General features: G+C 43.1%; 40 protein-coding genes. 24 read left to right on the top strand and 16 right to left on the bottom strand.

Going from position 1 to position 44958, the window contains the following annotated elements; all coding sequences use genetic code 11:
• Positions 1 to 211 precede the first annotated feature (211 nt).
• A complete protein-coding gene (locus AB6D80_RS12315) occupies positions 212 to 1252 on the top strand; it encodes a lactonase family protein (protein WP_372188634.1) in 1041 nt (346 codons plus the stop codon).
• A 121-nt stretch (positions 1253 to 1373) separates the two neighbouring features.
• On the opposite strand, the gene AB6D80_RS12310 is transcribed toward AB6D80_RS12315, so the two are convergent.
• Positions 1374 to 2549, bottom strand: a complete 1176-nt coding sequence (locus AB6D80_RS12310) for a 2-octaprenyl-3-methyl-6-methoxy-1,4-benzoquinol hydroxylase (protein WP_135385312.1) — start codon at positions 2547 to 2549, stop codon at positions 1374 to 1376.
• A gap of 308 nt (positions 2550 to 2857) precedes the next feature.
• Here AB6D80_RS12310 and miaB point away from each other — a divergent pair, with 308 nt between their 5' ends.
• The 5 genes from miaB (at position 2858) to lnt (ending at position 8590) form a co-directional block, all read left to right on the top strand.
• Entirely contained in the window at positions 2858 to 4282 is a 1425-nt protein-coding gene (gene miaB / locus AB6D80_RS12305) for a tRNA (N6-isopentenyl adenosine(37)-C2)-methylthiotransferase MiaB (protein WP_009848484.1), read from the top strand.
• 163 nt (positions 4283 to 4445) lie between these two features.
• Positions 4446 to 5567, top strand: a complete 1122-nt coding sequence (locus AB6D80_RS12300; RefSeq protein WP_048607945.1) for a PhoH family protein — start codon at positions 4446 to 4448, stop codon at positions 5565 to 5567.
• Positions 5568 to 6029, top strand: coding sequence for an rRNA maturation RNase YbeY (gene ybeY, locus AB6D80_RS12295; RefSeq protein WP_012603383.1), 462 nt, complete (start codon positions 5568 to 5570; stop codon positions 6027 to 6029). It begins immediately after the preceding gene.
• Positions 6030 to 6149: 120 nt separating this feature from the next.
• Positions 6150 to 7040, top strand: coding sequence for a CNNM family magnesium/cobalt transport protein CorC (corC, locus tag AB6D80_RS12290; protein ID WP_012603382.1), 891 nt, complete (start codon positions 6150 to 6152; stop codon positions 7038 to 7040).
• A 32-nt stretch (positions 7041 to 7072) separates the two neighbouring features.
• A complete protein-coding gene (gene lnt, locus AB6D80_RS12285) occupies positions 7073 to 8590 on the top strand; it encodes an apolipoprotein N-acyltransferase (protein ID WP_372188632.1) in 1518 nt (505 codons plus the stop codon).
• A 105-nt stretch (positions 8591 to 8695) separates the two neighbouring features.
• Here the strand turns inward: lnt and AB6D80_RS12280 are convergent, their stop codons facing one another.
• The gene (locus tag AB6D80_RS12280) at positions 8696 to 9166 is read right to left on the bottom strand and encodes a zinc ribbon-containing protein (RefSeq protein ID WP_004735251.1); all 471 of its coding nucleotides are present in this window, start codon (positions 9164 to 9166) and stop codon (positions 8696 to 8698) included.
• Between the two features lie 263 nt (positions 9167 to 9429).
• Between AB6D80_RS12280 and leuS the strand changes: the two genes are divergently transcribed.
• The 12 genes from leuS to lipA all read left to right on the top strand — a co-directional run bounded on the left by leuS (position 9430) and on the right by lipA (position 22207).
• Positions 9430 to 12006: a leucine--tRNA ligase gene (gene leuS / locus AB6D80_RS12275; RefSeq protein WP_371695329.1), complete on the top strand. Its 2577-nt coding sequence runs from the start codon at positions 9430 to 9432 to the stop codon at positions 12004 to 12006.
• Between the two features lie 179 nt (positions 12007 to 12185).
• Positions 12186 to 12842 (top strand): LPS assembly lipoprotein LptE, encoded by a 657-nt coding sequence (gene lptE / locus AB6D80_RS12270; RefSeq protein WP_371695328.1) that lies wholly within the window; start codon positions 12186 to 12188, stop codon positions 12840 to 12842.
• Positions 12843 to 12851: 9 nt separating this feature from the next.
• The gene (gene holA / locus AB6D80_RS12265; RefSeq protein WP_372188630.1) at positions 12852 to 13877 is read left to right on the top strand and encodes a DNA polymerase III subunit delta; all 1026 of its coding nucleotides are present in this window, start codon (positions 12852 to 12854) and stop codon (positions 13875 to 13877) included.
• 64 nt (positions 13878 to 13941) lie between these two features.
• Positions 13942 to 14259 carry a ribosome silencing factor gene (rsfS, locus tag AB6D80_RS12260; protein ID WP_009848475.1) on the top strand — a complete coding sequence of 106 codons (318 nt, stop codon included), beginning with the start codon at positions 13942 to 13944 and terminating at the stop codon, positions 14257 to 14259.
• Between the two features lie 3 nt (positions 14260 to 14262).
• The gene (gene rlmH / locus AB6D80_RS12255; protein WP_009848474.1) at positions 14263 to 14733 is read left to right on the top strand and encodes a 23S rRNA (pseudouridine(1915)-N(3))-methyltransferase RlmH; all 471 of its coding nucleotides are present in this window, start codon (positions 14263 to 14265) and stop codon (positions 14731 to 14733) included.
• Between the two features lie 6 nt (positions 14734 to 14739).
• On the top strand, positions 14740 to 16632 hold the full coding sequence (gene mrdA / locus AB6D80_RS12250) for a penicillin-binding protein 2 (protein ID WP_372188628.1): 1893 nt from the start codon (positions 14740 to 14742) through the stop codon (positions 16630 to 16632).
• Entirely contained in the window at positions 16632 to 17753 is a 1122-nt protein-coding gene (gene rodA, locus AB6D80_RS12245) for a rod shape-determining protein RodA (RefSeq protein ID WP_009848472.1), read from the top strand. The genes mrdA and rodA overlap by 1 nt, the downstream gene beginning before the upstream one ends.
• Before the next feature lie 3 nt (positions 17754 to 17756).
• The gene (locus AB6D80_RS12240) at positions 17757 to 18596 is read left to right on the top strand and encodes a septal ring lytic transglycosylase RlpA family protein (RefSeq protein WP_122046922.1); all 840 of its coding nucleotides are present in this window, start codon (positions 17757 to 17759) and stop codon (positions 18594 to 18596) included.
• A gap of 93 nt (positions 18597 to 18689) precedes the next feature.
• Positions 18690 to 19871, top strand: a complete 1182-nt coding sequence (locus tag AB6D80_RS12235) for a serine hydrolase (RefSeq protein ID WP_012603373.1) — start codon at positions 18690 to 18692, stop codon at positions 19869 to 19871.
• 232 nt (positions 19872 to 20103) lie between these two features.
• On the top strand, positions 20104 to 20382 hold the full coding sequence (ybeD, locus tag AB6D80_RS12230; RefSeq protein ID WP_029223108.1) for a DUF493 family protein YbeD: 279 nt from the start codon (positions 20104 to 20106) through the stop codon (positions 20380 to 20382).
• Positions 20383 to 20577: 195 nt separating this feature from the next.
• Positions 20578 to 21237 (top strand): lipoyl(octanoyl) transferase LipB, encoded by a 660-nt coding sequence (gene lipB / locus AB6D80_RS12225; protein ID WP_012603371.1) that lies wholly within the window; start codon positions 20578 to 20580, stop codon positions 21235 to 21237.
• A 4-nt stretch (positions 21238 to 21241) separates the two neighbouring features.
• Entirely contained in the window at positions 21242 to 22207 is a 966-nt protein-coding gene (gene lipA / locus AB6D80_RS12220; RefSeq protein ID WP_017096213.1) for a lipoyl synthase, read from the top strand.
• A gap of 154 nt (positions 22208 to 22361) precedes the next feature.
• On the opposite strand, the gene AB6D80_RS12215 is transcribed toward lipA, so the two are convergent.
• From AB6D80_RS12215 to AB6D80_RS12205, 3 genes are all read right to left on the bottom strand, one after another.
• Positions 22362 to 23723, bottom strand: a complete 1362-nt coding sequence (locus AB6D80_RS12215) for a sodium-dependent transporter (protein WP_012603370.1) — start codon at positions 23721 to 23723, stop codon at positions 22362 to 22364.
• A 287-nt stretch (positions 23724 to 24010) separates the two neighbouring features.
• Positions 24011 to 24805: a YggN family protein gene (locus AB6D80_RS12210; protein ID WP_372188626.1), complete on the bottom strand. Its 795-nt coding sequence runs from the start codon at positions 24803 to 24805 to the stop codon at positions 24011 to 24013.
• A gap of 88 nt (positions 24806 to 24893) precedes the next feature.
• Positions 24894 to 25367, bottom strand: a complete 474-nt coding sequence (locus AB6D80_RS12205; RefSeq protein WP_009848382.1) for a GreA/GreB family elongation factor — start codon at positions 25365 to 25367, stop codon at positions 24894 to 24896.
• Between the two features lie 145 nt (positions 25368 to 25512).
• Between AB6D80_RS12205 and AB6D80_RS12200 the strand changes: the two genes are divergently transcribed.
• Positions 25513 to 27447 (top strand): ATP-dependent DNA helicase RecQ, encoded by a 1935-nt coding sequence (locus AB6D80_RS12200; protein ID WP_371995843.1) that lies wholly within the window; start codon positions 25513 to 25515, stop codon positions 27445 to 27447.
• A 113-nt stretch (positions 27448 to 27560) separates the two neighbouring features.
• Here AB6D80_RS12200 and dinB (AB6D80_RS12195) read toward each other — a convergent pair whose 3' ends face one another.
• The 6 genes from dinB (AB6D80_RS12195) to AB6D80_RS12170 all read right to left on the bottom strand — a co-directional run bounded on the left by dinB (AB6D80_RS12195) (position 27561) and on the right by AB6D80_RS12170 (position 34845).
• Positions 27561 to 28562, bottom strand: a complete 1002-nt coding sequence (gene dinB / locus AB6D80_RS12195; RefSeq protein ID WP_372188624.1) for a DNA polymerase IV — start codon at positions 28560 to 28562, stop codon at positions 27561 to 27563.
• 168 nt (positions 28563 to 28730) lie between these two features.
• Complete coding sequence (gene dinB / locus AB6D80_RS12190; RefSeq protein ID WP_102450176.1) at positions 28731 to 29792, bottom strand: DNA polymerase IV; 1062 nt, start codon at positions 29790 to 29792, stop codon at positions 28731 to 28733.
• Positions 29793 to 30126: 334 nt separating this feature from the next.
• Positions 30127 to 31314: a sugar efflux transporter gene (locus AB6D80_RS12185; protein WP_069595323.1), complete on the bottom strand. Its 1188-nt coding sequence runs from the start codon at positions 31312 to 31314 to the stop codon at positions 30127 to 30129.
• A 421-nt stretch (positions 31315 to 31735) separates the two neighbouring features.
• Positions 31736 to 32332, bottom strand: a complete 597-nt coding sequence (locus AB6D80_RS12180; protein WP_372188622.1) for a tyrosine-type recombinase/integrase — start codon at positions 32330 to 32332, stop codon at positions 31736 to 31738.
• Between the two features lie 627 nt (positions 32333 to 32959).
• The gene (locus AB6D80_RS12175; protein WP_372188620.1) at positions 32960 to 34339 is read right to left on the bottom strand and encodes a DEAD/DEAH box helicase; all 1380 of its coding nucleotides are present in this window, start codon (positions 34337 to 34339) and stop codon (positions 32960 to 32962) included.
• Positions 34333 to 34845 carry a hypothetical protein gene (locus AB6D80_RS12170; RefSeq protein WP_372130717.1) on the bottom strand — a complete coding sequence of 171 codons (513 nt, stop codon included), beginning with the start codon at positions 34843 to 34845 and terminating at the stop codon, positions 34333 to 34335. The genes AB6D80_RS12175 and AB6D80_RS12170 overlap by 7 nt, the downstream gene beginning before the upstream one ends.
• A gap of 114 nt (positions 34846 to 34959) precedes the next feature.
• Here AB6D80_RS12170 and AB6D80_RS12165 point away from each other — a divergent pair, with 114 nt between their 5' ends.
• Positions 34960 to 35280, top strand: coding sequence for a helix-turn-helix domain-containing protein (locus AB6D80_RS12165; RefSeq protein WP_048662950.1), 321 nt, complete (start codon positions 34960 to 34962; stop codon positions 35278 to 35280).
• 255 nt (positions 35281 to 35535) lie between these two features.
• Here AB6D80_RS12165 and AB6D80_RS12160 read toward each other — a convergent pair whose 3' ends face one another.
• Entirely contained in the window at positions 35536 to 36330 is a 795-nt protein-coding gene (locus AB6D80_RS12160) for a helix-turn-helix domain-containing protein (protein ID WP_102582752.1), read from the bottom strand.
• Positions 36331 to 36453: 123 nt separating this feature from the next.
• Between AB6D80_RS12160 and AB6D80_RS12155 the strand changes: the two genes are divergently transcribed.
• On the top strand, positions 36454 to 37260 hold the full coding sequence (locus AB6D80_RS12155) for a sulfite exporter TauE/SafE family protein (protein WP_372188618.1): 807 nt from the start codon (positions 36454 to 36456) through the stop codon (positions 37258 to 37260).
• Between the two features lie 187 nt (positions 37261 to 37447).
• On the opposite strand, the gene AB6D80_RS12150 is transcribed toward AB6D80_RS12155, so the two are convergent.
• Positions 37448 to 39130 carry a hypothetical protein gene (locus AB6D80_RS12150; protein ID WP_372188617.1) on the bottom strand — a complete coding sequence of 561 codons (1683 nt, stop codon included), beginning with the start codon at positions 39128 to 39130 and terminating at the stop codon, positions 37448 to 37450.
• A gap of 416 nt (positions 39131 to 39546) precedes the next feature.
• Positions 39547 to 40119 carry a GNAT family N-acetyltransferase gene (locus AB6D80_RS12145; protein WP_372188615.1) on the bottom strand — a complete coding sequence of 191 codons (573 nt, stop codon included), beginning with the start codon at positions 40117 to 40119 and terminating at the stop codon, positions 39547 to 39549.
• A 274-nt stretch (positions 40120 to 40393) separates the two neighbouring features.
• On the opposite strand from AB6D80_RS12145, the gene AB6D80_RS12140 reads away from it, so the two are divergent.
• A complete protein-coding gene (locus tag AB6D80_RS12140) occupies positions 40394 to 41212 on the top strand; it encodes an AraC family transcriptional regulator (protein WP_372188614.1) in 819 nt (272 codons plus the stop codon).
• Between the two features lie 36 nt (positions 41213 to 41248).
• On the opposite strand, the gene AB6D80_RS12135 is transcribed toward AB6D80_RS12140, so the two are convergent.
• Both AB6D80_RS12135 and AB6D80_RS12130 read right to left on the bottom strand, forming a co-directional pair.
• Positions 41249 to 42574, bottom strand: a complete 1326-nt coding sequence (locus AB6D80_RS12135) for an MATE family efflux transporter (RefSeq protein ID WP_372188612.1) — start codon at positions 42572 to 42574, stop codon at positions 41249 to 41251.
• Positions 42575 to 42931: 357 nt separating this feature from the next.
• A complete protein-coding gene (locus tag AB6D80_RS12130; RefSeq protein ID WP_017110074.1) occupies positions 42932 to 43528 on the bottom strand; it encodes a tyrosine-type recombinase/integrase in 597 nt (198 codons plus the stop codon).
• Positions 43529 to 43764: 236 nt separating this feature from the next.
• Here AB6D80_RS12130 and AB6D80_RS12125 point away from each other — a divergent pair, with 236 nt between their 5' ends.
• Both AB6D80_RS12125 and AB6D80_RS12120 read left to right on the top strand, forming a co-directional pair.
• On the top strand, positions 43765 to 44385 hold the full coding sequence (locus AB6D80_RS12125; RefSeq protein ID WP_017110075.1) for a DJ-1/PfpI family protein: 621 nt from the start codon (positions 43765 to 43767) through the stop codon (positions 44383 to 44385).
• Entirely contained in the window at positions 44382 to 44816 is a 435-nt protein-coding gene (locus tag AB6D80_RS12120; protein WP_017110076.1) for a MarR family winged helix-turn-helix transcriptional regulator, read from the top strand. Before AB6D80_RS12125 ends, AB6D80_RS12120 begins: the two co-directional genes overlap by 4 nt.
• Positions 44817 to 44958: the final 142 nt, after the last annotated feature.

Raw genomic sequence — 44958 nt, 5'->3', positions numbered from 1 at the left:
ATTTAGGTTCTGGCGCCGAGAGGTGTGAGAGTTCAAGTCTCTCCGACCGCACCATCATTGAATAGAACCCAGCTTTTTAGCTGGGTTTTGTTTTATCTGGAATATGTAAATCTGCAAGCCAAGTCACCAAGTATTCTCTCCTATAACCTCACTTTTACTACAATTTTATTAGACAATGTCTGCTCCATTTCCTAACTGAGTATGACTGCCCATGAAAACCCTCCCTTTAACGATCGGTTGCTACACAGATTCTCCAAGTAATAGCCAAGGTGTATATCAAACTCAGTTAGATCTAGAAACGGGAACGCTGTTGCCTTTAAAGCTTATAGCGGCCTGCACTAACCCCTCGTTTATTACCACGACAAAGCTGGGGGTCTACACAGCTTCTGAAGTTGACCAAAAGATGCAACCACAACTGATTCATATACCGAATTCTGATTCAACAATAGCGTCAAATACTGGGCCAATCTCAGGAGATCACCCTTGTCATATCACGATAGATCCCCACAATAAGTTTGCTATTACATCGCAATATTCATCAGGGACATTCGATATCTTTAGTTTAAGTATCAATGGCAATATCGATGAACGGCTCAAAACACTCAAAATGGTTGGTTCTGGACCTAATGCAGAAAGACAAACAGGCCCACATGCACATCAAAGCCTTTTCCTAAAGAACTCTCCGCAGTTTGTGACCGTCGATCTCGGAACCGATCGAATCAACTTCTATTGCTTTGACGAAGAGCAAGAAGAGTTCCTTGATGAACCAATGCAATCTATCAAAGTGCGTGCAGGGAATGGACCTCGTCATCTAACCTTTAACCAAGCTGAAGATAGAGCCTATGTGGTGTGTGAGCTCTCTGAAACAATATTGATTTTAGAAAAGTCTTTAGGCATTTGGAATGTAGTGGAAGAGATTGATGCATTGCCTAATATGGAGAAGGGAGAAGCCGCAGCTGCGATTAAGCTATCGCCAGATGAGCAATTCCTTTATGTGTCTTGCCGACATCAATCCAGAATCAGTTGTTTTAGAATAGACTCCGTCACTCAAAAGCTCATTTTTATGGATAGTTACGATGTTGAAGGTAAGTTCCCTCGCGACTTTCATATCACTAAAGACGGGCAATGGCTTATCGCCGCAAACCAGCACTCCAACAACCTCACGTCATTCAAACGAAATATTGAGGATGGATCTCTCATTTATACTGGATGCTCTTTAACCATTGATGCGCCTGTTTGTGTGACGCAATAGCACTAAGCACTAAGCACTAAGCACTAAGCACTAAGCACTAAGCACTAAGCACTATCATGAAATCAAAAAAGGAGAGCCTCAGCTCTCCTTCTTTTATAACTAGATAACTTGGAGTAACCAATCACAACCCTAAAGCGTACTTAAGCACCTGTGATTTAATCGGCCCTGAGTTTTCTGCTAGCTTTAGTGCTGCATTTCGCACAAACTTAAGTGGGCCAATGTCATTGCTAAACGTTTTGTAGAAAAAGTCCATGCCACTTTGCATCATTAGATTGTCACCTCTTCTGATCACTTCATAACGTCTCGCCACAGATTGATTCAATTCACCTTTCTCTTGGGTGATATCCAATAGTGCTGCCACATCTTTAAAACCCAAGTTAACACCCTGCCCTGCTAGAGGGTTAATCGTATGTGCAGAGTCCCCGACTAAAATACAGTTATTCTTTGAGTATGATTGAGCATGACGTCGTGTCAGAGGAAAAGAACCCGAGTTCAAAACTTTGATATCACCTAACTCTTTAGGAAAGTGAGTAAGTACTTCATTACGTAGTTTTTCAGGGGGCATTGCTGACAATTGCTTAATACGCAGTGGAGAATCATACCAAACTAACGAGCCCTGCCCGACTTCTTGATCGTCAGAGACTAGAGAACACAAAGGCAAAAATGAACGAGGACCACTTGGTAAAAATTGCTGCCAAGTAATATCTTGCTGAGGCTGTTCTGTTTCTACGTTGATAAGCATGCAGTGCTGTCGGTAATCCCAAGCCGTAATACCAATCCCTGCTTGCTGACGGACGGCTGAATTTGCGCCATCAGCGCCAACCACCCACTTCGCGGACAACTGAGTACCCGACTGAAGCTTGACTATATTGGTCTCACCAAACTCAATCTCATCGAGCTTTTCTGGACATAACAGTTCGAGATTGTTGTAGGCATCAAACTGAGCCCATAAACCCAATTGGATTAATCGATTCTCAACGATGTAACCTAAACGAGGTAAATCAAGAGATGCAGCATCAAACCGAGTACGACACTCTGGGTGTTCCCAAGTTTCCAATCGCTTGTAAGAACAGACGCGCATCGCTGCAATACTTTGCCATGCACCAAGATCTTCAAGCAAATCGACCGATGCTTGAGAAATCGCTGACACACGAATGTCCATCGCTTGCGACTCATCAAAAGCTTGTGGGGCAAAACCTTCGATCACCGCAACACTCAGACCTTGCTTTGCAAAACCGATTGCTGTTGCTGCACCAACCATGCCGCCACCGACGACTACAATATCGTAACTGTTCATATTTTGTACTTATCAGTTTGATTCTTTGACTGTTTTTGATTGTACTTTTTCATAACGAACTTGTAACCAAAAACCTTATTCGAAAGAAGGGTTACCCCTTATGGCATATGGCGTTGACGATAATAAAAACTACTACATAAGAGATTTGTTCAGACTACTAGTCAGTCGGTTTTGAAACCAGTACAATACGCCGCTTGCCGCTAGAGCCTGTCATAAAATTGAATACCGAATTATGACGAACGGAGCTAGCGGATGAATAATGGGCGATTTGCTCCCTTAAATTAAACTAACGATCGAGCGAACATATAATGAGTAAGAAACTGCTAATTAAAACTTGGGGCTGTCAGATGAATGAATATGATTCATCAAAAATGGCCGACCTGCTTAACGCTGCAAATGGCTATGAGCTAACTGAAGTACCTGAGGAAGCAGACGTACTACTATTGAATACTTGTTCTATCCGCGAAAAAGCGCAAGAAAAAGTATTCCACCAGCTTGGTCGTTGGAAAACGCTTAAAGATAAAAAAGAAGGTGTGGTGATCGGTGTGGGTGGCTGTGTAGCGACTCAAGAAGGTGATCACATTCGTCAACGTGCACCTTACGTAGACGTAATCTTTGGCCCACAAACATTACACCGTTTGCCAGAGATGATTAAGTCATCACTGTCTAACGAAAAGCCAGTAATGGACATCTCTTTCCCAGAGATCGAAAAGTTCGATAACCTGCCAGAGCCAAAAGCAGACGGCGCAACAGCCTACGTTTCTATCATGGAAGGTTGTTCTAAGTACTGTACTTACTGCGTTGTTCCATATACTCGTGGTGAAGAAGTTAGTCGTCCAATGGATGATGTGCTGTTCGAAGTTGCACAACTTGCCGAGCAAGGCGTACGTGAAGTAAACCTGCTAGGCCAAAACGTAAACGCATTCCGAGGCCCTACTCACGAAGGTGACATCTGCACATTTGCAGAGCTCCTTCGCCTAGTTGCGTCTATCGACGGTATCGACCGTATTCGTTTCACAACAAGCCACCCGCTTGAGTTTGGTGACGACATCATTGAAGTTTACAAAGATACGCCAGAGCTAGTGAGCTTCTTACACTTGCCTGTACAAAGTGGTAGTGACCGTATTCTTACGATGATGAAACGCCCGCATACGGCAATCGAGTACAAGTCTATTATCCGCAAACTGCGTAAAGCTCGTCCTGATATTCAAATCAGCTCAGACTTTATTGTTGGTTTCCCTGGTGAATCTAAGCAAGACTTCCAAGATACAATGAAGCTAATTAAAGAAGTTGATTTCGATATGAGCTTCAGCTTTGTTTTCTCTCCACGTCCAGGTACGCCAGCGGCAGATTACCCATGTGATGTACCAGCACAAGAGAAGAAAGATCGTCTATACGAACTGCAACAAACGGTAAATACACAAGCTATGCGCTTCTCTCGTCTAATGCTAGGCACAGAGCAGCGTATTCTTGTTGAAGGTCCATCAAGAAAGAATCTCATGGAACTGCGTGGCCGTACTGAAAACAGCCGTGTTGTGAACTTCGAAGGTTCTGCAGACCTAATCGGTCAGTTTGTAGATGTGAAGATCACTGAGGTTTACACTAACTCACTACGTGGTGAGCTAGTTCGCACAGAAAAAGACATGGGTCTACGCGTTGTAATGACTCCAGCAGAAATGATGGAAAAAACAAAACGTGAAGACGAGCTAGGTGTAGCGACATTTACGCCATAGGCAATACAACTGTTTGAGCACAAAGCGCAAACACAAAGCTTGAAATTACCTAACTAAGTGACCATCTTAGAAATAGGGATATCACCATCAAAAGCCCGGTCTAAATCGGGCTTTTTGCTCTTTTTTATATTTAAGAGTGAGTGGCACAAAATGAGAGGCTAATTTGAGCAATAAAATCGTTACCTTAGAGATAAATCTAGAGCCAGCAGATAACAAGCGCTTGGCAAGTTTATGCGGACCATTTGACGACAACATCAAGCATCTTGAGCGTCGTCTGGGCGTTGAGATTAATTACCGTAGCAACTTTTTCACGATTGTCGGTAAGCCTCACACTACAGCCGCAGCTTTAGACATCATCAAACACCTCTATGTTGAAACGGCTCCAGTTAAAGGCAACATAATCGATATCGAACCAGAGCAAATACATCTGGCGATCACCGAGTCTGGCATTTTGGAGCAACACGTCGAGTCTGAAATTGACTACGGCAAAGAAGTGACTATTAAGACTAAAAAAGGCGTTATCAAACCTCGAACGCCAAACCAAGCACAATACCTAATGAACATGGTCACTCATGACATCACCTTTGGTATTGGGCCAGCAGGTACAGGTAAAACCTACTTAGCCGTTGCTGCAGCAGTTGATGCACTTGAACGCCAAGAGGTTCGCCGAATCCTACTGACTCGCCCTGCTGTTGAAGCCGGTGAGAAGCTTGGTTTCCTACCGGGTGATTTAAGCCAAAAAGTAGACCCATATTTACGTCCACTTTACGATGCGCTGTTTGAGATGCTTGGCTTTGAGCGAGTTGAGAAGCTGATTGAACGTAACGTAATTGAAGTTGCGCCACTGGCTTACATGCGTGGTCGTACATTGAATGATGCGTTTATCATTCTTGATGAGAGCCAAAACACCACGGTAGAACAGATGAAGATGTTCTTAACCCGTATCGGTTTTAACTCACGCGCTGTGATCACTGGTGATATTACGCAAATCGATTTACCTCGTGGTGCAAAATCAGGCTTACGCCATGCGACTGAAGTGCTCAATGAAGTCGACGACATTAGCTTTAACTTCTTCATGTCTGAAGACGTCGTTCGTCACCCTGTAGTCGCTCGTATCGTCAACGCATACGAGAAGTGGGAAGCAAAAGACCAGAAAGAGCGCAAAGAGTTTGAAAAGCGTAAACGTGAAGAGCGTGAAGCCAAACTTCTTGAGGCTCAGCAGGCAGTTACGACACAATTAGCAACACAAAATAGCTCTGTAATTGCAGAACAAGGTGATAAATAGATGTCTATTGAACTAGACCTGCAATTAGCGGTCGAAAATGAGCAAGGTCTTCCAACTGAGCAAGATATTCAGCTTTGGTTGGACAAGACAATTCCTCAGTTTCAAGAGAACGCTGAGTTGACGGTTCGTATCGTTGATACACAAGAAAGCCACCAGCTCAATCATGAATATCGTGGCAAAGACAAGCCAACTAACGTGTTGTCTTTTCCATTCGAGGCTCCTCCAGGGATCGAGTTAGATCTACTGGGCGACCTCATTATCTGCCGCCAAGTTGTCGAAAAAGAAGCAGAAGAGCAAAGTAAGCCTCTGCTAGCACACTGGGCTCATATGGTTGTACATGGCAGTCTGCATCTGCTAGGTTACGATCATATCGAAGATGATGAAGCTGAAGAGATGGAGTCACTCGAGACAGAAATCATGCAATCTATGGGGTTTGAAGACCCTTACATTCTAGAAAAGTAAATTGATTCTAGTAAAGTAGGTTGCAGAGAAACAATAACTCATCGAACTTGTGATTTTCGCAGGAATCTGAGTTGTAACGTGTGCTATCACACTTCTGATAGCGTTATTTTTTGAGAAATCATGAACGAAGGTAACCCCCCCACTTCTGAGGGAAGTAAAAAATCTGAAGGTCCGAGTAGAAAGTCCTTCTTTGAACGCCTAGGTCAACTATTTCAAGGTGAAGTAAAAGATCGCCAAGAGCTCGTAGATGTAATCCGCGACTCAGAAATTAATGACCTAATTGACCACGACACACGCGACATGCTCGAGGGTGTTATGGAAATTTCAGAGATGCGAGTACGCGATATCATGCTGCCTCGCTCTCAAATGGTTACAGTTGAACGCACCGATGATCTAGATACATTGATTGCGCTCATTACTGATGCTCAACACTCTCGCTACCCAGTGATCAGTGAAGATAAAGACCATGTTGAAGGCATTCTATTAGCGAAGGACCTACTTAAGTATTTGGGTTCAGAAAGTGCCCCATTTGATATCGAACAAGTGATTCGCCCTGTCGTGGTTGTTCCTGAAAGTAAGCGAGTTGATCGCCTGCTTAAGGAGTTCCAAGAAGAGCGTTACCACATGTCTATCGTTGTCGATGAGTTTGGCGGAGTTTCTGGCCTGGTAACCATTGAAGATATCCTCGAAGAAATCGTTGGTGAAATTGAAGACGAGTTCGACGATGAAGAAGAGCTAGATATTCGTAAGCTGAGTAAGCATACCTTCTCTGTAAAAGCTTTAACCACTATTGAAGAGTTCAACGATACGTTTAACACTGCCTTTAGTGACGATGAAGTGGATACGGTAGGCGGCATGGTTATGACAGCACTCGGTCACCTGCCGGTTCGTGGCGAAATTGTAGAAATCGAAAACTACCATTTCAAAATAACATCAGCAGATAACCGTCGTGTGATTCAGCTACAGGTAACCATTCCTGACGAACAGCCTCTTCCGACTATCGAAGAATAACAACTTCTCTCTAAAGAGATGACAGAAATTAGATGACTAAGACATTTATTCATCGCCTATTACGGCCGCTTGCGGCCGTTTTTGTTGGCGCAATAACCACCCTTTCATTCGCTCCATACTCTATATGGCCTCTTGCTATTCTCAGCCCAGCTTTGTTGCTGTTACTGATCCACAACCGCTCTCCTAAAAGTGCGCTTTGGATTGGCTACGCATGGGGTTTAGGTCAATTCACCACAGGTATCAGCTGGGTATACGTCAGCATTGATGGTTTTGGCGGCATGCCACTGGCAGCCAACCTATTTTTGATGGCATTGCTTGTTGGCTACCTAGCCGTTTATTCAGGGCTATTTACCTGGGGTTTGAATAAATTCTTCCCTGCCAATAACCTAAGCCGCTTTTTCCTTGCAGCTCCTGCATTCTGGCTAGTCTGTGATTGGCTGCGTGGCTGGGTAATGACGGGCTTCCCTTGGCTTTGGTTAGGCTACAGCCAAATCGATTCGCCATTGGGTTCATTTGCACCGATTGGCGGCGTAGAGCTAGTAACTTTAGCGATCATTGTTTCAGCCTCTGCATTCACTTATGCGATTGTTAACCGGGCTTGGAGCATCGCTATCATTCCCGCTGTCGTATTTAGCGCAGGCTTTGGTATTCGCAACATCGACTGGGTCACGCCGAACCCTGAAAAAACCACGTCAGTCGTCTTGATACAAGGCAACGTCGATCAAGACAGTAAATGGCTACCGAGTCATCGCTGGCCAACCATGATGAAGTACACCGACCTAAGCAGAGAAAACTGGGGAGCGGATATCATCATCTGGCCTGAAGCGGCTATTCCAGCATTCGAAGTTGAGATCCCATCTTTCCTACGTAACTTGGATAGCGCAGCGAAGATGAACAACAGTTCGATCATTACCGGTGTGCTGAATCAGTCTGAAGATAAGAAATACTACAACAGTGTTCTTTCTCTCGGTGTGAATCCATATGGTGAGTACAGCTACGATCCAGACGAACGCTACCATAAACACCACCTGTTACCATTTGGTGAGTTTGTGCCGTTTGAAGATATCTTGCGCCCATTAGCACCTTTCTTTAATTTGCCAATGTCATCATTTAGCCGTGGCGACTTTGTTCAACCCAACATCGTGGCAAATGGTCGTCACTTAGCGCCTGCGTTGTGTTACGAGATCATTTTTAATGATCAAGTAAGACAGAGCGTAACCGATGAGACTGACTTTATTTTAACGCTCTCTAACGATGCGTGGTTTGGTCGTTCAATTGGCCCTCTGCAACATATGGAAATCGCACAGATGCGTGCTCTGGAGCTTGGTAAGCCCGTTATTCGCTCGACCAACAATGGTGTAACGGCAGTAACCGATTACAAAGGCAACATCATCAAGCAAATACCTCAGTTTGAAACGGCCGTATTAAAAGCTGATCTCATTTCAACTGATGGGCAAACGCCTTTTCACGCAGTTGGTACTTGGCCACTGTATATCTGGGCGATGCTCAGCTTGGTGATTGGCTGGGTAATTAGAAAGCCAAAGAGCTAGATTCGAAGAAAGTGATTTGAGGGTTGGCTGATTGGGTCAACCCTTTTTTATTACTGCGGTGTAAAGTTGATGGTGCTATAGCTATAGTGTTTACGACTTAAGTGTTTACGGCTTAAGTGCTTTACGGCTAAACCCTGTCGCCCCACATTTGATACATGGAATGATATTGGTCGGGTGGTTGTATTCGGTTTGATGTCCACACTCATCACAGACAAGCGTCCCGAGCCCGATAACCTCATCTGCTTGATACAACCCTTGATGTTCTAAGTCTTGGAACAATTCAACCCATTCCACCTTAGTGCGATCAGTGATGTCCAACAGCCCTTGCCAAATAGAGTCTGTGATCATCAAATAAAATGGACCACCTTTACTCTCTTCATAACTTTCGGAAAACTCTTTTAAGTCCGACTTCACATAGGCCGAGATTAATGAGAGCTCATCTTTGGTCATGTCATTGGCTGCTTTCGCATACTTACCTGACGTTTCGATTTTGTTGTTAAGCTCTTCAGGACTATGCTTCAGCGTTTCTATCACCTCTTCGACGACTTCTTCATAGAGTGCTTTTTTCTTCGGCATAACGACCTCCTTAAGATAACCAACTTTTACGCGGGCAAACGGATGTGCCGCAATGCACTCCCGCTCACAAACAAATGCAATTCATACTCTTAAGTATAGTTGCCCTGCGAAATTCAGTGAAAATTACGCCATCTACTAGGCAGCAACTGCAAGTATGAAGGGTATAACTATTGTTGTACTAGGCTCCTTTAGGTATTCTATGACGATCTGTAAGATTCTGTTCTAACCGAACTCACAAATTCCAAGATAACCGGATACCATCGATGCAAGAACAATATAACCCGCAAGAGATTGAACAAAAGGTTCAACAACACTGGGATGACAGCGAGACTTTCGTTGTAAGTGAAGACCCAAACAAAGAAAAATTCTACTGTCTTTCTATGTTCCCGTACCCAAGTGGCCGACTGCACATGGGTCACGTGCGTAACTACACCATCGGTGATGTGGTATCTCGTTTCCAACGTCTACAAGGCAAAAACGTAATGCAGCCAATCGGTTGGGATGCATTCGGCCTACCAGCAGAAAACGCAGCTGTAAAAAACAACACAGCGCCTGCTCCGTGGACTTACGAAAACATCGAATACATGAAAAACCAGCTTAAACTTTTAGGCTTTGGTTACGACTGGAAACGTGAATTCGCAACATGTACTCCAGAGTACTACCGTTGGGAACAAGAGTTCTTCACTAAGCTTTACGAAAAAGGCCTAGTTTACAAGAAGACTTCTTCTGTTAACTGGTGTCCAAACGACCAAACGGTTCTTGCTAACGAGCAAGTAGAAGACGGTTGCTGCTGGCGTTGTGATACTCCAGTAGAACAAAAGAAGATTCCACAGTGGTTCATTAAGATCACTGAGTACGCTCAAGAGCTACTAGACGATCTAGACAACCTTGAAGGTTGGCCTGAAATGGTTAAGACCATGCAGCGCAACTGGATCGGTCGTTCTGAAGGTGTAGAGCTATCTTTCGCTGTTAACGGTGAAGAAGCGCCACTAGAAGTTTATACAACTCGCCCAGACACACTAATGGGTGTTTCTTATGTTGGTATCGCTGCAGGTCACCCACTTGCAGAGAAAGCGTCTAAGAACAATCCTGAGCTTGCAGCATTCGTTGAAGAGTGTCGTAACACCAAAGTGGCTGAAGCAGAACTAGCAACGATGGAAAAGAAAGGTATGGATACTGGCCTAACGGCTATCCACCCTCTTAACGGTCGTGTTGTTCCTGTTTACGTAGCTAACTTCGTTCTTATGGATTACGGCACAGGTGCTGTAATGGCGGTTCCTGCTCACGATCAGCGTGACTACGAATTCGCAACTAAGTACGGCATCGATATCATCCCAGTAATCAAACCAGAAGATGGTTCAGAGCTAGATGTGTCTGAAGCGGCTTACACTGAGAAAGGTGTACTGTTCGATTCTGGAGAATTCGACGGTCTTGCGTTCCAAGAAGCATTCGATGCAATCGCTGCGAAACTGGAAGCTGAAGGCAAAGGTAAGAAAACAGTAAACTTCCGTCTACGTGACTGGGGTGTATCTCGTCAGCGTTACTGGGGTGCTCCAATCCCAATGGTAACCACTGAAGACGGTGAAGTTCACCCAGTACCAGCAGACCAACTGCCAGTCATTCTTCCAGAAGACGTGGTAATGGATGGCGTTACTAGCCCAATCAAAGCTGACAAATCTTGGGCTGAAACAACATTCAATGGCGAACCTGCTCTTCGTGAGACTGATACGTTCGATACGTTCATGGAGTCTTCATGGTACTACGCACGTTACTGTTCACCACAAGCTGACGATATTCTAGATCCAGAGAAAGCAAACTACTGGTTGCCAGTTGACCAATACGTTGGTGGTATCGAGCACGCATGTATGCACCTGCTTTACTCTCGCTTCTTCCACAAGCTTCTTCGTGATGCGGGTTACGTGACATCTGATGAACCGTTCAAGCAACTTCTATGTCAAGGCATGGTTCTGGCTGACGCGTTCTACCACACGAACGAGAAAGGCACGAAAGAGTGGATTGCTCCAACTGACGTGACTATCGACCGTGACGCGAAAGGCCGCATTGAAAAAGCTGTCGACAACCAAGGCCGCAACGTTGAGCACTCAGGCATGATCAAAATGTCTAAGTCTAAGAACAACGGTATCGACCCACAAGAGATGGTAGACAAGTACGGCGCTGATACAGTACGTCTATTCATGATGTTTGCATCGCCTGCAGACATGACGCTTGAGTGGCAAGAGTCTGGCGTTGAAGGGGCAAACCGTTTCCTTAAGCGTGTTTGGAAACTGGTTCACGCTCACTCTTCTAAAGGTGCAGCTGAAATTGTTGATGCTTCTGCTCTATCTGGTGACCAGAAAGCACTTCGTCGTGATATCCACAAAACTATCGCGAAAGTAACGGACGATATCGGCCGTCGCCAAACGTTCAACACAGCAATCGCTGCGATCATGGAACTGATGAATAAGCTCGCGAAAGCACCTCAAGAATCTGTACAAGATCGTGCAATCCTTGATGAAGCGCTAAAAGCAGTTGTACGTATGCTTTACCCTATGACGCCACACATCTCTTACGAAATGTGGATTGCGCTTGGTGAATCAAACGTAGACTCAGCAACATGGCCAACGTTTGACGAGAAAGCGCTAGTTGAAGACGAGAAGACTATCGTGGTAATGATCAACGGTAAGCTACGAGCAAAACTAACGGTTGCTGCTGACGCGACAGAAGAGCAAGTTCGTGAACTTGGTCTAAACGATGAGAACGCTAAGAAATTCCTAGATGGCTTAACTATCCGTAAAGTTATCTTCGTACCTGGTAAGCTTCTAAACATCGTTGCTAACTAATTTCGTTAGCACAGTGCAATTACTGAAGAATTAACGAACTTAATTCATCAAAAGCAGTCTGTAGACAGGGTAGCTAATAGCCCTGTCTACTTATTTAAGCGCTTTAGACTTGAGCCTAACAACTCAAACGAACTAAAGCCTTTAAATAAGTATTCTACCTTCATGAGAGCCATAAAATAATGCGCCTGAATTTACTATCTTCATTGAAAGTTACTATTGTTGTTTTAACCGTTAGCCTGCTAAGTGCCTGTGGTTTCCACCTACGTGGTGATTACTCCGTACCAGAAGAGCTCAACAAGATCTCTGTGACCAGTTACGACCAATACAGTACGTTTACACGTATGATGAAAAGCCAGCTGCGTATGAATGATGTAGAAATTGTGCCACCTGCTGAGAACACACCTAACCTGCACATCATTAGCGAAGGCGTCGGTGAGCGTACCCTGTCTCTTTACCAAAATACTCGAGCGGCAGAAAAAGAGCTGACGCTCAATGCATCATATCGTGTGACGATACCAGAGCTAGGCGACAAAACCTTCTCAACCAGCGTAACCCGCAGCTATTTAGACAACCCACTAACGGCACTCGCAAAATCGGTTGAGCGTGACATGATCGAAGACGAAATGCGCAAGCTTGCAACAAGCCAAATCCTTCGTCAAATGGCCCGACTGAAAGCGACTATTGCCGCAGGAAATATGAACCTAGAAGAGCTTGAACAGGTTCAAGTAAAAGAGCTAGAAAAACAGTACAACATCAAAAACATCGAAATTGACGATGTTGAGGTCGACGCAAGTGCAGTACCTGATGCTGAGCCTAGCGTAACTGTCGAGCAATAGGTTTATTTAATGCGTATTTTTGCTGATCGTTTATCTGAGCAACTTGCTAAGCAGTTAAGCAACGTTTACCTAATTTTTGGTAACGAACCTTTACTGCTGCAGGAAAGCCGAGAAGCGATTCAAAAGACAGCCAAAGAGCAAGGCTTCGAAGAACGCCACCGCTTTGCTATTGATAGCAGTCTCGACTGGAATCAAGTCTACGACTGCACTCAAGCATTGAGCCTATTCTCTAGTCGTCAGCTCATCGAACTTGAATTGCCAGAGTCCGGGGTCAATGCCGCAATAGCAAAAGAGCTGCTCGCAATTTCAGAGCATATTCATAGCGACATCTTGTTGATCTTGGTGGGTACCAAGCTCACTAAAGCTCAAGAAAGCGCTAAGTGGTTTAAAGCACTCTCGAATCAAGGCCACTGGATCAGCTGCCTAACCCCAGACGTTAGCCGATTACCTCAGTTTGTTCAAACACGCTGTCGTCAGATCGGCTTATCACCGGATCCTGAAGCGATACAAATGTTGGCGCAATGGCATGAGGGTAATCTATTTGCGCTCACCCAAAGCCTAGAAAAACTGGCTCTCCAATACCCAGATGGAAAGCTCACATTAGTACGTTTAGAAGAATCGCTGAGTCGACACAACCACTTTACGCCATTCCATTGGAGTGATGCGTTATTAGCAGGCAAAGGCAATCGTGCACAGCGAATCCTGCGTCAGTTAGAAGCCGAAGGTGTCGAACCCGTTATCTTATTGCGCAGCATACAACGTGAGCTTGCTCTGCTATTACAAATACAGCAACAAATGAAGCAGATCCCAATCGCGCAGGTATTTGAAAAGCACCGTGTCTGGCAATCCAAAAAACCTCTTTATAACGCTGCGCTAACAAGAGTTTCGATATCTCAATTACACTCCCTGTTTGCGCTACTCACTCAAGTAGAATTGATGACAAAAACGCAATATGAACAGTCGCCTTGGCCACTAATTCATCAGTTAAGCGTAGAGTTTTGTATCCCTTCAGCTTCAATCCCATTTCACGCATAAAAGCGTGGTATATTCTAGGGTCAACAGACCCTAAAAAGCTAAACTCAGATTAAAGGAACACCCCGTGTTACGTGAAGAACTAAAAGATTTTCTTGCAGACAAAGCCGACGACATGAAAGCAGAGTCGATTGTGACTATCGATGTAGAAGGCAAATCAAGTGTTACTGACTACATGATTGTTTGTACTGGTACATCTAAGCGCCATGTTGCCTCTATTGCACAGCATGTTGCTGATGAAGTGCGCAAGGCTGGCATGAATCCCCTTGGCATGGACGGCCAAAAAGAAGGTGAATGGGTTGTTCTAGACATGGGCACAAGCATGCTTCACGTTATGCAAGAAGAGCATCGTGAGCTGTACCAACTAGAAAAACTTTGGGGCTAAGCTTTGAAGATCCAGTTAATCGCAGTTGGTACAAAAATGCCAAAGTGGGTTGAAGAAGGCTTTAAAGAATATAAACGCCGCTTCCCTCATGATATGCCATTAGAACTCATTGAAATCACTGCGGGAAAACGCGGTAAAAATGCCGATATTGCACGTATTCTTCAAAAAGAAGGCGAAGCAATGTTAGCTGCAGTTCCAAAAGGTAACCGCATTGTCACACTCGATATCCCAGGTAAAAAGTGGGATACGCCTCAACTCGCAGAGCAATTGGAAAGTTGGAAGCTGGATGGCCGTGACGTTTCTATCCTTATTGGCGGGCCCGAAGGATTAGCACCAGCATGTAAAGCGGCAGCAGACCAAAGCTGGTCTCTATCAGCACTTACTCTCCCTCACCCATTAGTACGCGTTATCATGGCTGAAAGCTTATATCGAGCTTGGAGCGTCACTGCTAACCACCCTTATCATCGAGAATAAGCGTTAATGTTACGTAAACGTAGCCAAATTCGTGATTACAAAGCAGAAGCACGACTATTTACTAGTCGTGCTTTTGTTGCGTTTGCAGGGATTATAGTGATGATGAGCTTGCTGGTTGTGAACCTTTACAACATCCAAGTTAATCAATATCAGGACTATAAAACCCGCTCCAACGACAACCGCATCAAGGTCGTTCCAATCGCACCCAATCGTGGTTTAATTTACGACCGCAACGGTGTACTTCTTGCGGAAAACCGGCCCGTTTTTAATCTGGAGATCACCCCAGAAAAAGTCAAAAACATGGAAGATACGCTTGTTCGTTTACAAGCGTTAATCGACATACCACCGGAGCGTATCGAACGTTTTAATCGTGATCGTCGTAATTCACGTCGCTTCAAATCAGTACCTATTCTTAATCAGCTTACCGAAGAACAAGTGGCGGTCTTTTCTGTAAATCAACATAAGTTCCCAGGCGTTGAAGTGACAGGGACGCTAAAACGTTTCTACCCTTATGGTGATGTGTTAACTCACGTGATTGGCTACGTATCTCGCATCAACGACCGCGATATGCAGCGCTTGGTTCGTGAAGAGAAAGACGCTAATTATCAAGCCACTCGCGACATCGGTAAACTTGGTATTGAGCGCTACTACGAAGACATGCTACACGGCACCGCAGGCTATCAAGAAGTCGAAGTAAACAGCCGTGGACGAGTGATCCGCACTCTTAAATTTGTGCCTTCAGTACCGGGTAAAGATATCGTGCTCAATCTCGATATCAAACTGCAGCTATACGTACATAAGTTACTTGATGGCCGCCGTGGTTCAGCCGTGGTTCTCGACCCGAAAGACAATGGCGTATTAGCCATGGTTTCCAGCCCAAGCTACGACCCAAATGCCTTTGTGCATGGTATTTCCTCGAAAGGTTATAATGCCCTGCTTCAAGACAAAGACCGACCTTTAGTTAACCGTGCAACGCTAGGAATTTATCCGCCAGCATCGACGATCAAACCCTTCATTGCCGTCGCAGCTCTGCAAGAAGGCGTAATTACTCCGAACACGACGCGTAATGACCCGGGCTATTGGAAGATTCCAAACTCGAAAACGAAGCCGTTCCGCGATTGGTTGCGTTGGGGACACGGTGTCGTTGACATAGAGAAAGCCATTGAAGAATCGGTTGATACCTTCTTCTACCAAATTTCATTTGATTTAGGCATCGACCGCTTATCTAAATGGATGATGTTGTTCGGTTTTGGTGATCACACTGGCATCGACATTTACGAAGAAAGCAAAGCGAATATGCCCACTCGCGAATGGAAAATGGCCAGACACCGTGTACCTTGGTATCAAGGTGACACCATCCCTGTCGGTATTGGCCAGGGCTACTGGACTGCAACACCAATGCAGATTGCAAAAGCGACTTCAGTATTGGTCAATGAAGGAGAGGTAACCGCTCCCCATTTACTACGCGCGACAATTGAGAACGGTCAACCGTTCGATGAACAAACGATATCTGAAATCGAAACGTACCCTCCGGTAACTGGTGTTAAGCAGAGATACTGGGATATCGCGCAAGAAGGCATGAGATTGGTAAACCACGGAAAGAAAGGCACAGCAAGACGCTCATTCCAAAAAATGTCTTATCAAACAGCTGGTAAATCAGGTACTGCACAAGTATTCGGTCTAAAAGAAGATGAAGAATACAACGCAGATGAAATCGCAGAACATTTACGCGATCATGCCCTCTTCACCGGTTATGCGCCTTTTGAAGATCCTGAAGCGGTCGTAACTATCGTTTTGGAGAATGCTGGTGGTGGTTCATCAAATGGTGGCCCAGTTGTAAGAAGAATTTTAGACCATATTATTCTTGCAGAAGATTATGAAAGTGAGCCAATAAAATAATGAAACTTGATCCTTCAACTGGACGAAATAGAGCCCTATTTGAACGGCTGCATATCGACCTGCCGCTATTGCTTGGCATTCTGGTTTTAATGGGCTTTGCCCTATTGATCATGTACAGCGCAAGCGGACAGAGCCTTGCGATGATGGATCGCCAAGCGATGCGTATGGTGCTGTCTTTGGGTGTGATGATCTTTTTAGCGCAAATCTCACCTCGTACTTATGAGACCTTGGCTCCACTACTGTTTGCGGGCGGCGTTATTCTACTACTCGGAGTGTTGTTCTTTGGCGAGGCCTCTAAAGGTGCACAGCGCTGGTTAAACTTCGGCTTTATTCGATTCCAACCCTCAGAACTATTGAAGCTTGCAGTACCTTTGATGCTAGCTCGATTTATTGGTAAGCGCTCACTGCCACCCACTTTCCAAACCTTGGCTATCTCATTAGTGATGGTGTTTGTACCTACAATCCTTATCGCTAAACAGCCAGATTTAGGCACATCGATACTCATCGCAGCATCCGGTATCTTCGTGATATTCCTGGCAGGTATTAGTTGGAAGATCATTGCTAGTGCCGCGATTGCACTGGGTGGGTTTATTCCAATCTTATGGTTCTTCTTGATGCGTGAATATCAAAAAGTTCGTGTAAGAACCCTTTTTGACCCTGAATCAGATCCATTAGGTGCAGGCTATCACATCATCCAAAGTAAGATTGCAATTGGCTCTGGTGGTATATCAGGAAAAGGTTGGCTGCAAGGTACCCAATCTCAACTAGAGTTCATTCCAGAGCGCCATACCGACTTTATTTTTGCGGTCATCGCCGAAGAGTGGGGCATGATTGGTATTTTGTTTTTGCTCGCTATCTACCTGTTCATTATTGGCCGTGGCTTAGTGCTTGCAAGCCAAGCTCAAACAGCATTTGGGCGAATGATGGGCGGCAGTATCGTACTGAGTTTCTTCGTCTATATTTTCGTAAACATTGGTATGGTAAGCGGCATTCTACCTGTGGTGGGTGTCCCTCTACCTCTGGTCAGCTATGGCGGTACCTCTATGGTTACCCTTATGGCTGGTTTCGGTATTTTAATGTCAATCCATACACACAGAAAAGCATTCTCAAAGGCGACCTAATTGATGTCTGTTAAAGTAACTCCTATAAAAACATCTTTGGTTAATGAGCTGCCAATAAAAAAACTAGTATCTATAGTGAGCCTAGCCGTTGTTATAAACGGTTGTTCTTCGACAGAACCAACAGGACGCTACGATATAGATTCAGACATTGCACCAGACGCACCGATCTCAGTAGAGCATCTCGAGGATGCTCACCCTCAGTATGAACCTTATAGTTTAGGTGGTAACACGGATTACACTTTGCGTGGCGAAGACTACAAAATCGTAAAGAAGACAGAAGGGTTTACTGAGAAAGGCAAAGCCTCTTGGTACGGTAAGAAATTTCATGGTCATTTAACGTCGAATGGCGAGATCTACGACATGTATTCGATGTCTGCGGCACACAAAACATTGCCGATTCCGAGCTATGTAAAAGTGACGAATACCGACAATGACAAAACGACGATTGTGCGCATCAATGACCGAGGCCCATTTCATGAAGGGCGAATCATTGACCTTAGTTATGCCGCGGCATACAAACTCGATGTATTGAGAACAGGCACGGCAAATGTTGAGATAGAAGTCATCACTGTGGCGATGCCAACCGACGCAAATAAAAAGGCGGCTTTACCTCAATTTATTATTCAAGTAGCCACTTCTCCACATGAAGATAGAACCGAGAAGTTAGCCAAAGATCTAGGCGAAAAGTTAGCTGTAGCAACGTTCTTGCAGCCAAATGATGATAACTACCGCCTGATGCTCGGCCCATTTCATGACTATGCTCTGACTCAAGAAAAATTAGAACAAGTTAAGCTAATGGGTTACCCGTCAGCTTATATAAAAAAACACACGCTAACTCGCTAATTTATCTAACAGTTACTTCTGGTAATCAGCGCTCTGGTGTGACAGAGTGATTCTGTTAATATATGAATAGTTCACCTAATAATTGCATTCAAAATGATTAAATCTAATAAACTTGTTAAATCGATTTTTGCTACTTCAGTTGCACTTTCTGCAACGATAGCAACATCGTCATTCGCCGCTCCTATTATTGTTCCTGACGCTCCTCAAATCGCTGCTAAGGGATTTGTTCTGATGGATTACCATTCAGGCAAAGTACTCGCAGAGAAAGAGATGAACACTCAACTTTCTCCAGCAAGTTTAACCAAGATGATGACGAGCTACGTAGTCGGCCAAGAGCTAGAGCGTGGCAACATCAACCTAAACGACGATGTTGTTATCAGTGAAAATGCTTGGGCTAAAAACTTCCCTGATTCATCTAAGATGTTCATTGAAGTTGGTACAACCGTTAAAGTTGAAGAGCTGAACCGCGGTATCATTATTCAATCAGGTAACGATGCTTGTGTTGCGATGGCTGAACATATTGCCGGCTCTGAAGATGCATTTGTTGACTTAATGAACGCATGGGCGAGCTCTATCGGCATGAAAGACACGCACTTTGCTAACGTGCACGGTCTAGACAACCCTAACCTTTACTCAACGCCTTACGATATGGCGCTACTAGGTCAGGCGCTGATTCGCGACGTTCCTGATGAGTACCGTATCTACTCACAAAAGAAATTCACTTACAACGGCATCACCCAGTACAACCGCAACGGTCTGTTATGGGATAAGAGCATGAACGTTGATGGCATTAAAACGGGCCACACAAGCAATGCAGGTTACAGCCTAGTAAGCTCAGCAACCGAAGGTAAAATGCGCCTAGTTGCTGTTGTTATGGGCACCAAGAATGCTAACGCTCGTAAAACAGAAAGCAAAAAACTGCTTAGCTACGGCTTCCGCTTCTTCGAAACAGTGGCACCACACACCGCTGGCGAGACCTTCGTAGAAGAGAAGATCTGGATGGGTAGCAAGGACACGGTTGCACTAGGTGTCGACGAAGATACGTTCGTTACTCTGCCTCGTGGCCAAGCTAAGAACCTGAAGGCAAGCTTCGTTCTTGAGAAAGAGCTAGAAGCACCAATCAGCAAAGGCGACGTTGTGGGCAAACTATTCTACCAAGTCGACGGTGAAGACGTTGCTGAATACCCACTACTTGCACTTGAAGATGTAGACCAAGGCAGCCTATTTAGCCGCCTGTGGGATTACCTAGTACTGCTGTTTAAAGGTTTGTTCTAAACCAGTCAACAGTTTGTTCTACGTAAAATCTAAGCTTGCTGTATAGCTAACCTAATGAGTAGGTTCATGATTTGCTCATTAGCGAAACAAAAGCCGCCATGTGCGGCTTTTGTTGATCTTGAGTTCGGTGATATTTACACGTAATATTCCGCCTTATTACTCGTGTCTGTTGACCGAACACGCTTTTTATCGACATTTCGCCAATTTGCGAGAGTCTAGCCTTTTGGAGCTAATCATGAACATCAATTCTGATGCAAAACTAAAAGACCTCTTAGAGTTCCCTTGTTCATTCACTTACAAAGTTATGGGCTACGCTAAGCCAGAACTTACAGAACTAGTGCTAGAAGTGATCCAGCGTCATGCTCCTGGTGACTACAGCCCAACTCTAAAACCGAGTGCGAAAGGTAACTACCACTCTGTTTCTATCAATATTACTGCGACTTCAATTGAGCAAGTAGAAACGCTATATAAAGAACTGGGCGAAATCGAAATCGTTCGTATGGTTCTGTAACTTTCGATTACGCATGAAAAACAGCGGCTTATTGCCGCTGTTTTTGTTTGAAACCCTCGCTCCCCTTCCAAAGCACTCAACTTAATTTTCAATAAATACAAAGAAAGTTGAAAAACCTTGCTGTCCGTCTGTAGTTAGAAACCTGTTTCGCGTTTATAATGCGCTCACTTTATTAATCCTTGAGGAAGTGCCGCTTTGCAAAATAAGCTAATCGTAAAAAAATTAGGTCGTCAGGATTACGAACCTGTATGGAAAGCCATGCATAAGTTCACAGACGAACGCACGGATGAAGACGTAGACCAAATTTGGTTGGTTGAACACAACCCAGTTTTCACTCAAGGACAAGCAGGTAAAGCTGAGCATGTATTAAATGCTGGTGATATCCCTGTGATACAAAGCGATCGCGGTGGCCAAGTGACGTACCACGGGCCCGGTCAGTTAGTCGCTTACTTCCTGATAAACATCCGCCGCAAGAAATTCGGAGTGCGTGATTTGGTTACTCATATTGAGAACCTCGTAATCAATACTCTGAAAGCTTACAATATAGATTCAACTGCCCGACCTGACGCTCCTGGTGTTTATGTCGATGGCAAGAAAATCTGTTCACTCGGATTACGAATTCGACGCGGCTGCTCGTTCCACGGGCTAGCACTCAACGTCGATATGGACTTGTCTCCATTCCAACGTATTAACCCATGTGGTTACCAAGGAATGGAAATGGCGCAAGTAAGCCAACTCGGCGGTCCAAGTGAACTAGAAAACGTTGAGCAACAGTTAATACAAGAGCTCGTAGAACTACTCGGCTATGACCAAGTAGACATTCAAGCCACCAGTAACATTACAGCAGAAGCATAAAATCATGAGCAAACCAATCCAAATGGAAAAAGGCGTTAAATATCGTGACGCTGACAAAATGGCATTAATTCCCGTAAAGAATATGCCTGCTGAACAGAAAGAAGTTTTACGTAAGCCTGCATGGATGAAGATTAAACTTCCTTCAGACAGCCATCGTATTCAAGAAATCAAATCTGCAATGCGCAAAAACAACCTGCACTCAGTTTGTGAAGAAGCGTCTTGCCCTAACCTAGCTGAGTGTTTTAACCACGGCACGGCAACGTTTATGATTCTTGGCGCTATCTGTACTCGTCGCTGCCCGTTCTGTGATGTTGCCCATGGTCGACCAAATGCTCCAGAAGCCGAAGAGCCGAAGAAACTGGCTAAGACGATTAAAGACATGAAACTGAAGTACGTTGTAATCACTTCAGTGGACCGCGATGACTTACGTGATGGCGGTGCTCAACACTTTGCTGATTGTAACCGTGAAATTCGCGAGCAAAACCCAAACATTCGTATCGAAACACTGGTTCCGGACTTCCGTGGTCGTATGGACGTTGCGCTTGAACTAATGAAAGACAACCCACCAGATGTTTTCAACCACAACCTAGAGACAGCGCCGCGTCTATACCGTAAAGCGCGTCCAGGTGCGAACTACAAGTGGTCTCTTGATCTGTTAAGAAAATTCAAAGAGCAGCATCCAAGCATCCCAACCAAATCAGGTGTGATGATGGGCCTTGGTGAAACGAAAGAAGAGATCGTTCAAGTATTGAAAGATCTTCGTGAACATGGCGTAACAATGCTGACACTAGGCCAGTACCTAGCACCAAGCCGTCACCACTTGCCAGTTGAACGTTACGTGCCGCCTTCTGAGTTTGATGAGTTGAAAGAGATTGCTCTAGAGCTAGGCTTCACTCACGCAGCATGTGGTCCGTTTGTACGTTCTTCTTACCATGCAGACTTGCAAGCACAAGGTATGGAAATTAAGTAATCACGATTGCTTAACGAACAATACAAAGGCGCTGAATTTTATGTTCAGCGCCTTTTTTCTATCGAACAAGCTTGTTCGATACAAAAACAACAAAGCCACTCATTAAGAGTGGCCTTGAACTGCAAGTCTAATCATCTAGATGTTAAATGCTCTACTAGCCAAAAGATGCCCAGATAACCGTTGCGACTAAAATTGGGCACACGAACTTCACATACATTGGCCAAACCTTACCAAACCAACCAAGTTGAAAGTCAGGACAACCTTGCTCAAGCTCTTTCACTTTTGACGCTCGGCTCCATACCCAACCACCAAACACACAGAACATCAGCGCAGCGACTGGTTGAAGGTACTGAGTCGCAATCATCGCAACCATGCCAAACATCGCAGCAAAGTTGTAAACAATCACCACACTGAACAGTGCGATTGCACCACCAATTACCCAACTTGTTGGCGTTCGTCTGGTCTTAAAACGCTCACTAACAAGAGCGACAGGGGCTTCCAACATTGAAATCGATGAAGTAAGTGCAGCAATCGTTAGCAATAAGAAAAACACAATTGCGAAGACCTGACCCAGCATACCTAAGCTATCAAACATCAAAGGCAGAACCGTAAATACTAGGGTATCAGAGCTCAGTAATGAGCCATCTTCAGCATAGATTTGAACACCTTTTTGCATCGCAACAAACATGGCAGGCATCACGACTAAGCCCGCAATAAAAGCAACCGCGGTATCAACTAAGGTAACGTTCATTGCCATTTTTGGCAGGTTCTCTTTCTTACTTAAGTAAGAGCCATAAACCAACATCGAGCAACCACCAATAGTGAGCGAGAAGAAGCCCTGCCCCATAGCTGCCAAAATCAGTTTTCTATCCCACACTTTCTCAAAGTCTGGAACGAGGTAATGCTTTAGGCCTTCCATCGCGCCAGATTGCGTCATGATGTAAACAAACAATAAGCCAAATAACACAAATAGCGCAGGCATCAAACGGGTCGACCATTTCTCGATCCCCTGCTTAACACCGCCCTGAACAATCAAGATAGTCAGCACATAGAATGCGACGGTACCAAAAACATTGCGCTCAACACTGAAGCCTTTAAACCAATCAGCAGCGGCCTCTAGACCAATCAGGTCAGCGACAGCACCAATTAGGAAGCAGATCAACCAACCACCGACAATGCTATAAAACGCTAGCACTGCACTTGGAACACTCAACCCAATCCAACCGACAAATTCACCGACTTTCTTGCCTAACGGGTTTGTAGTCAAAGAACGCATGCTATCGACAGGATTTGCTTGACCATGTCGACCAATAGCCATCTCAACCACCAGCATCGGGAAAGCAACCACGAAAATCATAATTAGGTAAACAAGCAGAAAAGCACCACCGCCGTTACTGGCGACTTGGGTTGGGAAACCCCAAATATTACCTAAGCCAACAGCTGCACCCGCCGCTGCTAAAATAAAACCCAAACGAGAGCTAAAGTGCTCTCTTGAAGAGGAAGATTGTTGGTCCATATTGCCGCATTAAAAATCAGTGAACTAGTTGAGAAGTACAGTAATCAAAAGCAATGATAGGCACAACTAATAAATGAGTGATCTTCTAGTTTTTACAACAAATACGCTATTTAGAACCATTAAATTAACAAATAACTGGTCTTATCGTTTACCGAAAAGCAGTAAAGCAAGGTTCAGGACTAGAGAAACAATGGATTGAATTGAGATGATTACTCGTCGTATTGTTCAATTTATACGAACAAAAAGAGCACCAAATGGTGCTCTTGTGACTTATAGTTAGATTCAGATTAGATCGTGAAGACTTGATAGTCTTTTAGGTTCGGAATGATTTCATGCAGCTGTTGCTCTTGTTCTGCCATCTCATCAAGAGAATCACAGAACTCATTCGCTTCCTCTTGCACTTGTTGAGAGTGTTCTTTCATGCGCTCTTCAACTTTAAGCTTTAATGCAGCCATGCTGTCAGCCAATTCAGTAAGATTTAAGCCACCATCTTGTTTCATTTTTTCTGACATCGCATTAAAAGCGCTAGAGATAAATTCTTGGTTAAAGATCTCCTTAGCCTTCTCGAAATCTTCAGACCAACCATTGGCCATCGAATCAAAACTGTCTGCTGGTAACACTAACTCGCCATCTTTGTAGTAACGAGCTTCCAGTTCATCAAAGTAGGTTTTCATTGACCCTTTTACATTATCAAATGATTCCGGTGAATCTAGGCTAGCAGCAATGTCATCAATAACGTCATTCGCTAACGCTAAGCCATCGTTAGCCATTTGTTTCGCTCGTGGCAAGTACTCACTCACTTTTTCGCGGTATTTCTCAATCGCCGCTTGTTGGTCGGCATCAAGCTCAACCTTCTCACCATGGATATATAAATCGTTGTTACCATCAAAAACGGCAGTATCACCATTCACTTGGTGGATTTCGACTTTCTGGTCATCGATTCGCAATTCATTTTTCAAATCAACTCGACACTGAGCAGCAAAAGTTGGCAGGCTCACAACAGAGATTACCGCTGTTAACGATGCGATTAATACACTGTTCTTCATAAACATTTTGTTTTTCATAAATACATTGTTTTTCATAACATCCTCTCATCAATCTGACAGATTACTATACCCTTGGTATATGCTTCTTTGTCAGAGAAACGTTTTATATATATCCGTTACTCAGTTAGTCGATAGATATTACTTCATAGCAAAACTGTTTATCTGCGACCTTAAACTCAATCTCATCACCGACTTCTTTCCCCATTAGAGCCTGACCAAAAGGTGCATTTTCCGTCACGATAGCAACTTCATTGTTATTCCACGTAACAGAAAGCCCACCGACTCTCGGCCCCATGAAAAAGTGTTTATATTGATCATGCTCGTCAATGACCACAACATAGCTGCTCACTGTAATCTTCTCACTATCACGCAGCACTAAGTTACGATAACACTGAATGTCACCTTCACACTCTTGCACTCTTACTGCTTGACCGTGAGCAAGATACGAAGCTTCTAGTGCCAATGTATCGTACTTATGCTCAGGCACTGTCTCTTCATCGGTCGCCGCATCAATAGCGCGTTGAGTAGCAGATTGTGCAATACGTAATCGGGATTCAAGTTGCTCTATGATTATTTGGCGAAGCTCAGACTTATTCATACTATTGGGGTGCTTTTGTATAGGAGCTACAGAATAGAATTAGGTACAATCAGGTGCAAGACATTTGATTCATCAAGCGACGCAATCATCAATAGGCGCCCGCTTTAACATCAATACGACACTTAATAACTCAGGTAGAACATAAATGATTGAGCAGAAGCTAAAACAAGTATTCGGATTCGACTCACTGCGTAATGGGCAAAAGCAAGTCATTGATAATGTTCTATCTGGTCACTCGACTGCCGCTATATTCCCAACAGGCTCAGGCAAGTCGCTTTGCTACCAATTGCCAGCATTAGAGTTGCCGCACTTAACCTTAGTGATATCACCATTGTTAGCCTTAATGAAAGACCAGCTCAGCTTCTTACACAGTAAGGGAATAAGCGCGGCTGCAATCGAATCAAGCCAAGACAGACAAACCACACAACAGGTGATGCAATCCGTGCGTAACGGGGACACCAAAATCCTAATGATCTCTGTTGAGCGCTTGAAGAATGAACGCTTTCGTCAGTTTATCTCCCAAGTTCCCATCTCTATGCTCGTAGTTGATGAAGCACACTGTATATCAGAATGGGGACACAACTTCAGACCAGACTACCTGAAGCTTCCCCAATACCAAAAGCAGCTCAATATTCCACAAGTACTGCTACTGACAGCTACTGCGACGACATCGGTTATCCAAGATATGAAGTCGAAGTTTGAAATTGATGAGGAACGCGTTGTGGTTACGGGTTTCTATCGTCAAAACCTCGACCTGTCGATTCAACCTTGCGAACAAACCAGCAAACTAGAAACCTTGTGCAATGTCGTTAACCAAGCTTCTCTCGCTCCGACTATTGTTTATGTCACCCTTCAACAGACCGCAGAGGTGGTGGCTCAGCAACTCCGGAATGCTGGCGTTAATGCCGTGGCTTACCATGCCGGTCTTAAGCCTGAAAACAGAGATGCCATTCAGCATCAATTCATGAACGATGACGTGAACTGCATCGTGGCAACCATTGCTTTTGGTATGGGTGTCGATAAGTCCAACATTCGCCGAGTGATTCACTTTGACTTACCGAAATCGATCGAAAACTACTCGCAAGAGATAGGCAGAGCAGGCAGAGATGGGCAAGCGTCTGAATGTATTTTACTGGCTAACAAATATGGTTTGAGCACACTCGAGAACTTCGTTTTTGGTGATACGCCAGACAACATATCAATTCAAACGGTCTTAAAAGAAATATACGAAAACCAAACCATTACGGCTTCTGGCGCGAACCAATGGGAAATCATGCTCAACCAACTATCGCGTGAGTCCAACATTCGTCAGTTACCACTTAAAACGCTACTGGTGTATCTCGAAATTGAAGGCGTGATTGAGCCTAAATACAGCTACTTTGCTGACTACAAATTTAAATTCATACGTACTAAGCAGCAGATCACCGAACAATTCCAAGGCGAACGTCGCCATTTTGTGGAAGCAATTTTCCAATGTTCTCCTCAAGCAAGAGTATGGTGCCAAGTCGACTTCGACGCACTGTGGACACACTTCCAGACTGATCGTCAGCGTGTGATTGCGGCAATCGATTATTTCAATGAACAAGGTTGGATTGAGTTGGAAAGTAAGCAGATCACAGATGTGTATGCGATCCACAACACCACTGAAGACATGATGCAGTTATCGGAACGTCTAACTGAATTGTTTAAGGCAAAAGAGAACAGTGAGATAAACCGCCTTAACCAAATGCTGAGCTTCTTTGAGGCTGATACCTGCCTAAGCTCACGCCTAGCGAGTTACTTTGCCGATGATAAGGCACCAACAAACTGCGGTCATTGCTCTGTATGCCGTGGTGAAGTGGCAATTTTACCAACCGTCGATGTTGAACCCGTTGACGACGAGACCGTAATGACATGGACCCATGAATTCATTTCCGCAAGCCAACAATTGATCACCGACGAAGCCATTACTCGTTTTCTATCCGGAATCGCAACTCCACTTTCAACCAAGCTTAAAGCCAGCAAAATGGTTGGATACGGGAAGCTAGAGCAACAACCATTCAGTGATACGCTAGCGCGAGTTAAACAACTTCCTAGATAAGGCATCTTACGTATTGATATAGAAACTGACTAGACTACCAAGTCTAGTCGGTGCTTCTCAATACCATCTATTTTGACGCCCCTCTATTCGGATTCCCCTCCAAACTAGACAGCCTAAAAGAAACTCAACTGACGCATCTGGTCTTTGGGTTGTAGCATTACGCTTAAACCAAGCAGGCGTATTTCTCGCCCTTGCTGCCTTTTAAGTATCTCACTCAACAGTTCTTTAAAGTGCTCTAGATCGAGAGAGGCGTGTATGTGCTCAATAGTGGTTTGCTGGAAGTCGGCAAACTTGAGCTTAATGCCCTGCTTGATGATAGCTTTACTTGGGCTAGCTTTCTCTAGACGTGCTTCAAGCTCAGGAAAAAGATTGTCTTCAATTACCTGCCAACATTCTGCGTAAGTAGAAATATTCTGAGTAAAAGTTCGCTCCACGCCTACCGATTTTCGTTCACGCTCAATAATAACTTCTCTGTCATCAATACCATGACTGCGCTTCCAGAGTGATGCACCTTGACGGCCAAACCTGAGCAATAGATCTCGATAGTCAGATTCCTTAATGTCCTTACAAGTAAAGAAGCCAGCTTGATGGAGCTTTTCAATACTGACCTTGCCAACGCCTGGGATTTTTTCGAGTGGCAATTCATCTATCACTGATTGTACGTCTTGTGGAGGTATTACAAACTGACCATTGGGCTTATTCAGATCCGAGGCCACCTTCGCCAAAAATTTAATCGGCGCAATACCAGCAGAAGCGGTCAGGTTAAGTTCATTCCAGATATCGCGACGAATTGCTTCGGCAATCAGTGTTGCCGAGCCACGACACAGCGTCGAATCCGTGACATCAAGAAAAGCTTCATCTAAAGACAGAGGTTCAATGATGGATGTATATCGAGAAAAAATCTCGCGAATCTTTTTCGATATCTCGACGTAGACCGACATCCTCCCAGGAACAACCAACAGATTGGGACAAAGCTGCAGCGCCTTTCCCGTCGGCATTGCAGAACGAATACCAAACTTGCGAGCTTCGTAATTACAGGTACTCAAAACGCCACGCTGCTTTTCATGCCCCCCAACTGCAAGTGGTCGATTTCGGTAAGCAGGATTATCTCTCATTTCAACAGCTGCGGAATGGAACTACGAGGTAAAATTTGTAATTTTGATTATAAGTGAAGTTTTTTTCTTTCTAAACAATAGCTTTATTCAAAATAAATACTTACATATTCCACTTACAAGGGAATTCACAAAAATCGCAAGGTAAATGCCTCATCCCCACTTACATTTTTACCACTTCAGGGTCATCTGAGTGTTGGCCTTCCCCTCTTTAGTTTCCAACCCAACACTTAACCCTATCAAGCGAATTCCACGACCATTTGCTCGTGATAATGCTTCCTTTAATAAAGCAGAAAAAAACGATTTATCAATACTGGCTTGCTTATGTTCAACCGTTGTTTGCTGGAAATCATCGAATTTAAGCTTAATTCCTTGACGGATAATTCTTTTATCATGAGCAATCTTACTGAATCGTCTCACTAATTCATCATATAGTGATTCAATAGCTTCTAAGCATTCTTGTTCAGTTCTAATATCTTGAGCAAATGTCCGTTCAACACCAAGAGATTTTCTAATTCTTGTTGATGTTACCTCACGCCTATCAATTCCATGGCACCGCTCCCATAGAGAACTACCGAATTTACCAAACTGTTTAAGTAACATGTGCTGATCATAATTTTTGACATCAATCCCTTTGTACAAACCAAGGTTATTCAACTTTTCCAGTGTGACCTTCCCAACACCAGGAATTTTGCCTAATTCCAACTCGTCAACAAATCCCTCAATTTCATCTGGTGTTACGACGCAAATACCATTTGGCTTATTAATATCGGATGCGACCTTTGCAACAAATTTGATAGAGGCTACGCCTGCACTGGCCGTAAGATTTAATTCTGATTCGATGGCCTTACGAATATCCTCTGCGATTAGTGTTGCCGAGCCCCTAAATAGTTCAGAGTCAGTTACATCAAGGTAGGCTTCATCAAGTGATAGTGGCTCAATAAGGTCGGTATAACGAGTAAAGATCGCATGGATCTGCTTGGATACAAGCTTATACTTCTCCATATCTCCACCTATAACAGTTAAAGTTGGGCATAGTTTGAGAGCATGAGCGGTCGCCATTGCCGAGCGAACGCCATATTTTCGGGCAATATAGTTACATGTTGAGATCACGCCACGCCGATCCTGAGAGCCGCCAATCGCTAATGGTATATCCTTTAACTCTGGGTTGTCCCTCATCTCTACTGCGGCATAGTAACAATCAAGATCTATATGAATGATTTTTCTAGTCATAAAGTACAGTTTTTAGAAGCGAGAAGTTTGATCCAATGGAGATATGAGTTCATGTGCGATTTATAAGCACTTAGCAATTATACTTCATAGTAAACTACTGTATAGATTAACAGTATAGAGACTTGCAGACAATGGCTTAAATTAGTTCACTCTAACGCTTCATACGACTTCACGTCGCACGAGCACTTCTAAGTTAGCCCTGCGTAAGCCTCACTAACTCAGAAGTGGACAAAAATGAGTCAATGACTTTACTAAATTAGTAATTAATGGATAACTAAAAATATGGGAAATGAAAAAAGCCCTACTCTCAGATGGAAGTAGGGCATATCCCGAGTTAAATGGTTGCTTTAATCGATTTTAAGGCAGGAATTTTCGACATATAGACTATTAAGATTAAGGATAACGAAGCCGATGCTAACGATGCATATAAAGCCGTCTTAAAGTCAAAGTATTGAGCAATAAAGCCTGCAACAGAAGTTCCTAACATCATCCCGACTCTCATCATATTCGTATAATATGCCGAAGCCATACCCCCTTTATTAGGGAATGCATCTTGAATAAGAGTAATGCCTAATCCTACAAAAACCCCGTAAAACAAGCCATTAAAAGCCTGGCTCAAGATAAGAAGTGGGATCGTAGTTACATACTGTATTAATAAATAATAGATAACAGCACAAATGAAACCAAATACCATTAATTGGCTTTTTCCGAATTTTTCTGAAAATTTCGCAGCGTAGAGCATTACTGGTATTTCAAACATAGCAGTTACCCCTAAGAGTAGTCCTGGGAAATACATTGGTATACTTAGTTCTTGAGTTAAATATAATGGCATTGCCGTTATATAAACATGATTTGCTAAGTTACCTAATAAAATGACTAGACCTAGAATCAAGGCGATAGTTGGAATGGTTGAAGGTTGGCTTTTTAGTGGTGATGGGGTCTCAACTGCTTTGTTGAATGTCGGCAGGTATTTTGTCGTTAGAATAATAACAAAAATAGCTAGAGTAAAAGCAATATAAAAGTTGGCGATGTATCCCCACGAGTCTGCGACTATAAAAGCTAGAGCTGGGCCCGCAATCCAAACAACAGAAACACCGGAACGCATTTGCGTATTTAGACTAGTGATATTTTGGCCTGATTGGTCTGCAAACCTTTTAATCATAGATAATATCAAAGGTATACAGGCATTACCCGGCCCCATAAGAATTGTACCTACAGCTAATGCTTGCCATGGTTCAGTGACAAAAATAAAGGAAGCAGCAGAAATAACAATGCAGATAATTGATATTAGAAAGAGCCAGCGGTCGTTGACTCCTTTATCTGCCAATGAACCGAACAGTTGGCTAAAAAACATTCCAGAAAGCGCGAAGCTAACACTATAGTAAGCAATAAATGACGGGCTCGCACCAATACCGTCTATTAAGTAAATACTCATTATTGGTAAAATGAATGCATATGCCGTTGCTGTTAAACTATTTATTATAAATAATTTTCCAGAAACTCCTTTAATAAGGTTTCTCACTATATAAAACCTCTTAATGAAACTTTCTTGGGTGAGTTGAGTAGTTGCTCACTCACTTGGGCTGATAGACAATCTAGATCGGAGTGGGAAGCTGTTTTAACAATATTCCTATAACTAGTAGATGAGCAGGGGTTCTCTAAAAATTGGACTTCCATGTTTTCTCCATTTTGACGGTTAATGCTTTATGTGCAACGTGCTTACTATCTGGTGAGTCTATATTGTGGCCTTTCGTTTAGATTTTCAATATAAAATCCATCACATCGTTAAAGAGTGCACTGTAAATCATAGGTCGTGAGTGCGCTGCCTTCGAATAAGTTTTAGTAGGGTAAACGCACACCCTCTGAATTGTGTAGAGTATTTAATCTAAGAGATTTTGGGGCACAGGCTTTTCAGAAGAAAAGCCTGTGGCAGAACCTGTTTTTCAACAGTCTGTTTTCTCAGACAACCTCAGAGCGTCTTCTAGCTCAACGCCAAGGTATCGAATTGTGTTATCTAGCTTCGAATGTCCAAGTAAGATCTGTACGGCCCTGATGTTTTTCGTTCTGGCATAGATTAAAGTGGCTTTAGTGCGGCGCATGGAATGAGTGCCATAATAGCCAGCATTCAATCCCAATTTTGCAGCCCAGTTCCTGATAATTGAACGATAGAATGAGTAGTTGATAGGCTGCCCAGAGCGTCGGTTACTCGGGAATAGAAAACTGCTTGCCTCTAGTGATGCTGCAAAAACCCATCGGCTAATACTTTGCTGTGTTCTAGGAGTAATCTCATAGTGGACATCGGTGCCAGTTTTTTGCTGGATGCACTGAACCCTTTCATAGATAACTCCTTGCGAAGAAACATCGTAAACGTGTAGCTTCAGCAAATCACTAGCTCTTAACTTGCTATCTATAGCTAGGTTCAGTAGTGCAAGCTGCATCAGATCGTTTTCAATCTCCAGCCTAGTTCTGATCCGCCAGATCTCTTCAAGTTTAAATGGCCTTTTGATGCCACTACATTTTCCAGAAGATAACTTTCTCATGGTGACCTCCTCTCAGTGTTTTGGTCAACATGAAGTTTGGCAGTCACATTTAGTAGGGTTCAGTAAGATCTGAAACGTTGATGGACATTGGCGGTTTACTGGAAGTTAAAGATGATAAATTGGCACATTTTTCCTAGTGGAGTATATGATTATCAAATTTCATGACGAAAGTAACAGCATGCATTAGTACGTACTCATGATACTGAATCGTCAGATCCATGTCAGTTAACACAATTAGTAAAAGTACATCAGCTTCCAGCAAATCGTTTATCATGTGCCAATCTATTTCTTCAGCATCGGTCCGAGCTACCGATTCCCGCATCAATACAAGCAATTGTTTATAGCAGTTATCACCGTTCGCATTTGCGCGATCTATGTAGTCTAGAAGAACTGATTTTGTATTCATTCCTTAAGAATAAAGATGTTATCTTCAGTAAAAGGATGATATTTGACTGGTAAGTTATGACGGCTTTGGACATTTTTGAGCTAGCAGGATTTACTAGCTCTTTCGGGCCAGGAGCAATTCAGAACTAAAGTGTGGTATTAACGAGCCCCTAAGCCACGCCACCCAAAGTAAAAACGCTGAATTTTTATTGAGTTAAGCGGCTTGGTAAATAATAGGCCTATTCAAGAAGCCAAAAATGCCGATATTACCCGCTGTCTAAAAGCTCCGAGCCGAAGCTCATCAAACGCGCCAAGTGCGATATCAATATTATCAGTGTTCTTTGTTGTGCCATTCCATACCAGCTTAGAGCTAAGTCCTCCACGCTCTTCTAGCAACCCCTTTTCGCTCAGACGGTTGCGCTTAATATCTGGCTCGGCTTCTGCAAAATTTTCCCATTTTGCATATATACACGACTCAGGAATATCTTGTTCAATCCTTTCTGCATAGTCAATCAAGCTTCGTTCAGCAAAGGTGAATAACCACGCTTGTTGATTTGTCACGCCGTTCACACGAAGAATTCGCCCGAGCACCTGTCTGAAGTACAATTCGGTTTTGACTGAACTCATGTGACAACACACTTGAAGGCGCGGAATATCGGTCCCCTCACTAATCATTCCAACGCTAACAATCCATTGAGTATCGCTTCGTCTATAACGTTCAATCTCTGCTAAAGGCTCTTCATGCCGATAGGTCACTATTGAGATCGATTGAGCATACTTTTCAGAAAGTACCTTTTTAATTGTTTGTGCATGCTGAACTGATGCAGCAACAATTAACCCTCCAGCCGTCGGGGATCGAGAACGGATTTCTGCAAGCTTTTTGCAACCCAACCCAAGTAAGTACTCCATTGCATCTTCATTATGAATGATGCTTTGATATGAGGCCTTGGTCTGCTTAATCATTTCCAATATTGAAGAAAAAGATTCCACCTTCTCATCGTTCGTCACGGTCAAATGTTCATTATCAACCAAAACAATCTTAGGGGCTCTGCAAACCTTATCGCCGATTGCTTGTTTCAACGTGTATTGATAATCAACCAAAAGTATCCCGTCAGGATCGCTGTACTGTCCCAATACTATCGGCAAAGAGTCTGAACGCCACGGAGTCCCTGAAAGAGCAAGGGTATACGTTGCGAGTCCTTGAATCTTTGCAAGGACTTGTTGGCCCCAAACATTCGCATTTTCAATCTCTGTACCAGAGCAATGGTGTATCTCATCAAAGACCACAAAAACTCGATGATTTCTTAGCGTCAGCCAAAACTCCTCATTTAGAAATTGAATCGACTGATAAGTGAGAGATCGTCCAATAGAACCTAATCCACCATTAAAGGTACAATTAAGAATCTGTGAAAAGGTTTTCTTTATTCCGCTTGAAACCGTTAAAGAGGGAGAGAAACACAATACAAGGTCGATCTTGTCCTCTTGCAGCAACTTTGAAGCGACCGTCGCAGCCAATACTGTTTTTCCTGCCCCTGGAGTTGCTTGGCAGAAGAAGTGCTGCTGGTTTGAGCTGTATTTCTGTAATGCCTTCTCTGAGCATTCTGTCTGCCATTGTCTTAGCACGACTGGTTGTCCTCACAAAGTGTTTTGAGAACACTGGTGAGTACATTCACTCTTCCTAATAACTGCGCTGAATGCTCTCTTGCTTGCTCAAGAAGTGGAAGCAACCTCGGCTCGAGTTCAGGAAAGCGGCTACAGAGAGATTGATACTCATTAATCTCCCCAAAAACAATCTCTAGCTCACCTTTGTGCTGATTGCGTTCGTGCCTTAATACCGAGTAATCAGACGAGGTGGAAAAAGTAACCTTAGTGTTGTCTGATACAGTATCGATTTGAAGACCTTTAAATAAGTCTGTTTGAAAGTATCGTTTCTGCCGCCCCGTCCCTTCAACTCGAAGCCAATTGTTCTTCACCAAACGAAGGAGTTGTCGATAAACCTTACGACGAGCATCATCCGGATCAACATAGGAGTCATTAATCGAAACAAATGCATCTCTTAGCTCAACAACTAAAAAACCATCCATCTCTTTTTCAATCAATAGGTTGTGCATTTCATCACTGATTTTCAAAGAACGCTTCATGTACCGTATATACCACTAAAATACTAAGGATTGCTTAGTATACAGAAATCAGTAAAACTAAGAAAATCTTAGTTACCGTGAGATCAGAGACATGAAACTTAAGTGCCATTCGAAAACCCAATTCCAGTGCGGCTCAAAGAAGCCCGCAAAAAAGCAAACCTCTCTCAAAAAGCATTGGGAGTACGTATAGGTATGGATGAAAGCTCTGCTAGCCCTAGAATGAATCAATACGAGAAGGGTAAACACACCCCAGACGTACAAACCTTAAAGCTATTGGCAGATGAACTAGGTGTGCCTTTAAGTTACTTTTTCTGTGAAGATGCAAGCGCCGCAGAACTAGCATGTATTGTTTCTCAAATGACAGAGAGTGAGAGGAAAGAATTAATTTCATCATTGCTAGCCAAAAGTAAACGTGAAGTCTAGTTGCACTATCCAGACTTAGATTTGGTCTGCGGCCTGACTAAATAGGTGCTATTTAGGATCTTACTGTACAGCTTCTTGTTGACGGAGTTCAAAAGCGTAATTACCGAGTACGTCCACACATTACGCACACATTACGCCCACTCCCTAGCAAGAGTCTGGACATAAATAAGCTAGAGCCTAAAACCTAACGTGCCTATTTTGGATTAGTAAATGTATGCAAAACCACAGAACCTGATACAAATAGGCTTTTGTCAACTATATGTCACGATTCGAAAAGTAACGTGTAGGTGAATCACCATAGACCCGACGGAACATAGCGATAAAGTTACTGGGCGTAGAATAACCCAAAGCATATGCGACGTCTCCCACTGATTCTCCGCGTGCCATCATTTCTAACGAATGTATTAGCAGTATTTTTTGCCGCCATTCACTAAAACTCATGCTTAACTCACTTCGAATCAACCGTCTTAACGTCCGAGATGAGAGCGCCCCTATACTTGCCCAATGTTCAACAGAGTGCTTGCTATTTGGGTCTAATAAAATTGCTTGAGTTACTTTTTCTAGTCTTGGGTCTTTGGGCAATGGAAAGTAAAGTGACTCTTGAGGACTACTGACGATCTCATCAGAGATTACGGAAAGAACATGTAAACAAGGTGTAGATAGCTCCTCTGTTTTGCACCATGTCGATGCCCTAATCGATAGGACTTTCAAGACATCGCTCATTTGGATTACACAAGGTCTCATTGGGAACTTCTCACAGCTCTCTGGAGTAAACAGTAATGACCGACCTTTTAGAGAGCCACAAAAATAAACACTGTGCATCGCACCTGGGGGGATCCAACCCGCTCGATGAGGAGGTAGTACCCAAGTTCCTTCCTCGGTTTTCACCTGTATTAGCCCTTCATCTATACACAGTAGCTGGCCTCGATGATGACTGTGCCAATTATGCGGCCGTTGCTCCAACTGATTGAGGTCACTCCGTTCATGTTGCCACTCCTTAGCTATGAGCGCGGCTCCACTTTTCCATTCACTGTAATCACAGTTTGTCATTTTATTTACTTAATTCCATGTTGGCCATTATTCATTATTTTCTGTCCTCTTAACGTTACCATGGCAAGTTAGCGTTTGAGTAACATTTTAACAACGACCATTTTTATCGAAGGCAGAACCATCATGAACGAACCTATCTTTCTTATCTATTACATTACGGCAGGCTTGGGCATTGGCTTTCTCGCTGGACTGGTTGGTGTTGGTGGTGGAGGAATGGCCGTCCCTATTTTTGCGTTTCTGTTTTCAATACAAGGAATAGCTGACACAAAAGTGTTCCACCTTGCGTTAGGGACATCGATGGCTTCAATGATTATTACAACATTCGGTAGCATGCGTGCTCATTACAAAAAAAAGAATGTTGACTCTACCATGGTAATAAAAATGTTGAGCGGAGTTTTATTCGGGACATTTTGCGCTACATTCATAGCATCGTATCTACAGGGAGTCTATCTGGCAGGATTTTTCAGCGTATTCATGTTGTATGTTGCTTATAAGATGTTTCTAAACACTGAGCATGAGTACAATCCAAATCCACACGGATTCATCGGTAATGCCACAGTAGGCTCGGTGATTGGCTCTGTATCCGCACTTGTCTCTATTAGCGGTGCAGGTTTAATCATCCCTTATCTTGTCCAGCAAAATTTTGAGGTAAAACGAGCTATTGGCACATCTGCTGCGATAGGTTTCCCTATTGCGCTGTCTGGAAGTCTCGGGTACGTCTTAAACGGATGGGAAAATACAGATTGGAGCAACTTAGTTTTTGGATACATATACCTTCCTGCAATGATTAGCTTCTCCATTAGCAGTTACTTAACTACTAGCCTCGGTGTGCGTTGCGCAGACTACTTTCCAAGTAAAGTACTCAAGAAAATCGTTGGTATTCTGTGTGCTTTCCTAAGTATCAAAATGTTGATACAAGCACTGAATTAGGGTAAGCATAGCCATCAACAGGTCTTGTAACATGATGTGGGGGCAAAGGTGTGCTTGCCGTGATCAGCTTGAACACACCTCTGGACATTTCCATGTTACGATTTTTGATAATTGTCGGACGTTCAGATAAATTTAGCTAGAGCAAAAGGAAAGAGCTGACCCCGAGCACTTTCCTTAGCAGCGCTGGTTATACATCCTCAAGACTCACTCCAAATTTCTTGACTCTTCTTTTGTTTATTTCGCTTTCTGAGGCAATTCTTCGTAGTGCTTCTGTAGCTCTATTGGCAATCTCTTTTTGTTGATCACTAGCATTCCCAAACTGACCAAATTTCAAACATGTAGTCACAAAGGATGAAAGGTGCCTACCAACCTCGGACTTAAATAAATGGTAGTAGTCATCAACAGATGTATTTGCTAACACTAGTTCGTCGCTTTGATTCCATCCATTTTGACCTGCAATTCTGTCTAATACTTGTTTCGCTGTCTCGGTAGTGACAGACTGATTATAAGTATCGTTAAATTTATCTATAATTTCTTGATCCTTAATGTCACCAAAGAAATCATTCTCATCCATGTTAAATAGCTCAGTTTCATCTTTTCTATTTTCTATATATATATCAATGATTTCGCTTGCTTTATCCTCTTCACCCAACTCCCGAAATAGCGAAACAGTACCATTTAGATTTATGGGTGTAATATATTTACAGTTTTCCTTAAAGCTTTCGTACAATCCATTGACAACCTCATCGCCGTTGTCATTGAAAGTATCATGGTAGAGTCGCCAAGCTCCCGAGAAAGAGCCCTCAGATTTAGATGCGACTACTTCCTGATTTTTATTAGATGCTTTTTCTTTAAAATCTTCTTCGACGAAATATCCTGTTTTGACAGCTTCTGCCAACAATAAATCGAACTCGTCAGTAAGCTGATACCCATAAGCTTGTAGAGTAGTTTGCCACTTGTTATCTTGTTCACTGACTTCTTCATCCCCTATACCAAGAAGCGTATAGCCCTTACTAGTTATAAACTCTAAAGTTGGTATGTCCTCATTCGAATTTGAACAAAAATAACTCCATGCATAAAGCACTAAGGAGTGTATGACTTGATCTGATATTTCTGGCTCAAAATCTTCTACTAGAGGTAAAGACAAAGTAACCAATCTCTCGATTTTCTTAAGTATACGAATGTTTCGAATTCCGAGGCGTGTAGTCAACTCCCTTAACCTAGAATGACTGGGCGTTTCATCAGAGTAAGCTATTGATGCGCATTCTTCTGGGTCTGGCGCAAAAGCAAGCTCGATATCGATTACCTTTTCACGGTATTTCTCATAATCTTCGAGACCAGCTTCTCCGTCATTGAGAAGTAATACTACCTTACATTTCTTTTGTTCTTTTAGTAGTGATACCAACCCCAACACATCCTTTATTTCTAGTCCTTTCCCTTTTCTTTCCAAGTTATCTATGCAGATAAGCGTGCTATTCAGTGACAAAAATGAGACTGTCTCTATTGCAGGGCTGAATGATTTAACTATTGGTGCACCCTTTAGCAAATTAAAAGATTGCCTTCCAAATGATTCGATTAGGCTAGAAGTATTATTTTTGAAAGTGTCAATACTGGCCTCAGTACCAATAATTTCTTTCTTTATGACATTTTCGAAAATTGAATATTTAAAAGCTTCTAGAGAGTTGATACCAAAAAGGGATACATAGGAGTATCGTTCAAGGCTTATTTTATCTTCAGAGCTGGCATCTTTAAGAAACTTCTTCCAGCTAAACGTCTTTCCAACTCCCCATTCGCCTTTGATGGCCATAACCTCAGGTTCACTAGAGGATAGGAACTGAAAGATTTGTTCTTTGATCACTTCAACCGACATTGATTTTCCTTCAAAATGCATATTTGCTTATTAGCTGATAAATTGCCGTCTTTTACCCTGAATAATGCAGCCTTTCTCATATCGACTCAACTGGTAATCAACACGTTATGCCACATGAAGGGATGCGTGACTGCACAATGTTACCGAATCACGGGATGCTAATTTATCTGCTCAATCGGATAAGTTTGAGTAAAGCAAACTCACGTTAACAAAATGTAAAAGGGCAAAAAATCTAACGCACAATTGCGCATTTTCGAGCTATAAAATGCCATGTATTAAAATTCAGATCGTGACGCTTTTGGACAAAACCAAGTTAGAGTACTTACTTGGGCTTAGTGGGTTGAATTAGGGAGCGTAGGTTAAACCAAGCCAGCTATCACTAAATGAGGCGAACTTGGTCTAAGATCCCGATTGCGTTATTTAGCTCGCTCCACGGGAATTGCCGAGCGTGGGGGCTTTGGTTTAGAAAGCCAGTATTCATAAAAAACTACTGGCTCATTTTCACCTACTTTCTCAACGAATCCTAGACTCTCCAATAACTTCGCTGATGCAATATTCGCTTTTTCCACTCCACCAACTAACGTAGATATTAATTTCCGACTGGCACACCAATTGATAAGTCCATTGAGGAACTCTTTTGCATACCCTTTACACCAATACTCCTCCCCTAGCAGATAACCAATATGTACAGTTCTACAGTCGCCCTCATATAGAAAAAGGAAGCCTATTGTCAGGCTGTTATCGATACTCTTTACAACTAAAAACCTACTTTCAGAGGTCATTTTTTTGAACCAAATTTCCGCTAGTTCTAGTGATGATATGTCTTGAAAGAATGGAGGAAGAGACTTCACTACTTGGGGAGAAAGTAACTCAATTGTTCTAGACAATAAATTAGACTTAGACTTCGCATTAAGGTCTGAGCTAACTTCATCAACGGTAAGTCTAGAGGTTTTGAAAGCAATATTATGTTCACTTAAGTGGTGATTCATTGATGATTTCCTCGAAAATTATAATGCCACGGACAAGATGCCAAAGTCAGGCATCAGATACTGATGCTAACACCTTAACCACTTAGAGAAATGTCACACTAAACCTGCCAAGTGATTATCTCGTTAATGCGTTTATAGTTGGCGGCTTATTCATGTATCGACATCGTCTTTCTCTTCACAATATGCTCATCTTAGTTTATTGACACTGAATGCAACAGAGTCAATTTTAAGATAAAATCGGCAGATATTATGATCTATGACGAAGGAGTTGCTGATGAAACACGCCCATAATGTAAAAATCGATCACTTGGTTGGTTTGTCTTTTAAAGGGCATAATCAGACAGCCCATCATCCAGAACATCGACTGGCCTTGCTTACCAAAGGTGTTATCGAGATGGTTTATGGTTCAAATATAAAAATTGTAGCCCCTGCTATCGTAATCATTCCTCCTGGTGTACCCCATAAGACTTTAAGGGCCGAAAGTTTGGATATGTATTTAGTTTCTTTTTGTATTGGCTGTTTAGGGATTGATAAAGAAAGCTTATTGATGCAACCTTTTCAGCGAGTGACCGATGGCTCCCTTCCTACAGTGCCCGTGGACACGGAGCGGCTGCCTTTTTTGATTCGGATTTTAGAAGCCTTAAGTAATGAGAGCCAGCAATCAGGTGTTGAATCAACATCTCTGTTGCACTCCTATCTCTCAATCATCTTAGGTGACATATATCGAGGGATGGGCTTGAAGAACGACCAAAACCCAATCAGTAAATTAGCGTCAGAATCACTAAGATTCATTCATCAAAATTGCCACAGTGCCATTTCACTTAAAGAAGTGGCAGCTGCAGTGCACCGTGCTTCCTCCCATGTGGCAACCACAGTGAAAAAAGAAACTGGTTTTACAGTTGGAGAATGGATCTGTCAGGCCAGAATACAGAAAGCCTCGTATCGATTGTCTCATAGCTCCCTCTCTGTTCAGGCAATTGCGACCGAGTTAGATTGGAAAGATATAACGCATTTTATCCGCCAATTCAAAAAGGTGACGGGGAATACCCCCGCTCAGTGGCGAAAAAAACAAGCAACAAATCAAAGCAACTGAGTGCATAGCTCGCTGGTTTATTTGTGAAAACTACAACTACACTAACTGCTCTTTCTTTTTAGAAAAGATGAAAGGAAGCGTGATTAAAAACGCCATGAATTCAGCCAAGGGCATCGCCAGCCACACCCCCATCAAACCAAAGACTCTTGGTAATACCATTAAAAAAACCGCGACTAAAACAATGCCTCGAATTAACGCTAAATTGGTTGCTATCCTTACTTTTTCTATTGATTGAAAGTAGGCCCCGAGTATCAAATTTGCGCCCATAAAGGCTGTGGCAGGGTAGAATAGTAAAAGAGCTTGAGTCGCTAATTCGACCTCTTCAGGATTCACAACGTTGAACAGAGTGACAATGTGCCCAGCGAACAGGTAGATGAGTACGTAAGCCAACAGGCCTATCACAAAGGCAAATTTCAATGAAAAACTTAGTAGTTCTTCGATTCGTTGATGATTTTTTGCTCCGTAATTAAAACCAAATACGGGTTGTACCGAGAAAGCTGCGCCGACAAGGAATTTCATCACGAAAAATAGCGTGAAGTTAACGGTTGCCAATGCAGCCCCTGCTTCGTTTCCTCCTTGAGAAATCGCGGCTTTGTTAAACAATGCAAAAGCCAAGGCTCCTGAAATTTCCGAGATAAAAATAGGAAAACCTAATCCTATAACTCGTTTTTGTTCGCGATCGCGTATCCTAAACACATAATTTTCAAACGAAAGGTGTTTTTCACCAAGGTAGAAATGGTAACCCATATAAATGACGGCAACAGTTTGAGAGATACCCGTTGCAATAGCAGCACCTTTTATTCCCCACTCTAAAACGAGGACGAAGAAAACATCGAGCACGACGTTCAAAATACTGGATAGAATGTTTGCATTACGCGAAATATGGGGTGCTTTATCGTTATTAATAAAGAAGCTGAAACTAAATCGTAGGAAAAGCGTAGGCAAAAATATCGCCCAGTACATTACATACTCTTTTAGGTAAGGTTGGATATCAGCACTGGCCCCAAGTAGGCTAACCCATGTATCTATAAACGCCAGCAATACACAAGCTAATACGACGGAGATCAATACAGAAAAGCTGCAACTATAGTGGAAAACACGATTGGCTCCAGCGGATTGGTTTTCTCCTAGTTTTATCGCGACAACCATGCTGCTGCCAACGCCAATTAACATAGCAAGCGAGATTGCAACGAACAAAAGTGGGAAGCTCATACTTATGCCAGCTAACGCCATGGTACCAACGCCATAGCCCACAATAATGCCATCAGCCAATTGGTAAGCTGCCATTGTGAGCATTCCAGTTAGTGTTGGCCAATATAATTTGAAAAATAAGCGTTTTATCGGGTCATGTCCAAAATCCATGTAGTCCTCTCTTATCGGTATAATTTAGACAGACACTTTAACCTTCAAAAGGCAGGTTCTACAGAGCTATGATTCATTAAAAATCGGCGTATCTTCTGTTTAATGTGCGAGGTGATACTGTATACCTATCCAATAGTATGTATTTAATTGGCGGGCAAAGAGCACTAGTAATGGTTATAAGCAGGATTAACCAACCGATAAGAGCGGTAGTCAAATTTCAGATTGAAGTGATTTGGCATACCTTATCTACATTACCAAATCTAACCCTAATCACCGTTAACACGATATGAATGAGCAAGTGATCTAAATTGGAATGGGGCACAGGCTTTTCAGAAGAAAAGCCTGTTTCAGCTCCTGTCAGCAGTCTGTTTTCTCAGACAACCTCAGAGCGTCTTCTAGCTCAACGCCAAGGTATCGAATTGTGTTATCTAGCTTCGAATGTCCAAGTAAAATCTGTACTGCCCTGATGTTTTTCGTTCTGGCATAGATTAAAGTGGCTTTGGTGCGGCGCATGGAGTGAGTGCCGTAATAGTCAGCATTCAGTCCCAGTTTTGCAGCCCAGATCCTGATAATTGAACGATAGAATGAGTAGCTGATAGGTTGCCCAAAGCGTCGGCTACTCGGGAATAGAAAACTGCTTGCCTCTAGGGATGCTGCAAAAATCCATCGGCTAATACTTTGCTGTGTTCTCGGAGTAATCTCATAGTGGACATCGGTGCCAGTTTTTTGCTGGATGCACTGAACCCTTTCATAGATAACTCCTTGCGAAGAAACATCGTAAACGTGTAGCTTTAGCAAATCACTCGATCTTAACTTGCTATCTATAGCTAGGTTCAGTAGTGCGAGCTGCATCAGATCATTTTCAATCTCCAGCCTCGTTCTGATCCGCCAGATCTCTTCAAGCTTAAATGGCCTTTTGATGCCACTGCATTTTCCAGAAGATAACTTTCTCATGATGACCTCCTCTCAGTGTTTTTGGTCAACATGAAGTTTGGCAGTCACATTTAGTAGGGTTTAGGAAGATCTGAAACGTCGGTGGACAGAAACTTGACAGGCTGAACTCTGAAATATCAACTTAATTAATTCAAGGTTTGTGAGATTGTATGCTGCTCCCATTGAGTTTCTTTCCTTGCAATTATGACAGCGCACTGACACTATGTAAGCCTGTTGTCATTTTTGAGGTGTAATTTATGAAGGAATCTATTTATCTAGCTGTATATGACGGTATCTCTGATTGGGAGTATGGGTATGTCTTGGCTCATATCAACTCTCAAGAGTTTCAAGCTTTCCCTGACAGGTTTGAAATAAAGACGGTTGGGCGAAATAAAGAATCGATTAGAACTAAAGGTGGATTAACTGTAGTGCCAGATTTATCTCTCGATAAACTAAATCCCTCTGATGGTAAAATGCTTATTCTTTGTGGTTCAGATAATGCTGCTACAGGCGGTATTGATGATTTTGTAGATGCAGCCAAGTGTTTTATCGACAATGGTATTTGTGTAGCAGCTATCTGTGGTGCAACCGCTGCTTTAGCGAGAAAAGGTATATTAGATAATGTTCCGCATACTAGTAATGCAAAAGAATTTCTGGAAATGACAGGATATGCAGGTAGCCAGAACTATATCCAAGAACCCGTTGTATCGACAGACTATTTGATCACCGCAGGGGGTATTGAACCTATTGCTTTTGCGGCAGAGATATTCAGGAAGTTGGAGATCTATTCTGAAACTACGCTAGATTCTTGGTTGAAATTATTCGAACAACGGGACATAACTGGTTTTTACGAGTTAATGGAGAATTCCCTTCAATGAGTGACCCAAGACATGACCTCAGTACTTTAGCCCTAACTGTTTTTTCTTTAAATGGTCAGTTTTTATCAATAGCCGAGAATATTGCTTCTCGGGCAGATCTCACCGCAACTCGCTGGCAAGTGTTGGGGGCTCTTGTTAATGACCCTCTTACACAAGCTGAAGTCGCACGTCAAATGGGGATCACACGTCAAAGTGTTCAGAGAACCAGCAAACAGCTTATCGATGAAGGTATGTTAGAAACATTAGCAAATCCATCTCATCAAAAGGCTATGCTACTTCAGCTAACGCCAAAAGGTCATAATGCTCTGTCAAAAATAAGACCATTTCATAAAGCATATGCTGAGCAACTAATTGATACGGTTGGGGAAGAAAAAGTAGCTGAAATGGTCAAAGCCATAACTGAGCTATCAACCGCAATGAAAAGCCTTTAATCTATATGAGTGATACAGAGCGCCAATCATGAGAAAATGTAATCTGATTTCAGTGGCACGATTCGCCAACGAATAATCACTCTAACGTGATGTATGGAATCCACTCCCTCTCTGCCAGTCTACACTTAGCAGAGTGCCATTA

This window comes from Vibrio sp. 10N.247.310.17, assembly GCF_041466605.1.
GTDB classification, from domain to species: Bacteria; Pseudomonadota; Gammaproteobacteria; order Enterobacterales; family Vibrionaceae; genus Vibrio; species Vibrio tasmaniensis_A.
The sequence above is the reverse complement of the archived record's forward strand: the minus strand, read 5'-3'. Positions and strand labels throughout refer to the sequence as shown.

What these genes read in the sequence shown, in the direction of transcription:
- AB6D80_RS12135 (WP_372188612.1), bottom strand. Translation starts at nt 42,574, where the DNA reads ATGGATTTTGGACATGACCCGATAAAACGCTTATTTTTCAAATTATAT.
- AB6D80_RS12215 (WP_012603370.1), bottom strand. Translation starts at nt 23,723, where the DNA reads ATGGACCAACAATCTTCCTCTTCAAGAGAGCACTTTAGCTCTCGTTTG.
- miaB (WP_009848484.1), top strand. Translation starts at nt 2,858, where the DNA reads ATGAGTAAGAAACTGCTAATTAAAACTTGGGGCTGTCAGATGAATGAA.
- dinB (WP_102450176.1), bottom strand. Translation starts at nt 29,792, where the DNA reads ATGACTAGAAAAATCATTCATATAGATCTTGATTGTTACTATGCCGCA.
- corC (WP_012603382.1), top strand. Translation starts at nt 6,150, where the DNA reads ATGAACGAAGGTAACCCCCCCACTTCTGAGGGAAGTAAAAAATCTGAA.
- AB6D80_RS12210 (WP_372188626.1), bottom strand. Translation starts at nt 24,805, where the DNA reads ATGAAAAACAATGTATTTATGAAAAACAAAATGTTTATGAAGAACAGT.
- leuS (WP_371695329.1), top strand. Translation starts at nt 9,430, where the DNA reads ATGCAAGAACAATATAACCCGCAAGAGATTGAACAAAAGGTTCAACAA.
- dinB (WP_372188624.1), bottom strand. Translation starts at nt 28,562, where the DNA reads ATGAGAGATAATCCTGCTTACCGAAATCGACCACTTGCAGTTGGGGGG.
- AB6D80_RS12145 (WP_372188615.1), bottom strand. Translation starts at nt 40,119, where the DNA reads ATGAATCACCACTTAAGTGAACATAATATTGCTTTCAAAACCTCTAGA.
- AB6D80_RS12200 (WP_371995843.1), top strand. Translation starts at nt 25,513, where the DNA reads ATGATTGAGCAGAAGCTAAAACAAGTATTCGGATTCGACTCACTGCGT.
- lptE (WP_371695328.1), top strand. Translation starts at nt 12,186, where the DNA reads ATGCGCCTGAATTTACTATCTTCATTGAAAGTTACTATTGTTGTTTTA.
- AB6D80_RS12280 (WP_004735251.1), bottom strand. Translation starts at nt 9,166, where the DNA reads ATGCCGAAGAAAAAAGCACTCTATGAAGAAGTCGTCGAAGAGGTGATA.
- holA (WP_372188630.1), top strand. Translation starts at nt 12,852, where the DNA reads ATGCGTATTTTTGCTGATCGTTTATCTGAGCAACTTGCTAAGCAGTTA.
- rodA (WP_009848472.1), top strand. Translation starts at nt 16,632, where the DNA reads ATGAAACTTGATCCTTCAACTGGACGAAATAGAGCCCTATTTGAACGG.
- lipA (WP_017096213.1), top strand. Translation starts at nt 21,242, where the DNA reads ATGAGCAAACCAATCCAAATGGAAAAAGGCGTTAAATATCGTGACGCT.
- AB6D80_RS12125 (WP_017110075.1), top strand. Translation starts at nt 43,765, where the DNA reads ATGAAGGAATCTATTTATCTAGCTGTATATGACGGTATCTCTGATTGG.
- AB6D80_RS12235 (WP_012603373.1), top strand. Translation starts at nt 18,690, where the DNA reads ATGATTAAATCTAATAAACTTGTTAAATCGATTTTTGCTACTTCAGTT.
- AB6D80_RS12150 (WP_372188617.1), bottom strand. Translation starts at nt 39,130, where the DNA reads ATGTCGGTTGAAGTGATCAAAGAACAAATCTTTCAGTTCCTATCCTCT.
- AB6D80_RS12155 (WP_372188618.1), top strand. Translation starts at nt 36,454, where the DNA reads ATGAACGAACCTATCTTTCTTATCTATTACATTACGGCAGGCTTGGGC.
- AB6D80_RS12120 (WP_017110076.1), top strand. Translation starts at nt 44,382, where the DNA reads ATGAGTGACCCAAGACATGACCTCAGTACTTTAGCCCTAACTGTTTTT.
- ybeY (WP_012603383.1), top strand. Translation starts at nt 5,568, where the DNA reads ATGTCTATTGAACTAGACCTGCAATTAGCGGTCGAAAATGAGCAAGGT.
- AB6D80_RS12310 (WP_135385312.1), bottom strand. Translation starts at nt 2,549, where the DNA reads ATGAACAGTTACGATATTGTAGTCGTCGGTGGCGGCATGGTTGGTGCA.
- AB6D80_RS12130 (WP_017110074.1), bottom strand. Translation starts at nt 43,528, where the DNA reads ATGAGAAAGTTATCTTCTGGAAAATGCAGTGGCATCAAAAGGCCATTT.
- AB6D80_RS12240 (WP_122046922.1), top strand. Translation starts at nt 17,757, where the DNA reads ATGTCTGTTAAAGTAACTCCTATAAAAACATCTTTGGTTAATGAGCTG.
- AB6D80_RS12140 (WP_372188614.1), top strand. Translation starts at nt 40,394, where the DNA reads ATGAAACACGCCCATAATGTAAAAATCGATCACTTGGTTGGTTTGTCT.
- AB6D80_RS12160 (WP_102582752.1), bottom strand. Translation starts at nt 36,330, where the DNA reads ATGACAAACTGTGATTACAGTGAATGGAAAAGTGGAGCCGCGCTCATA.
- AB6D80_RS12205 (WP_009848382.1), bottom strand. Translation starts at nt 25,367, where the DNA reads ATGAATAAGTCTGAGCTTCGCCAAATAATCATAGAGCAACTTGAATCC.
- AB6D80_RS12180 (WP_372188622.1), bottom strand. Translation starts at nt 32,332, where the DNA reads ATGAGAAAGTTATCTTCTGGAAAATGTAGTGGCATCAAAAGGCCATTT.
- AB6D80_RS12315 (WP_372188634.1), top strand. Translation starts at nt 212, where the DNA reads ATGAAAACCCTCCCTTTAACGATCGGTTGCTACACAGATTCTCCAAGT.
- lnt (WP_372188632.1), top strand. Translation starts at nt 7,073, where the DNA reads ATGACTAAGACATTTATTCATCGCCTATTACGGCCGCTTGCGGCCGTT.
- mrdA (WP_372188628.1), top strand. Translation starts at nt 14,740, where the DNA reads ATGTTACGTAAACGTAGCCAAATTCGTGATTACAAAGCAGAAGCACGA.